This window comes from Uliginosibacterium sp. H1, assembly GCF_036017065.1.
In the GTDB taxonomy this organism is placed as follows: Bacteria; Pseudomonadota; Gammaproteobacteria; order Burkholderiales; family Rhodocyclaceae; genus Uliginosibacterium.
Genome location: NZ_JAYXHR010000004.1, coordinates 228,825 through 284,039, shown reverse-complemented (window position 1 = coordinate 284,039; position 55,215 = coordinate 228,825). Strand labels below are relative to the sequence as shown.

Here is a 55,215-nt window from a genome sequence, read left to right as displayed (position 1 = left end):
CAACTTCCTGGTGAATTTCGCCAAGGACAACGACCTGAAGGTCGAATCCCTGCCCGAATAAGGCGCCGCGGGAACTCCCTTCTTTCTGCCGCTGCCGTAAGCTTGTCGCCTCTGACCCGGTCTGCTCCCGCAGACACAGGAGAACGCCATGCTGATCCGCCGCCGTCCCGACATCCAGCCTTCCGAGATCACTCCGCGCGAGGTGTATCGACAGCGCCGCGACCTGATGCGCGCAGGGCTCGCCGGCGCGGCCTGGCTGGCTGCCCCCGCGGCGTTCTCCGCCAAGCTGGCGACCGTACCGGGCCCCTACAAACTGGACGAGTCCCCCACGCGGCTGAAGGACGTCACAAGCTATAACAACTATTACGAATTCGGCACCGGCAAGTACGACCCCGAGGAGAACGCCAAGGCACTGAAGACGCGCCCCTGGTCGGTGGCAGTCGAAGGCCTGTGCGCGAAACCGAAGGTCTTCGGCATCGAGGAATTGCTGAAGCTGGCTCCGCTGGAAGAACGCACCTACCGCATGCGCTGCGTCGAGGGCTGGTCGATGGTGATCCCGTGGGTCGGCTTCCCGATCTCCGCATTGCTCAAGCAGGTGCAACCGCTGGGCAGCGCCAAGTACGTGGAGTTCGTGACGCTGGAAGACCCCAAGGTGATGCCCGGCCTGCGCGTGCCGGTGCTGGACTGGCCCTATGTCGAAGGCCTGCGCCTGGACGAGGCCAACCACCCGCTGAGCATCCTCGCTGTCGGCCTGTACGGCGAGGAGTTGCTGCCGCAGAACGGCGCGCCGATCCGCCTCGTCGTGCCGTGGAAATACGGTTTCAAGAGCGCCAAGTCCATCGTGAAGATCCGCCTGGTCGAGCAGATGCCCAAGACCGCGTGGAACGTGGCCGCGCCCCAGGAGTACGGCTTCTATTCCAACGTGAATCCCAACGTGGATCACCCGCGCTGGAGCCAGGCGACCGAACGCCGCATCGGCGAGCTGACCAAGCGCAAGACGCTGATGTTCAACGGCTATGCCAATGAAGTGGCGTCGCTCTACACCGGCATGGACCTGAAGAAGCTGTATTGATGCAGGCGCCCCCTGCCCTGCGCATGCTGTCGGCACGACAGATCGCCGCGGCCAAGGTCATCGTCTTCGCGCTGTCCCTGCTGCCGCTCGCGTGGTGGGTGTGGGGTTTCAATCGGGACCTGCTCGGTGCGAATCCGGTCGAGACCATCACCCACGGCACCGGCGACTGGTGCCTGCGCTTCCTGCTGATCACGCTGGCGGTCACGCCGACCCGCAAGCTCACCGGCCTGCACTGGCTGTTGCGCCTGCGCCGCATGCTCGGACTGTTCGCGTTCTTCTACGGCAGCCTGCATCTCACGACCTACCTGTGGCTGGACCAGTTCTTCGACTGGGGCGCGATCCTCAAGGACATCGTGAAGCGCCCCTTCATCACGCTGGGCTTTGCAGCCTATCTGCTGATGGTGCCGCTGGCGCTGACCTCCTTCAACGCTGCGATCCGCTGGATCGGCGGGCGCAACTGGCAGAGACTGCATCGCGCCGTGTATGCCGTGGCGATACTGGGGGTGCTGCACTTCTGGTGGCTGGTGAAGCGAGACCTCACCGAACCCATCATCTACGCGGTGCTGCTCAGCGGCCTGTTCGCGGCACGCTGGCATTACCGCAAGGCGTGAAAAAAGCCGCAGCGGATCGCTCCGCTGCGGCTTGCTGGCAAGACAGCGACCGGTATCGATCAATAACCGCTGCAATTGCCAATGTTGCACTCACCCGGGTTGGTACGGCTCGGGCCGAGCAGCGTGACATTGGCTTCCGTCACGTCGCAGTAGGGCTTGTTCCAGAACACGCCGACCGTCTCCGACGTGCCCTCGCCCTTCACCTTGCCGATGAACACCTGGCACATCTTCACGCGGTCGGAACCGGTGTTGTCCAGCACCACGTTGCGGATGGTGGCCTTGTCGCCGTAGTTCACATTGACGCCGGTGTAGGTCTTCACGTCACGTGTCACCACCTGGTTGATGTTCACCAGGCGCGGGCCGCCGTTGGCCGTGCAGTCGCCGCACGAACGATAGAGCTTGCCGCCGCCTTCGCCGTAGAAGTTGCTGATGTTCACCGTGCCACGGCCGTTGTGCTGGAAGATCTTGTCCGCGGCCTTGTGCGCACCGCCGCAGTTGATGTTCATCACCGAACCTGCGGGCCCCTTGCCGGTCGCTGCGTCCTCGCCCACGTCTTCCCACCACACGTTGGTCAGCGTGCAGCTGCCCATGCAGTGGATGCCGTCGGCCGCGGCCGCGCCGATGATCACGTTCTTCAGCGTCGCGCCGTCTTCCACCTGGATCACCGGCGGCTGGCCTTCGTCCTGGCCACCACCGGACAGGTTGAAGCGCTTGTTGCCACCGTCATAGACGGTGTTGGCGGGAACGATCAGCGGCGTGCTCAGTTGCACGGTCTCGGTCGCGACCGGCAGCTTGCAGCCGGGGTAGTAGCCCTGACCACTGACGTAGCCCGGCGGCAGCCAGGTACCGGTGCCACCGCTCGAACCACTGGAGCTGGAGGAGCTGCTGGACGACGAGGAACTGGAACTTGAGCTGCTCGACGACCCCGTGCCCGACGAGCTGGTGGAAGACGAGTTGGACGACGAAGTGCTGGAGCTGGACGTGCTCGAAGAGCTCGAGGAAGAGGAAGAGCTCGAAGACGAACTGCTCGACGAGCTGCTGTTCGGCGTACCCGGCGCCGAGCATTCATTGCTACCACCACCGACACGGCCACCAAAGGTTGCCTGGTTGCAGACAAAGCTGCCGGTGAGCGTCTTGTAGAAGAACTGGTCGGCACGGCCGAATGCGACGTTGGTCGCTGTCGCTACCGAGCAGGTCTTGTTCTCGGTGCAGATGGTCGTGTAGCCGGCCGGGCGGTTGGCCGCCCAGACGCCACCCGCCAGCGCTGCGGCCAGCAGGCCGAGCGAGAGGTGAATCCGTTTCATTTGTCTTGTCTCCGTTGTTGTACCTGTCCCGGAATGGACTCCGGGCAGGAAAAGAAAACGCCGCAGCAAGTTGCCCTGCTACGGCGTTGCTTCAAGCATCAGGGCTTGCCGCCCATGACCTCGAACAGGTCGCTCAGTACGGGCAGGAGCCCGCGCAGGCGCTGGTGTTCATCAGGCTCGGCGGAATCAGCGTCACATCGGACTGGCTGACGTTGCAGTTCGGCGTATTGAACTCCACGCCCAGCGCCGAGGTGCTGCCGTTGCCCTTCACGACGCCACGATAGACCTGGCAGATCTTGGTCTTGCCCGTGCCGCTGTTGTTCACCGTCAGGTTGCGGATGGTGGCCACGTCACCGAAGTTGCTGTTGATGCCCACGATGGTCGGCACGTCACGGGTGATCACGTCGGTGATGAACACCTTGCGCGGACCGCCGTTGCCGGTGCAGTCGCCGCAGGTGCGGGCCAGCTTGCCAGCGTCGGACGCGAAGAACTTGCTGATGTGCAGCTCGCCACGACCGTTGAACTGGAAGGTCTTGTCCGAACCCTTGTAGGCGCCACCGCAGGTGATGTTCATCTTGGTGCCGACCGGGCCGAGTGCCGTCGCCGCATCTTCACCGATGTCTTCCCACCACACGTTCTGCAGGTTGCAGTTGCCCAGGCAGTGGATACCGTCGGCAGCCAGCGTACCGATAATGACGTTCTTCAGCGTGCCGCCGTCCTGCACGTCGAACACAGCCGGTTGGCCTTCCGACTGGCTGCCACCCGACAGGTTGTAGCGCTTGTTGCCGCCGTCGAAGGTCGTGCCGGCCGGCACCACATAGGTCGCGCCCAGCTGGACGGTTTCCGTGGCGGTCGGCATTTCGCACCCCGGGTACGCGTTGTAGACCACGCCGTTGCCCGACGACGAGCTGGAGCTCGACGAAGAGGAACTGCTGGACGAAGAGCTGCTCGACGAGCTGGATGAGGATGAGCTGCTCGAAGACGAGGAGCCGGTGCCCGACGACGAGCTGGAGCTCGACGAGGAGGAACTCGAACCACCACCCGAACTGGAAGCGACCGAGCACTCGTTCACACCGCCAGCGGTGCGACCGCCGAAGGTGGCTTCGTTACACACGAAGCTGCCGCTCAGGGACTTGTAGAAGAACTTGTCGGCACGACCAAAAGCCACGTTGGTGTTGGCTGCCACGGAAGCGGTCTTGCCTTCGGTGGCGACGGTCACGAAGCCGGCGGGACGATTGGCGGCGAACGCAGTAGTCGCCAGCGCAGCGGCGAACACGCCGAGCGCGAGGTGCTTAGCAAACATGAAATGTCTCCAAATAGTTATGTGCCGGAAATGCTTCAGCTCCATTGCGGAGCGAGCGCCCGTCCGGCTTGTCGGGCGACACAGTATTTTTAGCAGTCCGCAGAAAATACACAAGACTTGTAAGACTTATTCCTACAAGTCAGACAGACGCGGCGCAGCAAACGCCGGTCGGTGCTCAAGCGGGCCGCTGTGCGCTCTTCGGGCGAAAGGCCTTCACCACGGCCTCGTGGGTCCGCACATAGGGACCGCCGATGAGATCAAGGCAATACGGCACTGCCGCAAAGACACCGTCGACAAGTGTCTTGCCATCGGCGTCACGCACGCCCTCCAGCGTCTCGCAGATGGCCTTGGGCTGGCCCGGCAGGTTGATGATGAGGCTGCAGCCGCGGATCACCGCCACCTGTCTGGAGAGGATCGCCGTGGGGACGAAGTGGCGGGAGATGCGCCGCATTTCCTCGCCGAAACCGGGCAGTTCACGCTCGCCGATTGCGAGCGTTGCTTCGGGCGTCACGTCGCGCGGCGCCGGGCCCGTGCCACCCGTGGTGACGATCAGATGACAGGCAAATTGATCCGCCAGGGCGACCAACGTGTTCTCTATGACGCTGCGCTCGTCCGGGATCAGCCGCTCCTCCGCCTGCCACGGGGAAACCAGCGCACGCGAAAACCACTCCTTCAGCGCCGGAATGCCCTTGTCCTCGTAGACGCCGGTCGAGGCACGATCGCTGATCGAAACCAGGCCGATGCGCAGCGTGTCGTCACTCATCCTCGGCTTCCTCGCCGGACGGCTCCGGCTCGCGCGAACCTCCGTCCAGTTCGCGCAGCATCCTGAATATCTCGCGGAAGGAGCGCGGCGGGCGATTCTCCGCCTGCTCCTTGATCGCATTGCGGCGCAGCTGACGCAAGCGGGTGAGGTCGGCACCGGGATGCGCGTGGCCGATCTCGGTCAGCACGGTTTCATCCTCGATGAAACGCGCGCGCAGATCCTCCAGCCGGTGCAGGCGGGCATTCTCCTCGCGCGAGTTGCCCTTCAACGCCTCCAGCGCGGCCTGGATCGGCGGGACATCCTCGTCACGCATGAGGCGGCCGATGAACTGCAGGTGGCGGCGCTTCGCCTCGTTCTTGGTGATGCGCGACATCTCCCGCACCGCTTCGCGCAGGCGGTCGGATACCGGCACCTTGGCAAGCTGGTCGCGCGACAGTTCGGTGAGCTCCTTGCCCACCTCCTGCAGGGCTTCCATTTCGCGCTTGCGCTGCGTCTTGCTGGGGCCGTCGAAGGCACCGGCCTCGTCGGTATCGGAATTCAGGGGGGAGTGACGCATCGCAGGAAACGCAACGGAAGAATGGTGGTCGGAACGCGTAAGATTATAGCCCCTGCCTCCGGCACCTCCCTTTTCCTCCTCCCCTTTCCCGCCCTCGCCTCACCATGACTGCACCCAAGAACGGCTTCAACTTCAGCCAGGATGCCCTGGCCGACATCGCCCGCGAACTCACCGATTACGCCCGCAGCCAGGGAGCGACAGCCAGCGAGGCGGACGTGTCGGAGGGCTTCGGCCATTCCGTGTCAGTGCGCCGCGGCGAAGTGGAGACCATCGAGTACAACCGCGACAAGGGCATCGGCGTCACCGTGTACATCGGGCAGCAACGCGGCCACGCCAGCAGCTCTGACTTCTCGCGCGAAGCGCTGCATGCGACCGTCGACGCCGCCCTGTCGATCGCCCGCTTCACCGCCGCCGATCCGGCCGCCGGGCTGGCCGACGAAGCCCTGCTGTGGCGTGGCAAGCAGATGGACCTGAGCCTGCACCACCCGTGGGGCCTGTCGGTGGATCAGGCGGTCACGCTGGCGCGCGAGTGCGAAAGCGCCGCCTTCGATACCAGCCCGCAGATCCGCAATTCCGAGGGCGCCAACGTATCGACGCACGAGTCGCATTTCGTGTCCGCCAACAGCCTGGGCTTCTGCTCCGGCTTCTCGACCTCGCGCCATTCGATCTCCTGCTCGGTCATCGCCGGCGAGGACGACGCCATGCAGCGCGACGACTGGTACGCCATGCGCCGCAATGCCGCCGAATTGCCGGCGGCGGCCGAGGTTGGCCGCTATGCCGCGCAGCGCACGCTGGCCCGCGTCGGCGCCCGCAAGGTGAAGACCTGCAAGGTGCCGGTGATCTTCGAGGCACCGCTGGCCTGCGGCCTGATCGGCGGCTTCGTGCACGCGGCCAGTGGCGGCAGCCTGTACCGCAAGAGCTCCTTCCTGCTCGGCGCGCTGGACCAGCAGATCTTCAGCAAGGGGGTACGCATCAGCGAAGAACCGCACCTGCCCGGCGCCATGGGCAGCACGCCCTTCGACGATGAAGGCGTGGCCACCCGCGCGCGTGACGTCGTCAGCGACGGCGTGTTGCGGGGCTACTTCCTGGGCAGCTATTCGGCGCGCAAGCTGGGCATGCAGACCACCGCGAATGCCGGCGGCGCACACAACCTGATCCTGCATTCCGGCAAGGATTCGCTGGACAGCCTGATCGGCGGCATCAAGCGCGGCCTGCTGGTCACGGAATTGCTGGGCCAGGGCATCAACTACGTGACCGGCGACTACTCGCGTGGCGCTGCCGGCTACTGGATCGAGAACGGCCGCATCGCCTACCCCGTGGCGGAGATCACGATTGCCGGCAACCTGCGCGAGATGTTCCGCGACATCCAGGCGGTGGGCAGCGACGTCATCGTGCGTGGCGCGCGCCAGACGGGCTCGGTGCTCATCGGCAAGATGACGGTGGCCGGCGACTGAACGGGCGGCAGCGCGTCCATCAGCCGGTGCGTCGTTCCTCGCACACAGCATGACGAAGGGCCCTGCGGGGCCCTTTCCTTTTTGCGCGCACCTTGCGTGCACCCTTTGCATGTTGCGTATCCCCTGGAGCGCCTCCGCGTCTTCCTGACTCCCCGCAAACCAAGGCGTCATGCGGGTTTTCCCGTTTGGGCCGGTTCCGGCCGCCTCCTATAATTCCTCCGGCATCACCCACCCCACACAAGGAGAGACCGTGGAACGTCGTTCATTCCTGAAGCACGCCAGCGCCGGCCTGGCAGCTGGTGCAGTCGCCGCCCCCGCCATCGCCCAGTCCAGTCTTCCCAACATCAAGTGGCGCCTCGCGTCCAGTTTCCCCAAGAGCCTGGACACCATCTACGGTGGTGCCGAGACCATGGCCAACCACGTGCGCGCGGCAACCGGCGGCAAGTTCGACATCCAGGTCTTCTCCGGCGGTGAAATCGTCCCTGCGCTCGGCGTGCTGGACGCGGTGAAGGACGGCACCGTCGAGATGTGCCACACGGTCAGCTACTACTTCGTCGGCAAGGACCCGACCTTCGCCTTCGACGCGGCCATCCCCTTCGGCCTCAACAGCCGCCAGCAATCGGCGTGGATGTGGGAAGGCGGCGGCATGGAGCTGATGCGCGACTTCTTCAAGGAATACAACGTCGTCAACTTCCCCTGCGGCAACACCGGCGTGCAGATGGGCGGCTGGTTCCGCAAGGAGATCAAGAGCGTCAAGGACCTGCAGGGCCTGAAGATGCGTATCGGCGGCTTCGCCGGCCAGGTGCTCACCAAGCTGGGCCTGGTGCCGCAGCAGATCGCCGGTGGCGACATCTACCCCGCGCTGGAGAAAGGCACCATCGACGCCACCGAATGGGTCGGCCCCTATGACGACGAGAAGCTGGGCTTCAACAAGGTGGCCAAGTACTACTACTACCCGGGCTTCTGGGAAGGTGGTCCGCAGATCTCTGCGTACGTGAACAGCAAGAAGTACGCAGAGTTGCCCAAGGAGTACCAGGCCATCCTGCAGGACGCCTGCGCCTACGCCCACGTGGAAATGCAGGCCCGCTACGACGTGCGCAACGTCGCGGCACTGCGTCGCCTGGTGGCCAGCGGCACGCAGTTGCGTCAGTTCCCCAAGGAGGTCATGGTTGCTGCGATGAAGGCATCCTTCGACACCTACGAGGAGACGGCCAAGAGCAACCCGCGCTTCGCCAAGATCTACGCGCCCTGGAAGAAATTCCGGGACGACGAGTACCTGTGGTTCCGCGTGGCGGAGAAAACCTTCGATGACTTCGTCTACAGCCAGCCGAGCCGTCGCTGAAACCATACGGTGATGTATGCAAAAAACCCCGTCCGCGTGACGGGGTTTTTCGTTAACGCGCATACCAATTCGGCCCCGGGACTGGTGGCACCTGCCCCTTCGGGCATACGACCGCAAACCCTTGTGTCACCTGGCTCTGGGTAGTCCTACCTATACCAGATGGATTAAAGGCCGGGGGTCGGCGTGCCGTAATGCTCATTGCCACCCAGATTCCCCAACCCGACTCGGGAATTCCGTGCTCGCAGGGCATGCAAGACCGCCAGCGCACTGTTCCAGGACAACCTTCATGACGCAGCCTTCCACCCAGACCCGTGCCTTTCTCGTCATCGGCGTGCTCAACGCCGTCGCTGCCAGCTTGCTGGTCAAGCCCTGGTGGCAGGGCCTGATCCTGGGGGTCGTGGTGTTTGGCGCCCTGCTGGTCGCAGGCCGCTGGCTGGCCGGCACGGCTCCCGCAGGCGCCGACCAGGACGTACGTAACGAACCCGGCGACCCCGGTTCCGCCAGCGTTGCCGATACCGCCTTCCCCAGCCTGGTGGGCGACGTCGTGCCGCTGTGGCATCGGCATGTCGTATCCGCACAGGACCAGATCAAGCAGGCCATCGACGAGCTGGCCGGCGGGTTCGGCTCGCTGTCGCAGCGCATGGCCCGCGGCGACGACAACAGCAACCCGGAGGCAGTCGCGCTCGAAGCCATCGGCGACGCCGAACACGGCCTGCACCAGATCATGGACACGCTGGCCCATGCCCAGCGTTTCCGCGCCACGCTGGTGGATGCCGTAGCCGGCGTGGCTGCTCACACCGACGACCTCAGCCGCATGGCCGAGGAGGTCGCCAACATCGCCAAGCAGACCAACCTGCTGGCCCTGAATGCCGCCATCGAGGCCGCCCGTGCCGGTGAAGCCGGCCGCGGCTTTGCCGTGGTGGCCGACGAGGTGCGCAAGCTCTCCACCCAGTCCGGCGAGACCGGCAAGCGCATCCAGACCACCGTGGACACGGTGGGCGGCGCCATCGCGCACGCCCTGTCGCTGTCGGAAGAATTCGCGCGCAACGAGACCACCGCGCTGGACACCTCCCGCGCCACGGCCGAACAGATCGTGTCCCGCTTCAACGCCACCGCGCAGGCCATGCAACAGTCCCTGAGCAGCCTGCAGGAGAAGCACCGCGCCGTGCAGAGCGACATCGGACAGGTGCTGGTGAACCTGCAGTTCCAGGACCGGGTGCACCAGATCCTGGACCACGTGCTGGCCGACATGGACAAGCTGGCGGACACCTCGCGCAACCGTGCCGCGAACCCGGCCCTGCCGGTGCCCGCCGCACAGACCTGGCTCGACGAACTGTCGCGCACCTACACGATGCTGGACCAGGTGCGGGTGCACCAAGGCAGCGGCGGCGGTGCGGCAGAAAGCGCGAAGTCCGACATCTCCTTCTTCTAGCCACGCTTCCCGCATACCACCATGAGCAAGACCATCCTCATCGTCGACGACTCCTTCTCACTGCGCCAGACCCTGGCCATCGCCCTGCGCGGCGCCGGCTACACGGTCGAGGAAGCGGTGGACGGCAAGGACGCGCTCACCAAGCTGGACGGGCGCAAGTACAACCTCATCATCTCCGACGTGAACATGCCGAACATGGACGGCATCAGCTTCGTGAAGGCCGCCAAGGCCCTGCCGACCTACAAGTTCACGCCGATCATCATGCTCACCACCGAAGGCGACGAAAAGAAGAAGCAGGAAGGCCGCGAAGCCGGCGTTCGCGCGTGGGTGGTCAAGCCCTTCCAGCCGCCGGCCCTGCTCGACGCCGTCGCCAAGCTGGTCATGCCCTGAGGAGCCCGGGATGAGCGGATTCAACTATGCAGAGCCGCGCCTCGGGGTGCTAGCGCTGGAGGGTGAGCTGACCATCATGCATGCCAGCGACATCAAGGACGTGCTGCTTGACCGGCTGGCGGCCAGCGACAAGCTGGACGTGGATCTGGCCGGCATCAGCGAGATCGACAGCGCGGGCGTGCAGCTGCTCATGATGCTGCGCAACGAGGCCGAACGCGCCAGCAAGCAGGTCAGCTGGGTGGGGCACAGCCAGGCCGTCACCCAGGTGCTCGACCTGTTGAACCTTGGTGCGGCACTGGGTGCGCCTGCCGCCATCGTCTGGAGCTGAACCATGGACCTGTCCGCCGCACGCGATGCACTGGTGCAGGAGTCGCGCGAACTCATCGCCGCGATGGAAGCCGCCCTGCTCGACATGGAATCCGAAGGGCCGTCGCTGGAACGCATCAACGCCGTGTTCCGCACCGCGCACACCATCAAGGGCTCGGCCGGCCTCTTCGCGCTGGACCTCATCGTCAGCTTCACGCACGTCATGGAAAGCGTGCTGGATCGCGTCCGCAACGACAGCCTGCCACTGACGCCGGACATGCTGTCCACCCTGCTGCGCAGCGGCGACTACCTGTCACGCCTGATCGACGCGGTGGAAGCCGGCCTGGAGAACGAAGACCCCGATCCGGCACACCGCGAGAGCCTGCTGGCCACGCTGAACGCCATGCTCGGCAACGAGCCGGAGACGAAGGAAACCGGCTCCACCAGCCTGCAGACCACGGAAACGCCGGTGGAGCGCGACGACCACAGCACCAAGGTGAGCAACGAGAACTGGCACCTGTCGCTGCGCTTCGGGCCGGATGTGCTGCGCATGGGCATGGACCCCATGTCCTTCATCCATTACCTCGGGCGGCTGGGACGCATCGTCTATCTCTACACGATTACCGACCACATCCCGAACGCCGCCGAATTCGACCCCGAGAGCTGTTACCTCGGCTTCGAGATCGACCTGCTGGCCGACGTGGACAAGCAGACGCTGGAGAACGTCTTCGAATTCGTGCGCGATGACGCACGGGTACGCATCCTGCCGCCGCGCGCCCGCGTCGCCGACTACATCGCGATGATCGATGCGCAGCCCGAGTCACGCCAGCGCCTCGGCGACATCCTGGTGGCAGGCGGCACGCTGACCCAGCACGAGCTGGACGAAGTGCTGGCCCTGCAGGCCGGTTCGGCCGAGGCCGGACAGGGCACGCCGCGCCTGGGCGAACTGCTGATCCAGGAGCAGATGGTGCAGGCCCCGGTAGTGGCCGCCGCACTGTCGAAGCAGCGCCAGGGCGATGAGCGCCGCAGCCATGAACAACGCGTCATCAAGGTGGAGGCCAGCAAGCTCGACAGCCTCATCAACCTGGTGGGTGAGCTGGTCATCGCCAGCGCCGGCGCACGCCTGCTCGCCGACCGCAGCAAGAACGCCGTGCTGTCCGAAGCGCTGGGCGAAGTCGGCGGCCTGGTCGAGCAGATCCGCGACCGTGCACTCAACCTGCGCATGATTCCCATCGGCGAAGTGTTCCAGCGCTTTCCGCGCGTGGTGCGCGACGTGTCACAGGAGCTGGGCAAGAAGATCGACCTCATCGTCACCGGCGCCGACACCGAGCTGGACAAGTCGATGGTGGAGAAGCTTTCCGACCCGCTGCTGCACATCGTGCGCAACGCCATCGACCACGGCATCGACTCGATGGATGAGCGCGAAGCCGCCGGCAAGCCCAGCACCGGCCAGGTCCGCCTGAACGCCTACCACGAGTCCGGTTGCATCGTGATCGAGATCGGCGACGACGGCCGCGGCCTGGACACCGCGCGCATCCGCGCCAAGGCGATCGAGCGCGGCATGATCGCGCCGGACGCCTCGCTCACCGACGCGGAGATCCATCAACTCATCTTCGCGCCCGGTTTCTCGACCGCGGCAGAAGTCACCAACCTGTCCGGTCGCGGCGTCGGCATGGACGTGGTGAAGCGCAGCCTCGAACAGTTGCGCGGCGAGATCGAGATCAGCAGCCAGAAGGGCGTGGGCACCACCTTCCGCATCCGCCTGCCGCTGACGCTCGCGATCATCGACGGTTTCCAGGTCTCGGTGGCCGATTCGGTCTTCGTGATCCCGCTGGACATGGTGGTGGAATGCGCCGACATGAGTGCGTCCAGCGGCTCGCAACGCATCGTCAACCTACGGGGCGACCCCCTGCCCTACCTGCGCCTGCGCGAAGTCTTCGACCTGCCGCCGGCCCCTGCCGGCATGCGCGAAAGCCTGGTGGTCGTCGAGTACGGCCATCACCGTGCCGGCCTGGTGGTCGACCGCCTGCTGGGCGAGTTCCAGGCCGTCATCAAGCCGCTGGGACAGTTGTTCCGCGGCGTCAAGGGACTGGGCGGCTCCACCATCCTGGGCGATGGCTCGGTGGCCCTGATCCTCGACGTACCCACTCTCGTCGCTGTCAGCAACGAGCGTCACGAACATACCGGCAGCGGCAACCGCCTGCTGTCCAACTGAACCCGGACCGCGATCCGTACCGCGACTCGCCGTCGCACTGCTGGAGAAGAAAATGAACTGGTTCCTGCGCATGAAACTGGCCCACAAGCTGCTGCTTACCTTCCTGAGCTGCGCTGTGCTGACCGCCGTGGTGGGCGTCTATGCCCTGACCCGCATCTCGATGCTGGGGCAGATTGCCGACGACATCTACACCACCAACCTGAAATCGATCCAGGATCTGGGCGAGGCCACCTATCGACTCGGTGCGCACAACCGCGCGTATGCGCGCTTGCCATCGATGCGCGACCCGCAGGAAATCGACGAGACCGCCAAGCGCGCCGGCAATCACTGGGCCGCGTTCGAGAAGGCGATGACCGAATACCGCAAGACCGATCTCAGCACGACCGAGGTCGAACTCAACAAGGCGCTGGACGACCAGAAGGCCAAGTACCTGTCGCTCAACGAGAAGGTGCGTGAGCTGGCCGTGTCAGGCAAACGCGACGATGCCGCGGCGCTGTCCAACGGCGACACGCGTGCTGCCTTCGATGTCATGCAGAAGGCACTGACCGGCATCGTGGAAGACAATGCCAAGCAGGCGGACGAGGCCGCCGCGCAGGCCGACGTCGCGGAGAACGACGCCCGCACGGTGACGATGACGATCGTGGCGGTTGCCATGGCGCTCGCCATCGCACTGGGCCTGCTGGTCACCCGCATCATCACCCGCCAGCTGGGCGGCGAACCGGATTACGCCAGTGACGTGGTGCGCCGTGTCGCGCAGGGCGACATGACGGTGAAGGTAGAGCTGAAGAAGGGCGACACCACCAGCCTGCTCGCCAGCATGAGCGACATGCTGAGCCGCCTCACGCAGGTCATCGGTGAAGTGCGTGGCTCTGCCGACGCGCTGGCCTCGGCCTCCGAGCAATTGTCATCCTCCGCCCAGGTGCTGTCGCAGAACGCATCGGAACAGGCGGCCAGCGTCGAGCAGACCAGCGCTTCGATGGAGGAGATCTCCGCCACCGTGTCGCAGAACACCGAGAACGCCAAGATCACCGACGGCATCGCCTCCAAGTCCGCCAAGGACGCCAAGGAGGGTGGCGAAGCCGTGCGCGAGACCGTATCGGCCATGAAGCAGATCGCGCAGAAGATCGGCATCATCGACGACATCGCCTACCAGACCAACCTGCTAGCGCTCAACGCCGCCATCGAAGCGGCCCGTGCCGGCGAACATGGCAAGGGCTTCGCCGTCGTGGCCGCCGAAGTGCGCAAGCTGGCCGAGCGCAGCCAGGTGGCCGCGCAGGAGATCAGCAGCGTGGCCGGCAACTCGGTGAACCTGGCTGAACGCGCAGGCGCCCTGTTCTCCGAACTGGTGCCCTCGATCACCCGCACCGCGGACCTGGTGCAGGAAATCTCCGCTGCCAGCCGCGAGCAGAGCGCCGGCCTGGAACAGATCAGCACCGCGGTGAACCAGGTGTCGGAGACCACCCAGGCCAATGCCTCGGCTTCGGAAGAGCTCTCTTCCACTGCCGAAGAGATGAGCTCACAGGCCATCAGCCTGCAGCAGACGATGCAGTTCTTCCGCACCGAGGCCGATGCCCAGCAACGCAGCAAGCCGGTGCGCCATGCGCCTGCCGCACGCAACGTCGGCCGGAGCAGCCTGCCCTCGCGCGCGGCACTCCACACCGACAGCGACATCGACGAATCCGCCTTCGAGCGCTTCTGACAGGCTGCGACGGCACCGTCCCCGAGAAGAGGTCCTGTATGCCCAAGACCCTGCGCTTCCGCATGCTCTGCATGGCCACGCTGACCATCGGCTTCATGGTCGCGCTGGTCCTGCTGGGCGTGTATCAGCTCACCCGCTTCAAGGAGGGCGTGCTGCGCACGACCGATCACTCCCGCATGACGCTGTCCGCGGTCATCGAGGTGGAGTCCGCCCTCACCGGCTTCAAGACCCAGGTGCAGGAGTGGAAGAACATCCTCATCCGCGGCAATGACGCCAGGGCCTTCGAGGAATACGCCGGCCGCTTCGATGCTGCCGAGAAGAAGGTGCAGGCCTCGCTGGCCAGCGCACGCACGACGATGGGCGAGCTGGACCTGCCCACCGCCGAACTGGACAAGCTGGTGGCCGACCATCGCGAACTCGGCAGCAAGTATCGCGAAGCGCTGCGGAGCTTCAACCCGCGCGACCCGGACGCGGGCAAGAAAGTCGACCGCCTGGTCAGCGGGATCGACCGCGCCACCGCCGGCGGCATGGACAAGCTGGTCGCCAGCATGGAGCAGTCCGCCACCGCATTGATGGAAGCCCAGCGCGCCCGCACCGACAGCGACTACCGCAATGCATTGGGCATCAACGGCGGCGTCGCCATCGTCGGCGTCCTGCTGTCGCTGTCCATCGTCGTCGTGGTGCTGCGCCGCCTGTTCGCCAGCCTGGGCGGCGAACCGGACTACGCCCGCGAGGTGGTGAGCCGCGTCGCACAGGGAGACATGACGGTGGACGTGCAGCTGGAACGCGGCGACACCACCAGCCTGCTGGCCGCCATGGCCGGCATGGTGGAGCGCCAGCGGCAGGTCATCGGCGAGGTGCGCAGCTCCGCCGACTCGCTGGCCTCGGCCTCCGAAGAGCTTTCCTCCTCCGCTCAGCAACTGTCGCAAAACGCCTCCGAGCAAGCTGCCAGCGTGGAAGAGACCAGTGCCTCGATGGAGCAGATTTCCTCCACCGTTGCCCAGAACACCGAGAACGCGAAGATCACCGAGGGCATCGCTACCAGGTCTTCGCAGGACGCGCGCGACGGCGGCAAGGCCGTGCGCGAGACGGTGGCCGCCATGAAGCTGATCGCCGAGAAGATCGGGATCATCGACGACATCGCCTACCAGACCAACCTGCTGGCGCTCAACGCCGCCATCGAGGCGGCCCGCGCCGGCGAGGCCGGCCGCGGCTTCGCCGTCGTCGCGGCCGAAGTGCGCAAGCTGGCCGAGCGCAGCCAGGTGGCCGCGCAGGAGATCAGCGGCGTGGCCAGCAGCTCGGTGGGACTGGCGGAACGCGCCGGCAGCCTGTTCAGCGAACTGACGCCGTCGATCACCCGCACGGCCGACCTGGTGCAGGAAATCTCCGCCGCCAGCCGCGAACAGAGTGCCGGTCTGGAACAGATCAACACCGCGATCAACCAGGTGTCGCAGAGCACCCAGACCAACGCCTCGGCGGCCGAGGAACTGTCTTCGACGGCCGAGGAGATGAGTTCCTCGGCGATCCAGTTGCAGCAACTGATGCAGTTCTTCCGCACCGAAGGCGGCCCTGTCCGCCGCGTTGCGCCGCCCCACGCGCGGGCGCAACGGGAAGAATCCGCCACCGCCACCTTTGAACGTTTCTGAGGAGTCACCCTCATGAGCAGCGCCAATCTGCCCACCGCCTCCAGCAAGCCGCACAGCGGCATCCAGGCCATGGGCACGCAGCAGTACCTGACCTTCACGCTGGGCAACGAGCTCTTCGCCCTGCCCATCGCGCCGATCCGCGAGATCATCGAGTTCCCGGGCCTCACCGAAATTCCGCTGACGCCGGCCTTCCTGCGGGGCGTCATCAACCTGCGTGGCGCGGTGGTGCCGGTGATCGACCTGTCGGTGCGCTTCGGTCGCACGGCCACCGAAATCGCCCGTCGCACCTGCATCGTCATCGTGGAAGTGAACATCGAGGACAGCGTGCATCCGCTCGGCGTGATCGTCGATACGGTCAGCGAAGTACTGGAAGTCGACCCGAACCAGATCGAGCAGCGCCCCGGCTTCGGTGCCGGCCTGCGTGCCGATTTCGTGGCCGGCATGCTGAACCTGGGCGGCCGCTTCGTCGTGGTGCTGGACGTCAGCAACGTGCTGTCGCCCGACGAACTGGAAAACCTGATCAGCGCCGCGCACGTTGCACCGGGCCCGGCACAGGGCACCCACTGATCACCGACACGCAGCCGCCGGCCACTCTCCCACTTCCAGGCAGACATATGCTCGACACCACGCAGGCACTCAGCCCCAGCGCGTATCGACAGTTGTGCACCCTGTTCAAGCAGGCCAGCGGCATCCACCTGCCCGTCAACAAGCAGACCCTGATCGCCTCACGCCTGCGCACGCGGCTGGAGCACCTGGGCCTGCCCGACTTCGACGCCTACTGCAGCTACGTGCAGAACCGCCACCACGGCGACGAGCACCAGCGCATGGTCGACCTGCTGACGACCAACGAGACCTATTTCTTCCGCGAGCCGGCACATTTCGCGCTGCTGAAGCAGCTCATCAAGGGGCCGCTCGCAAATGGATCGCTGCGGGTGTGGTCGGCCGCCTGCTCCAGCGGCGAGGAGGCCTACAGCATCGCGATGACGCTCGCCGATGAACGCGAGGACCCGAAGTGGGACATCGTCGCCAGCGACATTTCCAGCCGGGCGCTGACGCGCGCCCGCCGCGCGCTGTACCCGCTCCAGCGCATCGAGAACATGCCGCATGGCTACCTGCAACGCTACTGCCTGCGTGGCAAGGGCGACTATGCCGGCAACTTCCTGATCGAGCGGAACCTGCGCGCGCGGGTGCAGTGCATGCAGCACAACCTGACGCACGACGGCGCAGCGATGGGCATGTTCGACGTGATCTTCCTGCGCAACGCGCTCATCTATTTCGAGCCCGACGCCAAGATGCAGATCCTGGAACGCATGTGCGAGCGCCTGCGTCCCGGTGCCTACCTGTTTGTCGGCCATGCCGAAGCCCTGCACACCCACGACCTGCCGCTGCAACGCGTGGGCAAGGCCGCCTACAGGCGGCTGGCATGACGAGCATGCAACCCGGCCCGGAACCCCGGGTCAACCGGACAAGGTAGCGAAGCAGACCCCACATGGCAGTCATCAACATCTCCCCCGGGCACATCGCCATCGGTCGCGACAGGGACGAGCTGCGCACGCTGCTTGGTTCCTGCGTGGCGATCACCCTGTGGCAGCCGCAGCGGTGCATCGGCGCGATGTGCCACATCGTGCTGCCGGCGCGCAACCTGCCGCCGGGACGGCGCGGGCTGGACGCACGCTTCGCCGACGAAGCCTGGGTCAAGATGAGCGTCGCGCTGGCCGCCCAGGGCGTGGCGGCGGTGGACTGCGAATGCAAGGTCTTCGGCGGTGCGCGCGTGTTCTCGCACGAGTTCGCCAACATGGGGGCGCGCAACATCGCCTCCGTGCGCGAGTTGCTGCACAACGTGGGCGTGCAGATCGCCAACGAGCATGTCGGCGGCAACGGCTACCGCGAGTTGCGCTTCAACATCGGTACCGGCGACGCCTGGATGCGTCACCGCAATGCCCACTTTCCAAAACCCTTCAGGGAGGCGGCTACATGATCCGCGTTATGGTGGTGGATGACTCCGCCGTGGTCCGCCAGGTGATCCAGGAAGTCCTGAAGCAGCACCCTGACATCAAGGTCATCGCCACGGCATCCGATCCCATCTTCGCGCTGGCCCGCATGCAGCAGGAATGGCCGGACGTGCTGGTGCTCGATGTCGAGATGCCACGCATGGATGGCATCACCTTCCTGAAGCAGATCATGCAGCAGCGCCCGACGCCCACGGTCATCTGTTCATCGCTGACCGAAAAGGGCGCGCAGATCACCATGGAAGCGCTGGAAGCCGGCGCCGTCGCGATCATCACCAAGCCGCAACTGGGCGTCAGCGACTTCCTGCGTGGCAACGACGACGAACTGGCCGCCGCGATCCGCGCCGCTGCCGCCTCCAACCCGCGCCGCCTGCAGGTGCGCCAGGTGGCGCCCAAGCTCTCTGCCGATGCCATCCTCGCTGCGCCGACGGCTTCGAAGGCGATGGCCCGCACCACCGAACGCATCGTCGCCATCGGCGTGTCCACCGGCGGCACCCAAGCGCTGGAAGTCGTGTTGCCGGCCCTGCCCCGTACCGCGCCCGGCCTGGCGATCGTGCAGCACATGCCGGAGAAGTTCACCCGCAGCTTCGCCGACCGCCTCAACACCATGTGCCAGATCGAGGTGAAGGAAGCCGCCAACGGCGACCGCATCCTGCCCGGCCGCGCACTCATCGCGCCCGGCGGCCGCCACATGATGGTCAAGCGCAGCGGCGCGCAATACCTGGTGGAAGTGGTGGATGGCCCGCTGGTGTCCCGCCACCGGCCTTCGGTGGACGTGCTGTTCCGCTCGGTCGCCAAAAGCGCCGGGCCGAATGCACTGGGCATCATCATGACCGGCATGGGTGACGACGGCGCGCGCGGCATGAAGGAGATGCAGGACGCGGGCTCGCTCACGCTGGCGCAGGACGAGGAAAGCTGCGTGGTCTTCGGCATGCCGAAGGAAGCCATCAAGCACGGCGGCGTCAAGGACGTGGTCGGTCTGGACGCGATTCCCGAACACATCGTCCGCTACGGACGCTGAGAGGCCTGGGCGCAAGCATGCAACTTCCGCAGAAACTGCTGACCGGTGGCGTACTGGTGGTGGACGACAGCGACGTCCAGCGCGCCTACACCATCGACGTGCTGCGGAAGATCGGGGTCACCCGCATCACCGAGGCCAACGACGGTTACGTGGCGTTGGCGCGGCTGCATACGCTGTCGCCCATGCCGTCGGTCATCGTGGTGGACCTGGAGATGCCGATGATGGACGGCATCGAACTGATCCATCACATCGCCGGGCTGGACAGCCAGCCGGCCCTCATCGTGGCCAGCGGTCGCGAATCCATGATGCTCGATTCGGTGCAGGCGATGATCCATGCGATGGGCCTGCCCATGCTCGGCGCCCTGCCCAAGCCGGTCACCGAGGCAGGCCTCGCCGGCCTGCTGGCCGGGCTGGAGAACCTGTTTCCCGCCACGCCTGCCGTGCCGGGCCCGAAGGCCGTGCAGGTCGACATTGCCGATCTTCGCAATGCCCTGGCCAGTGACCACATCGTTCCGTTCTTCCAGCCGAAGAGCAGCCTGCATCTTCACCGCGTGCAGGGCGCCGAAGCGCTGGCCCGCTGGGTGGTGCCCGGCCAGCCGCCGATTCCGCCGGCGAGCTTCATCGAACTGGCCGAGCGCGAGGGCCTGATGCCCGACCTCACGCTGACCATCCTCGACAAGGTGCTGGTCCGCCTCAACGCCTGGAATGCCAGCGGCCGGCACCTGTCGGTGGCGATCAACCTGTCGCCGACCTCGCTGGGCGACAAGCTGCTGGCCGACGCGATCATCCAGCGCACCGAGGCGGCGCAGATCGATTCCCACCAGATCGTGTTCGAGGTAACCGAGAGCGCGATGATGCAGGAGAGCGCCGCGCTGCGGACCTTGCTGCGCCTGCGCCTGCGTGGCTTCGGGCTGGCGATCGACGACTACGGCACCGGCTTCTCGTCGATGCAGCAGTTGTCACAGGTACCGTTCTCGGAACTGAAGATCGACCGCTCGCTGGTCGATGGCGCCCACCGCCGGCCGCACCTGCGCACCATCCTGGAATCCGCCATCGAGATGGGCCACCGCCTCGGCATGACCACCGTGGCCGAGGGCGTGGAAACCCGCGAGGACTGGGCCTTGCTGCGCGACCTCGGCTGCAACCTGTGCCAGGGTTACCTGGTGTCGCGCCCGGTGCCGGGTGACGAACTGCCTGCCGTCATCACAGAAGCCGAAGCGCGCCTGCCGACGTTCTGACGCCAGGGCGGCACCGCAACGCCAGAGTCAACCTGCCAGAGCTTGTCACTCGCCGTCGGCGAGCTGGCGCACCTTGTAGCCCTTGCCAGCCAGCAGCGCGGGCAGCCCTTTGTCGCCGATCATGTGGCCGGCGCCAACCACCGCGAACACCGTCTCCCCGCGCGCCAGCCATTGCGCCATGGTGACCACCATCTCCTCGTTGCGTCGGTCCAGCAGGGCTTCACGCCAGGACGAATCACCGGACATGGTCTCCGACATCACGGCGTCCAGTGCCGCCATGTCGCCGGTCTGCCATGCCGTGCGCATGCGGTCGAAGTAAGGCTTCATCTGGCTACGCTCGACCAGTTGCAAGGTGACGCGCAGCTGTTCGATCTGCTCCGCCTCGCTGCCACCGGTCAGCGCCGCGAGCTGACGCTCCGCCGTCTCCAGCTCCAGCACGCGCTTGCCTGATTCGCGAGCGCGCGACACGAACCACATGTCGATGCCTTGCGTCGCCGAATAGCCCTCCTGCTCGGCCGCCATCAGCGTGATCACCGTCGCGACCATCCACGGCCTCATGTTCATGAAGACCTCGCCCGGCAGGCCCAGGCGCGCCATGACCTGTTCGTAACGGCGACGGTCCGCGCTGCTCATCCGGTCGCTCAGGCTCTGGCCTGCCGGCAGCTGCGCCTCCTTCATCATGCGGGCGGACACGTCCGGGCTGAGGGGGTCCAGCTCCACGGCAAGCGTGGGCGCCGCCTCGAAGCGGCGCGTCACGCTGCGGGACAAGGGGTAGCAGACATTGCCGCAGACGTGGATCGAACCGAACAGGTACACTTTGCCGCGTGCCCCCGCAGCGGTCGGCGTAACCTCCCACAAGGAGAGCCGCTCTCCCGCCGCCTGGACACCTGCGCCACAGACCAGCAGCCAGACTGCCAGCAACACGCGCCATCCCGACATTCTCTTCATGTCCCCATCCTCATCAATGTCCGCGTCCGCACCCTCGCCGGTCGCTGCGACGAACGCCGAGCCCGAGTTGCGCGCGGTATTGCTCATGGGCCCCACGGCCAGCGGCAAGACCGCTGCGGCGCTGGCGCTGGCGCGCAGTATGCCGGTGGAAATCGTCAGCGTGGACTCCGCGCTGGTATTCCGCGACATGGACATCGGCACCGCCAAGCCCGACGCCGCCGAATTGGCATCCTGCCCGCACCATCTCATCGACGTCGTGAGCCCGGAGGAAGCCTATTCGGCAGCCAGCTTCCGCGACGACGCGCTGCGCCTGATCGGCGAGATTTCCGCCCGTGGCCGCCTGCCCTTGCTGGTGGGCGGCACCATGCTGTACTTCAAGGCGCTGCGTGAAGGCTTGTCCGATCTGCCGCAGGCGGACGCCGCCCTACGTGCCGACATCGACGCGCTGGCCGCACGCGAGGGCTGGCCGGCCGCGCATGCCGAGCTGGCCCGGCTGGACCCGGACGCCGCCGCGCGCCTGCACCCCACCGACGCGCAGCGCATCCAGCGTGCGCTGGAGATCGTGCGCCTGACCGGCCGTCCCCTCGCCGAGAGTTACGCCCGCCGCGAAGAAGCCGGCCCGGCCATCGACTACCTGCCGATCGCATTGCAACCCTCGGATCGCGCCGTCCTGCATGCGGCGATCGCACGCCGCTTCGACGCCATGCTGATGGCGGGCCTGGAAGACGAACTACGCGGCCTGCGCGCGCGCTACACGCTGCGCCCCGAGATGACCTCGATGCGCTGCGTCGGCTACCGGCAGATGTGGGACTACCTCGAAGGTGAGGTGGATGCGGCAGAAATGCGCGAGCGCGGCGTCGCCGCCACCCGCCAGCTCGCCAAGCGACAGATCACCTGGTTGCGCCAGTTCCGCGAGCAGTGGCCCGACCTGGTTGAAATCGACAGCCTGCAAGCGGACGCGGTGACGCGAGTGGAGACAACGGTGAAGGGCTGGTGGATGCGCTGAGGTCCGGCCTCGCCCTACTCGCCTTGTCTCGCCCTGTCCTTGCTTCAGCCCGCCATGCGGGAGATGCCCATGAACACCAGCACCCCCACGTAGAGCACGACGGTACGCCGGACCAGCCCGACGGTGCTTTGCAGGAAGTCGACATCGGCGTCGTCGCCAGCGCCCAGCTCGGGCCGCTCGACGATCTCGCCACTCTGGTGGATCGGCCCACCCAGGCGGACCCCCAGGGCACCCGCGCCGCTGGCGAGCAGGATGCCGGCATTGCGGTCCGGCCAGCTCGTCGATTGCGTGCGCCAGCAATAGGCCGCATCCTCGAAATCGCCGACGATCGAAAATGCCATCGCGGTAATGCGCGCCGGCAACCATTCGATGACATAGAAAGCCTTGCGTGCGAACGTGCCGAAGTCGCCGATCTCGTGATCGGTGCGCTCCCCCCAGTGACGGGAGAGGAACTCGGACATCCGGTACAGCACCGCGCCGCTGGCGCCGGGCAGGATCAGGAAGACGATGAAGATCGCGAAAACCTGGCGGTGTGCGCCGAGCAGCGCTTCCTCGATGGTCAGGCGCGCCACCTCGTTGCTCGGGCTGCGATCATGCAGGTGTTTTCGCCACAGTCCGATCAGCTCGCGGGCCCGATCCAGTTCATGCGCTCGCAGCGCTGCATGAATCCGGGTAAAAAAGTGACTGGCGTGACGGAAGCCGAAGGTGTAGTAAAGCACCGCTACGTTGAAAGCCATGGCCAGCAGCGGGCTGACGGTATACAGAAAAAAATGCAGCAGCGCCGTGAGGATCACCGGCGGTAACACCATCAGGCACCAGGCCAGTACGCCATGAGCCGCCCGGCCATCGTTGAAGCGGTCCTCGAAGAAACGGCTGAGGACCACCAGAGGCTGGTACAGGAAGCGGGCCGCGTTGAACGGGCGGAATTGCTCCAGGGCGAGCGCCAGGACGAGGGAGATCAGCGTCATGCGAGCGGGGGTGGATTGTCTGGCAACTGCGCCAGCGTGGCTCTTGAAGGCCATGAACGATAGCACATCGTCTTCGGGAAGACGCTCGACCGGTATCATCCTGCGGCCTCAGAATACGCCGCGCTTCTATTACTTTAGTAATAGTTCTCAGGCATTGTCAGCCGCACCGCAGACGGGTACGCAACCAGGCATCTGCACGGCGCAGTCCTGCACGCTTCAAACCGGGGGAGACGTTTCTTGCTGAGTGTTTTTTTCCGCCTGGCGGCCACCGGAGGCATCTGCATCCTGGCCATGGCGATCTGGCTGCTGCCAGCCGCCCAGGCCGTCGCGGCGACGTCCGGCAACGAGCTCGCACTGAGTGCGATGGCGGAGCAGGACCTGCTGCACAAGGGCAGGCTGTTCCGCGCCGGGCCCGATGACAACTTTCCCGCCAGCCTCGACGCACTGCCCGGCTGGCTCGCGCGCCAGCAACCCGTCGACGGTGTCGATCTGCTTGGCGGCGACTACTGGCTGTACCTGGAGATCCGCAACGACACCTCGCCGACGGAGTGGGTGCTGGATGGCAGCAACACCCTGATCGACCGGCTGGAGGCCCGCATCTACGCGGAGAGCGGGCGCGTGCAGTCGATCACGTCCGGCTACCGCAACCGCCATCCCTTCATGCTGCATTACGGCCAGCACGTGTATCTGGAACCGGGTGTCAGCAAGCAGGTGCTGATCCGCTTCGCCAGCCCCTACTTCCGCTCCTACCCGCGCTTCGAGTTCATCGAGGTGGAGTCCTACCGCTACCGCGTGCTGATCGAGAACCTGATCATCATCGGCTGCCTGGGCACCCTGTTGTCGCTGTCGATCTTCTACACCTTCGCGGCTTTCTCGACGCAGGACCGGAGCCAGCTCTGGTATGCCGCCTACATGCTGTGCTACGCCGCCGGCTGGGGCATGGTGTTCCACGTGCCGGCGGAAATGATCGGCTTCCACGACCTGCGCTGGCACTACGTGCCCTTCTTCCTGCTGCCGGTGCTGAACACCATGTTCTACCGGGAGTTCCTGCACCTGGGTCGCCACTATCCGAAACTGGAGAAGGCCAGCCGCTTCAACCTGGTGGTGCCGCTGCTGCTGTTGCCGTCGTGCTTCCTGGCGATGCCCTATGCGCACAGCCTGGCGACCGTCGTCATCACCATCTGGCTGGTCATGGCGCTGGTGTCGGGCATCGTGAGCTGGCGCGGCGGCTTCCGCCCGGCGCGCTACTTCGTGCTGGCCTTCGTCGCCCTGCTGATTCCGGGCCTCATCATCCTGCCGGCGAACGTCGGCCTGCTGCCGCAACTGGTCCGCAATGCGGAGTTGTTCACACTGATGGGCGGCACCCTGGACGGCCTGCTGCTGGCCTTCGCGCTGGCCGACCGCGTCAAGCTGCTGTCCGAACAAAAGGACGCCTATCTCGCGCAGATGAACGAGGCGCTGGCCCTGGCGCATACCGATGCGCTGACCGGCATCGGCAACCGCTACGCCTTCGACCGCCATCTCGACGACCGCTTCCAGTTCGGTAATGCCGGTGCGGACCATGCGCAACTGCTGGTGCTGATCGACCTGGACGGCCTCAAGACCATCAACGATCGCCACGGCCACAGTACGGGCGACGACCTGCTGCGTCGCTTCGCGGAAGGACTCAAGCGACGCTGCGGCGAAGTGGGGGAAGTATTCCGGCTGGGCGGCGACGAGTTCGCGATCATCGCGCGCAGCCAGCATGAAGCGCGCCTGCGCACCAATCTCGCCGACATCGAGAAGCATCTGGTCAGCGGGGGTTTCGCCGAAGCCGGCATCAGCTACGGCATCGCATTCGCTCCGGAATCAAAGGATGCGGCAGGCCTCGTCACGCTGGCGGACGCCCGCATGTACGAGCACAAGGCCAGTCGCAAACAGCTGCGCGCCCGTTCGTGAAGAGGCTCGCCGACAAATGAAAAAGGGGCGCCGGCGCGCCCCTTTTTCATTTGCCTCGACAGTCGATCAGCCCAAGGCGGCAAACACCCGTGCGGTGATCTCGTCCACGCTGCCCAGGCCCGAGATGTTGGCGTAGCGCGGAGCCTTGTCGTCACCCGTCGTGGCCCAGTCGCTGTAGTACTTCACCAGCGGCTCGGTCTGCGCGTGATACACGTCCAGGCGCTTCTTGACGACCTCTTCCTTGTCGTCCTCGCGCTGTACCAGCGGTTCGCCGGTTTCGTCATCCTTGCCTTCGGCCTTCGGCGGGTTGAAGCGCACATGGTATGTGCGGCCGGAAGCCGCATGCACGCGGCGACCGCTCATGCGCTCGACGATCTCCGCGTCCGGCACGGCGATTTCGAGCACCACGTCCAGCGCCACGCCGGAGTCCTTGAGTGCATCGGCCTGGGGAAGGGTGCGCGGGAAACCGTCGAACATGTAGCCCTTGGCACAGTCCGGCTGCGCCAGGCGCTCCTTCACGAGGTTGATGATCAGCTCGTCCGACACCAGCTGGCCGGCATCCATCACCGCCTTGGCGGCGAGGCCCAGCGGCGTGCCGGCCTTCACTGCAGCACGCAGCATGTCGCCAGTGGAAATCTGCGGAATGCCATAGCGTTCGGCGATGAACTTCGCCTGGGTCCCTTTACCCGCGCCCGGCGGGCCAAGAAGAATGAGTCGCATGGCGTGATGCCTCCCTTTTTTGATTGGTGGTGGGGCAGAGACTCAGCCCTGCGAAAAAAACCTGCGGACCCGTTCCAGGTCCTCCGGCGTATCGACGCCGGCTGCCGGCGCATGGGCCAGCAGTTCCACGCGGATGCGGTGGCCATGCCACAGCGCGCGCAGTTGTTCGAGCATCTCGATGCCTTCCAGCGGCGACGGCGCGAGGCGGCCGTAGGCGCGCAGGAAACCGGCGCGGTAAGCATACAGGCCGACATGGCGCAGCGCGCCCGTGCCGGCCGGCATCGGCCCCTGCGTGGCGACGCCCTTGCCAAATGCGTCACGCGGCCAGGGCATCGGCGCGCGCGAGAAATACAGGGCATGGCCCTGCGCATCGCGCACCACCTTCACCACGGCCGGGTTGAGGAACTCCTCGATGCTGTCGATGGCATGTGCAGCGGTGGCGATACTGGCCGTCGCGTCGTCCGCCAGGCTCAGCGCCACGTCGCGCACGATGGCGGGATCGATCAGCGGCTCGTCGCCCTGCACGTTCACCACGATGCTGTCGTCGCCCCAGCCGAGCTGGTCCACCACCTCGCCGAGGCGGTCGGTCCCGCTCGGATGGTCGGCGCGCGTCATCACCACCTTGCCGCCCGCCGCGGTGACGGCTTCGGCCACGCCGGCGTGATCGGTCGCCACCCACACTTCATCGGCGCCGCAATCGGCCACGCGTTCCATCACGCGCACGATCATCGGCTTGCCGGCAATGTCGGCCAGCGGCTTGGCCGGCAGGCGGCTGGACGCGTAACGCGCCGGAATGACGAGCTTGAATCTGTTCATGGGAAGGCAGCGCTCAGCGCTGCACGTCTTCGGCCGCCAGCTCGCGCGCTTCGTCGGCCAGCATCACCGGAATGTCGTCGCGGATCGGATAAGCCAGGCGACAGGGCTTGCAGACGAGTTCGTGCTCGGCCCGACGGTGTTCCAGCGGCCCCTTGCAGACGGGACACACCAGGATTTCAAGCAGTTTGGGATCCATGCACACGCTCCAGGACAGGCGCCAGCGCGGCATCGGCGATCAGCGCCTCCACCGGCAACACCCAGGTCGGGGGCGGCGCCAAACCGGCGCATTTTATCGCATCCTTCTCGGTCATCAGCAGGACATCACAAGCTTGCAGGTCGAGATCGGCTGCCACATAGGCATGGTGATCGGGAAAGGCATCCGTCCGTGCCGGCTCCAGGCCGAGCGCGCGCAGGGTGTCGAAGAAGCGCTGCGGCTGGCCGATGCCGGCCACGGCGCGCAGGCGCAGGCCTTGCAGGCTGGCGGCATCGCGGCGCTCATGCGGCGCATCCAGCCGGTAGAAATCGCCGGGCTGCAGGCGCATCGGCTGGATGTCCGGCGTGCCGTGCCGGGCTCTCAGCGCCTGCGTCACCGTGGCATCCGGCCGGCCGTGCCACAACAGGAGTTGCGCTTCGCCCGCGCGGGACAGCGGCTCACGCAGGGGTCCGGCAGGCAGCAGCCAGCGATTGCCCAGCGTGGCCGGGTCCAGCACGATGATCTCGACATCGCGCTGCAGGCGGTAGTGCTGCAGGCCGTCGTCGGTAATCACGACGTCCACGTCGGGATGCCGTTTCAGCAGCGCGCGGCCACCGGCGACGCGGTCGGGCGACACGAAGACCGGGCATTGCGCGCGGCGCGCCAGCAACACGGGTTCGTCGCCGACCTCGCCCGGGTCGCTGTCCGGCATGACGGCGCGTGGCGTCTTCGCGGCTGATCCGCCATATCCACGCGACAGGATGGCCGGCCGCAGGCCACGCCGTCGCAGCGCCTGCACCAGCCAGATGACGACCGGGGTCTTGCCGCTGCCACCCACGGCGATGTTGCCGACCACGATGACCGGCACCGGCAGGCGCCATGCGCGGAAGATGCCGACGCGATAAGCCAGGCGACGCAGCGTGGCGACAACGAAGAACAACGCCGACACCGGCAGCCACAGGCACGCGACCGCCCCGCGCGACTGCCACCAGGCGGGAGCCTGTCGCGCCATGCGCTGCTTACTTGCCGGCCTGGGTGGCGAAGGTCACCGAGGAAAGACCCGCGCGTTGCGCGGCCTGCATCACGTCGATGACGCTCTGGTGGGTGGCCTTGGCATCTGCGCTGATGACCACCACCGGCGGCTTGGTGCCTTCCGGCGCAGCACGGCGCAGCGCATCGGCGATGGCGGCGATCTCGCGGGCTCCCACCGGCCGGCGGTTCACCAGCACGTCGCCGGTCGCGGTCACCGCGACGTCGATCTCGTTGGGCACTTCCGGCGCGGCCGGTGACTCCGAGGTCGGCAGGTTGATCTCCAGGCCGGAAAAGCGGGAATAGGTGGTGGTCAGCATCAGGAAGATGATGATCACCAGCAACACGTCAATGAGCGGGATCAGGTTGATCTCCAGCTCCTCGCGCGAACGGCCCTTGCGGAAGTCCATGGCGGCCCCTGCTTACTTGGCGCGACGCTCGCCGTGGATCACTTCCACCAGCTTGATCGCCTGCTGCTCCATGTCAATCACGATGCTGTCGACCAGGGCGCGGAAATGGCGGTGCGCGATCAGCGCCGGGATGGCGATCAGCAGGCCGAAGCCGGTGTTGTACAGGGCGATGGAAATACCGTGCGCGAGCTGTTGCGGATCGGTACCACCGGAGCTCGGATTGGCCGCGGCGAAGATCTCGATCATGCCGACCACGGTGCCGAACAGGCCCATCAGCGGCGCCACCGCGGCGATCGTGCCCAGGGTGGTGAGGAAGCGTTCGAGGTCATGCGCGACCGCGCGGCCGGACTCCTCGATGGACTCCTTCATGATGTCGCGCGGCGCACGCACGTTGCGCAGGCCGGCGGCCAGCACCTGGCCCAGGGGCGAATGCGCATACACGCGCTGGATGAATTCCTCGCTGACACCGCCTTGCCGCAGATCACCGATCACCTTGTCGAGCAGCCCGGCCGGCACGATGTTGGCGCGACGCAGGGAGATGAAGCGCTCGATGATGAGCGCCAGCGCGATGACGGAAGCAAACAGCAGGGGAATGATCGGCCAGCCAGCGGCGCGAATGATGTCCAGCACGGGGGGCACCCTCCAAACTTGATCAGCGCGGAACTGTAGCCGTTTGCGTGCAGCGCGGGCAAGCCTTGCCGCCAGCCGGCAACCGCGTATCAGTCACCGCACCCGGCGGCCAGCCGATCGCTCAGCCTGCGTCGCGTTCCCCGCGCATGTGCTCGCCGCGCGCCTGCTCCTGCCCGGACGCCTGCTCATGGATTGCCCGCACCTCTACCTGCAACGCGCCATCGGCCAGGCGGACGTCCAGCGCTGTACCCGGCGACACGGCCGCTGCCTGCTTGAGGACACGGCCCTGCGCGTCACGCACGATGGCGTAGCCCCGCTGCAGTACCGCCTCCGGGTTCAAGGCCTGCAGACGGGCGGCCTGCCCGGCAACATGCAGTTGCGCCAGCGCCACGCGACGCTGCATCGCCTGCGTCAGCTGCCCTGCCCGCCACTGCAGGCGCTCGCGCAGCACCTGCGGCCGCGGCTGCGCCGCCAGCAGGCGGGTGGCCAGCACTGCGTGCCGTGTCCGCGCCTTCGCCAGATTGCCCGCGGTCGATTGCTGCAGACGACGCTCCAGGTCGGCGAGGCGCTGAGCGGCCCGCCCCAGTCGATCACGCGGATGCAACAGACGCCGCTGCAACAGGTCCAGCCGTTGCGACGCCGTGGCGAGACGACGTTGCATGGCCCGCTGCAGCACGGGCTGCCATGCGGGGAGATGACTCCTCAATTCGACCCAGCCGGCACTCACCGCTTCCGCCGCGGCAGTCGGCGTGGCCGCCCGCTGGTCGGCGGCAAAGTCGCACAGGGTGATGTCGGTTTCATGGCCCACGCCACTGACCACAGGCAGCGGGCAGGCGTGCACGGCCCGCACCACCTGCTCGTCATTGAAGGCCCACAGGTCTTCCAGGCTGCCACCGCCACGACACACGATGAGCACCTGCACCCCGTCCGCGCGGGCCCGCGAACCGGCTGCGGTGATCGCGGCGGCGATCGCCGCGCCGGCCGCGTCCCCCTGCACCGGCGTGGGATAGATGCACACCGCCATGTGCGGCGCACGGCGCTTCAGCGTGGCCAGGACATCGCGCAAGGCTGCCGCCTGCAAGGACGTGACGATGCCGACGCCCGCCGGACGCTCCGGCAACGCGCGCTTGCGCTCGATCGCGAACAGGCCTTCGGACTCCAGCTTCGCCTTCAGCCGCAGGAAGGCTTCATACAGGTTGCCCAGCCCGGCGCGGCGCACCGACTCCACCGATAGCTGGAGATCGCCGCGGGCTTCATACAGGGTGATCTGGGCGCGAACCTCGACCTGCATGCCCTCTTCCAGGCGGAAGGGCAACAACTGGGCACGGTTCCGCCACATCGCGCAGCGGATCTGCGCCCCCGGATCCTTCAGGGTGAAATAGACGTGGCCGGACGCCGCACGCACCAGGTTGGAGAGCTCACCCGCCACCCAGCCCAGCGGCAGCGAGGACTCCAGCAAACCACGGGTCTGTCGGAGCAAATCCGACACGGACAGGACGGCCGGACTGACAGTATCTGGCTTGTAAACGGGCGCGGACATGGCGCGGATTCTAGCCGAATCCACATCCCGCCCTGGCGACGGGACGGGTCGGCACGTAAGCGCTTGATCTAGCGTGTTGACAGCAGCGAATTTTCCCAAGTCGTTGTTTTATATGTAGATATAGGGCAGCCACTTTTTTCACCAATCTGCAAAAAACCCTTGTGGGGAGGCCACTTAGCATCTGCGTCCAGAAGCTACCCACAAAGTTGTCCACAGATTTTGTGGATTGTTGATAAGCCTTCGCGACGACCTGTGCGCAGCCCTCCGGCGTCGCATCCCGGCACCCCGAGCGCGGGGATCCGCCGCCCCACCGCGCTGCTACACTGCCGCCTCGCCAACGCCTGCGCTGCCATGTTGACCGCCCTGCTCCGCTGCAAACCTGCACGCATCCTCGCGCTGATCTTCGTCCTGATGTTTGCAGGCTCGGCATTGCCCGGCCTTGCACGCGACCTGCCCGGCGGCCTTGCGACCCAGCAGCGCCAGACCTTGCCCCCCGAAGCCCGCGAGACGCTGGGGCTGATCGAACGCGGCGGGCCTTTTCCTTACCGCAAGGACGGCACCGTCTTCCAGAACCGCGAGCGCCGCTTGCCCCAGCAAGCCCGTGGCTACTACCGCGAATACACCGTCCCCACTCCCGGCGAGCGCGATCGCGGCGCACGCCGCATCGTTGCCGGCCAACCCGGTGAGTATTACTACACCGCCGACCACTACCGCAGCTTCAAGCGCGTGGTGCAATGAAGGTCACGACATGAGCCAAGCCCCTCGCGAGCGACTGCGCACCCTGCTCTCCGACACCGCCCGCGCGGGTGTCTATCGTGGCGACGACGAAGCGGCACACGAGGCCTTCAGAGTCGCCGCAAGCCTGCACTACGTCGTGCAGCGCATCGACCTCATCCACGCCACCGACGCAGCGAGCACCCAGGCCCTGCTCGGCCGCGCACTGCAGTTCCCGGACTGGTACGGCCACAACTGGGACGCACTGGCCGACTGCCTGAGCGACATGTCCTGGAACGAGGCCGACGGCTACGTGCTGATCCTCACCCAGCTCGGCCCCCTGCGCGCGCAGGACCGCGAAGCCTATGACACCCTGGTGGACGTGCTGCGCGACGCCAGCGAAAGCTGGCGTGAGGCCTCGACGCCGTTCTGGGTGCTGCTGCCCGATGGCGACGAGTTGCCTGCGCTGCCGCTCGATTGATTCCTGATCGCCCTGCCGTGGATTACAAGACGCCGGAGTCGGTGCTGGTGCTGGTGCATACGCCTGCCCTGCAGATCCTCTTGCTGGAGCGTGCCCGCCACCCCGGCTACTGGCAGTCCGTGACCGGCAGCCTGGAAGCCGGCGAGCTGCCGCGGGAAACGGCAAGGCGCGAACTGTTCGAGGAGACCGGCATCGAGGCCGATCCCGCTGCGCTGCAGGACTGGCGACTCGCCAACCGCTTCGAGATCCTGCAGTTGTGGCGCCACCGCTATGCCCCCGGCGTGACCCACAATGTCGAACACGTGTTCAGCCTGTGCGTGCCGGAGGCTGCGCCGGTGCAACTGGCGCAGGACGAGCACCGTGACCAGTGCTGGCTGTCCTGGCAGGACGCCGCCGACCGCTGCTTCTCGTGGACCAACCGGGATGCCATCGCGATGCTGGCGCAGCGCGATCCGACCATCTGATGCGGGGCAGACGCCAGGGCCATCCCGCCTGACGGCTCTCAGTCGTCGTTCTTGGTCGTTGTTCTCAGTCGTCGTTGATCGCCTGACCGGGAAACAGCACGTCGGTAAAACCGAAACGCGAAAAATCGCGTATGCGCATCGGGTAGAGGATACCGTCGAGGTGATCGCACTCGTGCTGCACCACGCGGGCGTGGAAGCCTTCTGCCACGCGGTCGATCGCCCCCCCGTCCGGATCGAAACCCGTGTAGCGCAGACTGGTGTGGCGCGGCACTACGCCGCGCAGGCCAGGCACCGACAGGCAGCCCTCCCAGCCCTCTTCCATGTCGTCGGACAAGGGCGTCAGCACCGGATTGACGATCACCGTGCGCGGCACGGCGGCGGCGTCCGGGTAGCGCTCGCTGCGCTCGAACCCGAAAATCACCACCCGCAGGTCGACGCCGATCTGCGGCGCCGCAAGGCCGACCCCGCCCGTGGCATGCATGGTGTCGAACATGTCGGCGATCAGCTCGCGCAACATCGCACCACCGAACTCCGCAGGATCGACCTCCTGCGCGCGCCGTAACAGGCGCGCGTCGCCCATGCGGAGGACTTCGCGAATCATTCCGCCTCGGCCAGGTGCTGAAGGATCTGGCGCACCTGCCCCATCGCAACGTTGAGCACGGCACCGAACTTGTCGATGGCCACGCCCTGCGCACTGTCCCCACGCCCCGCCGCCCAGTTGGCGACCACCGCAATGGCGGCGTAAGGCATGTCGAGCTCGCGCGCCAGCACGGCTTCAGGCATGCCGGTCATGCCCACCATGTGCACACCGTCACTTTCGTAGCGGTTGATCTCGGCGGCGGTTTCCAGCCGGGGGCCCTGCGTCGCGCCGTAAACAGCGCCATCCTTCACCAGCAGGCCGGCTTCGGCGGCGGCCGTCAGCAGGCGGGCGCGCAGGGGCTGGTCATACGGCGTGGTGAAGTCGATGTGGCGCACCGGCGTGTCGCCACCTTCGAAGAAAGTGTTCTTGCGGCCCCAGGTGTAGTCGACGATCTGGTCCGGAATCGCCAGTACGCCCGGCGCCAGGTCGGCGCGGATGCCCCCGACGGAGGCCACCGACACGATGGCTTCCGCCCCTGCCTGCTTCAGCGCCCAGATGTTGGCGCGGTAATTCACCATGTGCGGCGGGATCGTGTGGCCATAGCCGTGGCGCGCCAGGAACACCGTCTGCTGGCTGCCGACGTGACCGAACAGCAAGGGCCCCGACGGATCGCCGTAAGGCGTGCGCACCACCTGGCGATGTTGCACGTCGAGGTTGGAGAGTTCGGACAGGCCACTACCGCCAATGATTGCAAGCATGCTGTTGAAGGCTGAAAAAATCGGTGAAACGATGGTAGCACGGGGCTTACAGCCGCTAGGGTTTGCCACGCTTGCATGCTAGAATCGCGGGCTTTTTCAAAGACTTGAGCCCCGCCCCCATGAGCCGTTCCATCCGCAACATCGCCATCATCGCGCACGTCGACCATGGCAAGACCACGCTGGTCGACCAGCTGCTTCGCCAATCCGGTACCTTCGCCGCGCACCAGCAGGTGACCGAGCGCGTGATGGACAGCAACGATCTGGAAAAGGAGCGTGGCATCACGATCCTGGCGAAGAACTGCGCCATCCAGTATGGCGACACCCACATCAACATCATCGACACCCCCGGACACGCCGACTTCGGCGGTGAAGTCGAGCGCGTGCTGTCGATGGTCGACGGCGTGCTGCTGCTGGTCGACGCCGTCGAAGGCCCGATGCCGCAAACCCGCTTCGTGACCCGCAAGGCGCTGGCCATGGGCCTGAAGCCGATCGTGGTCATCAACAAGATCGACCGCCCCGGCTCGCGCCCGGACTGGGTGATCAACCACACCTTCGACCTGTTCGACAAACTCGGCGCCACCGAAGAGCAGCTCGATTTCCCGGTCGTGTATGCCTCCGCGCTGAACGGCTTCGCCATGCTGGAAGCCGACAAGCCGGGCACCGACATGAAGCCGCTGTACGAGGCGATCCTGAAGCACGTGCCGCAACCGGACGTGGATTCCGAAGGCCCGCTGCAACTGCAGGTCTGCTCGCTGGACTACTCCACCTACATCGGCCAGCTCGGCATCGGCCGCATCAAGCGCGGCCGCATCCGCCCGAACCAGGAAGTCATCGTCATGTACGGCGACGAGAACCGCGGCAAGGCCAAGGTCAGCCAGGTGCTGACCTTCAAGGGCCTGGAGCGCTCGCAGGCCGAGTCGGCGGAAGCCGGCGACATCGTGCTGGTGGCGGGTATCGATCAGGTGAACATCGGGGTCACGATCTGCGACCCGGAAAAACTCGAAGGCATGAAGCCGATCGCCGTCGATGAACCGACGCTGACCATGAACTTCGTGGTGAACTCCTCACCGCTGGCCGGCCGTGAAGGCAAGTTCGTGACCAGCCGCCAGATCCGTGAGCGCCTGGAGAAGGAACTGCTGAAGAACGTCGCGCTGCGCGTGGTCTACACCGACGACTCCGACGTGTTCGAAGTATCGGGTCGCGGCGAACTGCACCTCACCATCCTGCTGGAGAACATGCGTCGTGAAGGCTACGAGCTGGCGGTCGGTCGCCCGCGCGTGGTGTTCAAGGACATCGACGGCGTGAAGTGCGAGCCGTACGAAATGCTCACCGTCGACGTCGAAGAAGACCACCAGGGCGGCGTCATGGAAGAACTGGGCCGTCGCCGTGGCGAGCTGCAGGACATGCAGTCGGATGGCAAGGGCCGTACCCGCCTGGAATACCGCATCCCGGCTCGCGGCCTGATCGGCTTTCAGGGTGAGTTCCTGACGCTGACGCGCGGCACCGGCCTCGCCAGCCACGTGTTCGACGACTACGGCCCCATGGCCGGCCAGATGTCGGAGCGTCGCAACGGTGTGCTGATCTCGCAGAACGATGGGGCCGCCGTGGCCTACGCGCTGTGGAACCTGCAGGATCGTGGCCGCATGTTCGTGAGCCACAACGACCCGCTGTACGAAGGCATGATCATCGGCATCCACAGCCGCGACAACGATCTGGTGGTGAACCCGATCAAGGGCAAGCAGCTCACCAACGTGCGCGCCTCGGGTACCGACGAAGCCGTGCGCCTGGTACCGCCGATCCAGCTGACGCTGGAGTCCGCCATCGAATTCATCGCAGATGACGAACTCGTCGAAATCACGCCGAAGTCGATCCGCCTGCGCAAGCGCTACCTGAAGGAGCACGAACGCAAGCGCGCAGCGAAGACGGAAGAGTAATCAGCGCCCTCCGGCCCCGCTCTATCGCGGCGCCGGAAATCCGGCAAACGGGGCCCCGTGGACCATTCCACGGGGCCCCGTTGCTTTTCGCGTTGTTTGTTTCTATGTCGTACAAACAGCCGTATGCGACGCGATGGGAAGCAACAATTCAGGCAATGCGGGTGGCAATCACCGGCGTACCCAGAAGGCTCCCCAACACCCGTGAAGCCAGACACGGGGCCGGGTTCAGAGAATCTGAACGACCGACACCCCAATCCACGAAAACACCATAAACCATTTTTTCGCGAATTTCTGCACGTTTTGTCGCAGTGCAAATTGCCGTGCCAGTTTAGTTCGTCCATGCTTCGAACTGTCAGCAGGCATGCCGGGGCCTGGGAGGTACCCGGCGTTGCAGCCTTGTCTGCTGGCTATAAGACTTCCAACAGGAGACAACAAGTCATGAAGTTCAAGCTTCTCGTCGGCGGCCTGCTGGCCGCGATGGCGTTCGGTGCGCACGCCGCTACCGACTACCCCAGCGGTTACACCAAGTGCGCCCAGAACACCGGCGCCACCTGCTCGTTCAGCGGCACGCGCTCCGTCGCACTGGGCAAGGCCGGCAGCTTCGTTTATGGCACCTTCACCACCAGCGTGGCCTGCAAGAGCTCGAACTTCCCGAGCAACAGCTTTGCCTCTTCCGCCTGGTGCTCCTACGCCGGCACGACGTCGAGCTCCAGCTCTTCTTCGTCTTCGTCCTCCTCCTCGTCCAGCTCCTCTTCGTCGTCGAGCTCGTCCTCCAGCTCTTCTTCATCCAGTTCCAGCTCGTCGTCCTCGTCGAGCTCCAGCTCCTCCAGCAGCTCGTCGTCCAGCTCCGGCGGTTCGTCGAGCGGCAGCGGCGCTTGCGTGGCGGGCGCGACCATCAGCAACACCACGGTGGATTGCGGTGGCAAGACGATCGGCCTGTCCTGCAAGGGTGACGACGAAAGCCAGCCGCCGGTGCTGACGCTGAACAACGCCACCGTGAAGAACGTGCGCATCTCCGCCACTGGCGGCTCGGACGGCATCCACTGCACGGGTGGTACCTGCAACCTGGAGAACGTGGTGTGGGAAGACATCTGCGAAGACGCTGCCTCGATCGGCAACGCCATGCGTGGTGTCACCATGAACATCAAGGGCGGCTCCGCCTTCAACTCCGCGAGCAGCGGCGTGGGTGGCAAGCCGGACAAGATCTTCCAGAACAACGGCCGTAACACCACCATCAACGTCAGCGACTTCACCGCGCTGGGCGAGCACGGCAAGCTGGCCCGCTCGTGTGGTGACTGCACGGACAACGGTGGCCCGCGCTACTTCAGCTTCAACAACGTGACGGTGAATGCCAAGGTCGGTTCGATCATCGGTGTGAACCGCAACTACGGCGACAAGGCCACGATCCGCAACATGAAGATCAAGGACTACAAGTCCGGCAGCCCGAAGGTTTGCGAAGAGTGGAAGGGCATCCCGAAGGGGGAAGGCTCGACCGAGAAGTACGGCGAGTTCTGGGGCACCCAGTACTGCGACGTGAGCAAGACGGACGTGAGCGCGCTCTGATAACGCGACGCTTCATCGCAAGCTGAAAATGGCCGGCCCTGCGCCGGCCATTTTCTTGTGCAAAACCTGTTTGCGTCACAACTCCGCGAATCCGACATTCATCACGTTTTCAATGATTTGTGTCGCAATGCAAATTGACCATGTGAGTTAGTTCGTCCACGCTTCGAACTGCCAGCGTTAAAAGCGGGGCCTGAAGCAGGAAGCAAGGTCGGCTTCAAGAGAATTCCGCGTTGGCATAACAAACATCCAATTAGGAGACAGCACTCATGAAGTTCAAGCTTCTCGTCGGCGGCCTGCTAGCTGCCATGGCGTTCTCTTCGCATGCCGCTACCGACTACCCCAGCGGCTACACCAAGTGCGCGCAGAACACCGGCGCCACCTGCTCGTTCAGCGGCACCCGCTCGGTCGCCCTGGGCAAGTCCGGCAGCTTCGTCTACGGCACCTTCACCAATAGCGTCGCCTGCTCCAGCAGCAACTTCCCGAGCAACAGCTTCGCCGCTTCGGCCTGGTGTTCCTACGCTGGTACGACCTCGTCGTCGTCCTCCAGCTCCAGCAGCTCGTCGTCCTCTTCGTCGTCGAGCTCCAGCTCTTCGTCGAGCAGCTCGTCTTCTTCCTCCAGCTCCAGCAGCTCCTCGTCCTCCTCGAGCTCCAGCTCGTCGGGCGGCAGCTCGTCCGGTAGCGGCTCCTGCGTGGCCGGTGCAACCATCAGCAACACCACGGTGGATTGCGGTGGCAAGACGCTGGGCACGTCGTGCTCGGGTGGTTCGGAGAGCCAGTCGGCCGTTCTGACCCTGAACAACGCCACGGTGAAGAACCTGGTGGTCAACAAGAATGCTGCTGACGGTATCCACTGCAAGAGCGGCAACTGCCGTCTGGAAAACGTGGTGTGGGAAGACGTGTGTGAAGACGCTGCATCCAACCTGACCGAAGGCGGCACGCTGACGATCTCGGGCGGTTCCTCGAACAACGCTGACGACAAGGTCTTCCAGCACAACTCGAAGAACAGCACGACCGTCATCGAGAACTTCACCGTGAAGGGCAGCAACGGCAAGCTGTGGCGTTCGTGCGGTGACTGCTCGAATAACGGCGGCCCGCGTAACGTCAGCATCAACAACGTGACCATCGAAGGCTCGGTCGGCGACGTGGTGGGTCTGAACCGTAACTACGGTGACAAGGCCACCATCCGTAACCTGAAGATCAAGGGTTACAAGTCGGGCAGCCCGAAGGTTTGCGTGGAGTGGAAGGGTATCGTCAAGGGTTCGGGCTCGACCGAGAAGTACGGCGAGTTCTGGAACACCACGAACTGCAACGTCAGCAAGTCCGACGTCACCGCGTTCTAAGCAAAACCTCGCAGCACAGGCCGGCTGACCCCCGGCCTGCAATGATCAAGCCGACGCCCCGGGCGTCGGCTTTTTTCTTGGTGCCGCGGTTGTGATGCGAGACGGATTGTGCCGGCGGGTTCAGCCGTAACGGCGGGCGTGGTCCTGCAACACCTCCAGGAAGGCCATGCCGTAGGCATCCAGCTTGCGGTCGCCGACGCCGGACAGCTCGTACATCGCCTCCAGGCTCATCGGGCGCTTCTCCAGCATCTGCTGCAGCGTGGCGTCGCCGAAGATGATGTAGGCCGGCACGTTCTGCTCCTCCGCCAGGCGACGGCGGCACTGGCGCAGCGCCGCCCATAGCGCGCGCGCTTCGTCGGATTCGAACTCGATCTGCTTGCGCACCGTGGTCGCGCTGCTCGGTGCGCTCTCGCGCACCTTGCGTGCGGTGAACACCGCTTCACCACGCAACACCGGTCGGCAAGAGTCCTGCAGCAGCAGGCCGCCGTGCTCGTTGATGCCCACCATGCCCTGTGCGACCAGCTGGCGCAGCAAGGTGCTCCACTGCGTCTCGCTCACCGACTTGCCGATGCCGAAGGTGCTGAGTTGCTGGTGCCCGCGCTCGGTCACCTTGGCGGTGGCGCGGCCGAGCAGGATGTCGACCAGGTGCCCCGCGCCGTAGCGCTGACCACTGCGGTAGATGGTGGAAAGCGCCTGCTGCGCGGCGGTGCTGGCATCCCAGGTTTCCGGCGGCGTCAGGCACATGTCGCAGTTGCCGCAGGGCGTGCTGTCCTCGCCGAAGTAGCGCAGCAGCACCTGGCGGCGACAGGCCGGCGCCTCGCAGTAACCGAGCAAGGCGTCCAGCTTGCGGCGCTCGACGCGCTTCACCTCGTCCGGCGCCTGCGACTGTTCGATCATCTCGCGCTGAAGCACGAGGTCCTGCAATCCATAGGCCATCCAGGCGTTGGACGGCAGGCCGTCGCGGCCGGCGCGGCCGGTCTCCTGGTAGTAGGCCTCCAGCGATTTCGGCAGGTCCAGGTGGGCGACGAAGCGCACGTCCGGCTTGTCGATGCCCATGCCGAAGGCGACCGTCGCGGTCATCACGATGCCTTCGCCACGCACGAACTGCGTCTGGTGCGACTCGCGCGTCGAGGCATCCAGCCCCGCGTGGTACGGCAGTGCGCGGATGCCTTCGCTCTTCAGCCAGGCGGCCGTCTCCTCCACCTTCTTGCGCGACAGGCAGTACACGATGCCGGCGTCGCCTTCGTGATTGGCACGGATGAAGCGCAGCAGCTGCTTGCGGGGGTTGTCCTTCTCCACGACGCTGTAGCGGATGTTCGGCCGGTCGAAGCTGGACACGAATACCCGTGCGTCATGCAGCGCCAGGCGTTCGATGATCTCCTGCCGCGTCGCCGCGTCCGCCGTCGCGGTCAACGCGATGCGCGGGATGTTCGGGAAGCGCTCGTGCAGCACCGAGAGCTGGATGTACTCCGGCCGGAAGTCGTGGCCCCACTGCGACACGCAGTGCGCCTCGTCGATGGCGAAAAGGCCGATCCGCGCGTTGTCCAGCAGGTTCTGGAAGCGGCCGGTCATCAGGCGCTCCGGCGCGACGTAGAGCAGGTCCAGCTCGTCGCCGATGAAGGCGCGCTCTACCGCCGCCGCCTCACCCGCCTCCAGCGAGGAGTTGAGGAAGGCCGCGCGCACGCCGAGCTGGCGCAGCGCCTGCACCTGGTCCTGCATCAACGCGATGAGCGGCGACACCACGATGCCGCAGCCTTCGCGGATCAGCGAGGGAATCTGGTAGCACAGCGACTTGCCGCCACCGGTCGGCATCAGCACGAGGGCGTCACCGCCCTGCACCACCTGGTCGACGATGGCGGCCTGTTCCCCGCGGAAGGCGGAATAGCCGAAGACGTGGCGCAGCGTGTGCAGCGCCGACGAGGCTTGGTCCATGAGCTGATCTGTTTCCATGCGGCCGCTATTGTGACAGCGCGGCCTGCCGGATGGGCTTGCTCAGCGCATCGGTCGCCGACGCTCAGCGCTTGAGTCGCTGCAACCGGCCTATCGGTGCGGCACCCAGCAGCAGCCCCAGCCCCATCGCACCGACCACCAGCAACGCATGCAGGAGGGCCGAGGCGGTATGCGAGATCAGCGCCAGATGGGCGCCCGGCCCGGCCATGGCGATCTGCATCGCGCCGCCGAAGGACTGGAAGAACAGCACGCCCGGCATCATCGGCACGGCGCCGGCAAACGCCACGGCGGCAAAAGGTACGCGCAGGCGGCGGCTCATCACCGCAGCCATGACGCCGATGGCCACGCAGGCGAACAGCGTCGACACCGGCAGGGAAATGCCTTCGAGCAGGCTGAGGTAACGAACCCCATGCCCCACCATGCCGCACGCAATGGACGTCCACAGCACCCGCCAGGGCGCGTTGTAGAACGCGCCGAAGCCACAGGACGCGACGCCGGCCAGCACCACGTCCATCCACAGCGGGATCGGTTGCGCGGGCCCCTGCCAGGGCGGCACGACCGTGGCACCGAGCACCAGCCAGGCACCCAGGAAGATGCCCAGCGCCGCCGCCAGCAGGATGCCCAGCGCCAGGAACAGGCGGGCCATGCCGGTCTGAAGGTGGTTTTCCAGCGTGTCGTACAGGCCGTTGATGAGGTGCGGTCCGGGCACCAGCATCAGTGCCGGCACGATGAGGCAGATACCCGGCGTGCTGGTCCATTCCATCAGGATCACGATGCCGCCCAGCACCGAGCCGACGAAGGCCGCCGAGAAAGGCAGGGACAGCAGCATCATGTGGCGCTTGCCCATCTCCTGCCGCAGCAGGAGGCCGAGGGCGGACGACACGCCGGTGACGACCATGCCGGCCATGTCGGCCGACAGCAGCGCGGCCAGTGCGGAGGCCGCCAGCCCGAAGATGAGCGCGAGTATCCAGCGCGGGTGGCGTTCGGCCGTGCTCTCGGCTTCCTGCAGGCGGCGCAGGCCCTCGGCCACGTCGATGTGGTCCGCCTCGATGTCGTCAAGTATCGACAGCACGCGCGAGGCGATGGCGACGTTGATGCGTAGCTCGGCCGTCTGCGCATGCAGGATCGGCCCATCGGCCACGAAGATGTTGATGCTGCGGTACAGGATGCTGACCTGCACCGACAGCCCGAGCTTGTGCGCCAGCGACTGCAGCCGGTCGCGCAACTGATGGGTACGCAGGTTGTAGGTCAGCAACAGGCGTGCGGCGAGTTGCAGCAGCGCAATGCGGGGTTCATCCGGGCGGGTCATGGTGGGCGGCCTGCTGAGCGAACGGCGGAGATCGTCTGGTTGGATGTACTGGCTGATGGGCGCGCCGCACGCACCGGCGAAAGAAGCCGACGCGGCATTGCAGCATTCCCGTTGCACATTCTATGAGTCCGGCAGGCCGCGCGCTTGCGCTGGCTCAGATTCGCATCCAGCCCCGCAGAAGCGCTGCCCCCCCCCCCGCTGCTCTCACAAGCCCACTAGGCCTTCAGCTCGGCCATCAGGTCCTGGGCGAAGCACAGGTCCTCCCAGGCCTTGGACTTGTCGGTCAGGTTGCGCAGCAGGTAGGCCGGGTGATAGGTCACCACCACCGGCACGCCCATGTACTGGAAGCGCTTGCCGCGTGCCGCGGAAATCTTGATCTCTTCGTTCAGCAGCGTCTGTGCCGCCGGACGCCCCAGCGCCACGATGAGCCTGGGCTGCAGCAGCTCCACCTGGCGCGCCAGGTAAGGATGGCAGGCGGCGGTTTCATGCGGCTCCGGCGTGCGGTTGCCGGGCGGCCTGCACTTCACCGCGTTGGCGATGTAGACGTCCTGGCCGCGCTTCAGGTCGATGGCCGCCAGCATGTTGTCCAGCAGCTTGCCGGCCTGCCCCACGAACGGGTCGCCGCGCTCGTCCTCTTCCGCGCCCGGGCCTTCGCCGACGAACATCCAGTCGGCCTGCTGGTCGCCGACGCCGAACACCGCCTGCTTGCGCTGCTTGCACAGGCCGCAGGCGCGGCAGTCGAGCACCGTCTGGCGCAGCGTGTCCCAGTCCATGCTGGCGACCGCAGCGGCATGCGCAGCCGGCGCGACAACCGCCGGCACCGACGCGGGCGTCGCCGGCGGACGCTGTGGCGCCACGGGCATCGCAGGTGCCGGCGGCCTGACGGTGGCAGGCTGTTCGACAGCCCGGGGCGTGGCAACGAGGGGCGTGGCAACGACCTCGGCCGGGGCATCCACGACGACGGCATCGGCCACGGCGACCGCGGTTGCAGCACCGTCGCCGGCCTCGCCATCGCGCAGGCGCCACAGCGGCTTGATGCCCATCTCGGCCAGCAGCCGGGCACGTTTCGGATCGTGCGGATCACTCACGGTGCCATCTCCAGGCTGGTCAGATCACGCCGCAGGACCAGGGCGTCCTCGCGGCCGCCCACGCCGGCATGGCCGGGGTAGTAAGCCTTGCGGCGCGCGATCTGCGCAAAACCGCTACGGGCGTACAAGGCCTGCGCCGGCAGGTTGGACGGCCGGACCTCCAGGAACATCTGGGTGGCGCCGGCACGACGCGCCACCTGGCACAGATGCGCCAGCAGATGCGCACCCCAGCCCTGACGCTGGCGCGCCTGGTCGACGCAGATGTTGAGCAGGTGGGCCTCGTCCAGCACCGCCATCATCACCGCGTAGCCGACACGTTCGCCGTCGCTATGCAGAACCCAGCAGCTGTACCCGGCCTGCAGCGAATCCACGAAATGTCCGCGCGACCACGGCGAGGCGTGCAGGTGATGCTCCAGGCGCACCACCCAGTCCAGGTCGTCTTCCTGCATGGGCGCGCAGACGCACGCTGCATTCACGGCGGCTCCGCTCATGCGCGGCCGCCTTGCGCCAGACGCTCGGCCACCGTCTGCGCCACCTTGTCGCGCACATAGTGCGGCGCCGCCAGCGCCGGGTCGATCCACAGGGCACGGTCGCGGGCCAGTTCCGCCACCAGGGCGGCGCCCGGTACGGCGGCGGCATCGCCCACCGTCACGCTGTCGCCAAGCCTGTCCTGCAGCGCCGGATAGGCACGGAACGCCGTACCGACGCCCAGCCAGCCTTCGCCTTCCGGCAGCGGCGCCTGGTCCGGCGGCACGCAGACCGGCAGGATGCGTTCGATCAGCCCGCCGCCCACGCGCTCGTACGCCGCGATGTAGGCCTCGTTCATGCGCGCATCCATCGCGCAGTAGATGCGCGGCGCATCGGACGCGGTCGCCAGCGCCAGCAGGCTGCTCACCGGCGCGACCGGAATGTCCGCACCCAGCGCCAGTCCCTGCGCCACACCACAGGCCAGTCGCAGGCCGGTGAAGGCGCCCGGCCCGGCACCGAAGGCCACCACGTCGCAGTCCGCGATACGCAGGCCGGTATCGCCCAGCAGGGCGCGCAGGGCCGGCATCACGCTGGCGGAATGGCCGGCACCGCTGCCTTCCAGCAAACGGACGTGAAGCTGCTCGCCGTCCAGCAGGGCGATGGAGCCGACTTCACAGGAGGTTTCGAGGGCAAGGATGCGCATGGGCCGGCGATTTTACCGCGCGGCGGGTGCCGACACCCGGCCTACCTTGCACCGGCACCGCCGACGATCGTCCAGCGGCGCGCCGCCGGGGATTGCATGCGCGCAGAATGCGCGGCTCATCCCCGGGCCTGCCGGCCGGGCCGTCATCATGCCCACGAACGAGACATGCTCAAGCTGACCCCACACCCGGTTTGCACCCAGCTCTCCTTCCAGGAAGAGCGGGCCCTGCCCTGGCTGCTCGACGAAAGCGGCCTGTCGTCCAACGTGAATGCCGCCATCGCATACGACGCCCGCATCGACGAGGCGTGGCTGCGGCATTGCCTGGAAGCCGCGGCGGCACGGCACGAAGGGGTGCGGACACGCTTCGTCCCGACCGGTGGGACGGCTTTCCAGCGCCTCGTCCGCCCCGCCGACATCCCCAACACCACGCTGAGCACACGACTGCTGGACGCCATGCCCGGCGACGCCGCCGTGGATGAGGCGCTGTCCGGCTTCTGCAACCGTGCCTTCCGCGCCAGCGATGAGCACTGGCTCAGAGGACTGCTGCTGCATCTCGCGGACGGCTCATCGGTATTTGCGATCAGCATGCCGCACATCGCCTCCGATGCCGTGTCGATGCGCCTGCTGATCCGCGGCATCTGGCAGGACTACGCGGCGCTGGCGCGCAACCGCCCGCTGCGGGCCACGGCGCCGCGCTGGACCTTGCGCGACTTCGTCGGCAGCCAGCGCACCTGGGCGGACACCGACGACTTCCGGTCGAAGTTCGATGCCTTGGCCGGCCAGGTCGTGCATGGCATCGGGCAGATGCATGCCTCCGCGCCGGGACACGAGCATCGCGCCCTGCCCCCGCGTCACTCCGTGGCCATCCGCCACCGCTTCCACCCCGCTTTGAGCGATGCACTGGCGGCACTGGCGCGCGACAGTCGCGCCGGCCTGTTCAACGTGCTGATGGCGGGGGCCTGCCTGGCGTTGGCACGCGTCTTCGGGCAACGCCAGCTTTGCCTGCGCATGCCGTTTTCCAATCGCGTCGTCGCGGGCAGCGACGAGATCGTCGGCTTCCTGGCCAACGACGTGCCGTTGTTCGTGAACATCGACGAGGGCACGCATGCCGCCCAGTTCCTGCGCCATGTCCAGCAGGGCAGCCTGTCGACGATGCGCTTCGGCGCCATTCCCTGGTCACTGCTGGACACGCATCTGCGCACGCATCCGGTCATGGCCGGTGGCAACCCTTTCGATGTCTACCTGGTGAATGTCTTTCCACCCGCGGACGACCTGCTGGTCGATGACGATCCGGAGGGCCGGTTCCGCGCACGGTTCCAGCCCATGCCGCTGACCGGCTTCACCCGCAACGTGCTCAAGATCTGGCTGCATTCGGTGAACGGGCAGATCGGCCTGATCCTGCGGGTCGGTGCGGAGCAGGAGGAAGTGGCGTCACAGCACTGGCTGCCCGCTTTCCTGGACGTCTTCGGCCGTCTCGCGCGACAGCCGGAGCTGGCGCTCGCACATCTGCTTGCGGCAAGGCCTGCCTGAGGCGGCAAGCCGCGCCCGCCACCTCTTTCAGACGATGGCCAGCGGCTGGAAGCGTGCGCCCAGCAAGGGCTCGGACGGCAGCTCCCACCAGCGTTCCATCACCGTTGCGTAAACCGAATGGAAGTCGATGACGTGCTTCAGGTTGCCGCTGTCGTCGAGTTCGGCAAGCGAAGGCGTGTGGCCGTACATGCCGCCCTGCACGCCGCCGCCGAAGGCGAAATGCGGTGCCACGGTGCCGTGGTCGGTGCCGGCGCTCTGGTTCTGCTTCGGACGACGGCCGAATTCGGAGTAGCTGAGGATCAGCGTGTCGTCCCAGCGGCCCAGCTCGGTCAGCGCCGCCTGCAATGCCACCACGCCGTCGGCGAACTGCTTGAGCAGGTTGGCGTGGGTACCGAGCTGGTTCTGGTGGGTGTCGAAGCCGCCCAGCGTCAGGCGCATGACGGCGATGTTCGGTGCGCTGGCGAGGGTTTCGCAGGCAGCCTTGCAGGTGCGGCCGAAGCCGCTGTCGGGGAACACGGTCTTCAAGGTACGCGTGGTGGGCGTCTTGTTGCCGATGCTGCGGGCGGCCTGCGCGATGTCACGCTCCACCTTCAGCACGTGGGCCAGCGCGCCACCACCCGGTGTCTGCATGGCCTGCGCGAGGCGCGCGTTGCGGTTGAAGGCCGCAGGGTCCTGCAGCGCGATGGCGCGCGCACCACCGGCCACCGGGCCGAGATCGGCGGAGCCGACCACCAGCGCATCGGCGGAGAAGTCCTGTGGCGCCGGGTACTGCTTGAACACCCGCGTCAGCCAGCCCTGCTGCAGGTACTCGTCGCTCTTCGAGGCGGTGTCCCAGATCTCGATGGAGCGGAAGTGCGACAGGTTGGGCTGCGGATAGCCGACGCCCTGCATGATCGCCATCTCGCCACCGCCCCACAGCGGCATCAGCGGCTCCAGCGACTTGTGCAGCGCGCTTTTCTCGTCCAGCACGATCAGGCCTTCCGGCTTGATGCCGATCTCCGGGCGAAGCGCGTAGTAGGCCGGGTCGGCGTGCGGGACGACGGTGTTCAGGCCGTCGTTGCCGCCTTTCAGCTCGACGAGGATCAACAGGCGCTGGTAGCGGCCGGCGGCCGGTGCCGCGACGGCCAGGGTCGGGCTCAGCAGGCTGAGGGCGCCGGCACCCAGGGCGGCTGACAGGAAATCACGGCGTTGCATGCAGCGCTCCCTTACTTCAACTGGTAGGCCGGATCGAGCAGCAGCGCGCGCACCCGGGCATTGTTGTCATCCGCCATCGCCATGCCGTTGTCGACGGCCGCGACCGGCAGCAATACACGGTCGGCGTTGAGGCCCAGCGGCTTGAGCTCGGCACTCCAGCCAGCGAGATCCACGTCCATCTCGCGCACCGCGATGGCCGCGCGACGACGCAGGTCTTCGCGCGACATCGGCACTTCGTTGGCGGCACTCATGCTGCCTTCGACACGGCGCAGCGCCGCCATGCGCTTCGGATCGTCGGCACGCGCCAGCCGGTCGAGGAACTGCTTGCGGTCCAGCAGCGAGGACGAATTGATCCACCATTCCCCCCCCGGCCAGCCGCGCACGTTAGGTGGTGCGAACAGGTCCTGCCCCATCTGGCGCAGGGTGCGCACGAAGGGCAAGGGGTCGGGCACATCGGCTTCCAGCGAGCGAAGTGAACCGACCACCAGGTCGACCGGTGACTTCACCAGCGCACCGCGGTTGTCCTGCGCCCAGAAGGCGTCACTGAGGAACAGCGTGCGCAGGGCCGGCTTGATCTCGTAGCCGGAGTCGCGCAGCACGCCGGCCACCTGCTGCACGCCCGACTTGTCGGCTTGCGCGGAGACGAACTCGCGCCACAGCTTGGTGCTGATGAACTCGGCGGTTTCGCGGCGCTCCAGCAGCAGGCGCAGAACATCGTCGCCATTGAAGTTGCCGCGCTTGCCGAAGATCTCCTTCACACCGGTGTCGTGCTGGTTGGCGCGGAAGAAGAACTTCGCGTTCTCGCCGTCGATGTCCCAGCCGGTGAAGGCGCGCGCCGCTTCCTTTATGTCGCGTTCGCTGTAGTGGCCCTCGCCCAGGGTGAACAACTCCATCACCTCACGCGCGAAGTTCTCGTTGGGCTGGCCCTTGCGGCTGTTGCGGCCATCTAGGTAGATCAGCATCGCCGGATCCTTGGAGGCGGCGGTCAGCAGCTTGCCGAAATTGCCGGTGGCATGTTCGCGCAGCGTCAGGTTCTGCTGCAGCATCAGCTTGGCCGGGCGCACCTTGTCCTGGCTGGACACGAAGTGGTTGTGCCAGAACAAGGTCATGCGTTCGGTGAGCGGCGACGGCGTCACCAGCATTTCGCCCAGCCACCAGACACGCAACTCGACTCCGCGCACGGTATTCACGCGGTTGGCATCGCGACGCTGCTGCTCGCTCATCGTGCGCACGATGCGGTAGGGCACGAAGTCATCGAGTTCGTCCGGCCAGGCCGTGACCGGCGTGCTGCGCGTACCGGCCAGGATGCGGTCCACCGCCTCGCTGCGCGACAGCTTCGCGTAGTCGGCGATCTGCTCAGGCGTGGGGGCGAAGCCGCTGCGGGTCAGCAGGTGACGCGCATCGTCGGGCCCCATGGCCCCTGCGGGACCGCTGGTCGCGGCGTAAGCCACCTGGAAGACCAGCATGCCGAGGCCGACAAGCAGCCCGGCGGTGGCGCGGTGGAGGCAGGTGCCGAAGAGCCGGGTGCGGAATGGTGGGGTACGGAATGGAGGGGTACGCAACAACGGGGTGCGGGACAGCATGTAAGGAACCTCTGCGCTTCGCTTCGCTTCGTTATCCGCCCGCCGTCACGACGTCGACGTTGCCGCCGGGGAGGCGCGGAAGGCGGGCTTTCCTGTCAGTCACGATACGCATCCCGCACGTCGCGCCGCAATTGCCGTCTTTCCTCAGGCGACAGCCGGCGCAGCGGTTCGCCGCGCTCCGGCGGCTGCAAGCGGTCGCGTGGGCCGTTGCGATCATCCCCACGGGGCGGCGGCGGGCGCATGCGCTCGCGGTCACGCTCCATCTCCCGTTCCAACTCGCGCTGGCGCTGCATCTGCTGACGCATCTGTTCGCGCATTTGCTGGCGCATCTGCTCGTTCATCTGTTCGGCCTGGCGCATGCGGCGCTCCATCAACTCCTGCCGCAAGGCATCGCGGTCGGACGGTGACATGCGCTGGATCGGCTCGCGGCGCTCGCGATCCGGCCGTGGCGCGGGCTGCGCCAGCACGGGCGGACATGCCAGCCCGCCCGCCAGCACCAGCGCAGCCAGACCCCACGACAGGAATCGACGACCCGGCAATCTCATGAACCACTAGCGACGCTCGGCGTCATGCCGCTCCGCGTCGTGCTTTTCCTCGTAGATGTTGTGACTGGCATCGCGCTGGTCGCCACGCAGGTCCTGCCGCTCGGCCCGCGTCAGCACGCCGTCGGCGCGATAGGCGCGCTCCTCGCTGCGGATCGCACGCTGCTCGCTGCCCAGCGCCTGTGCCTCGCTGCGCGTCAGCTCACCGCTGCGCACACCCTGGGCGATGCGTTGCCCCTGGCGGCGCTGCGACGCGTCGATGACTGGCGCACCAGCGCGGCCGGCCACCTGCGCATCGTGCTTCTGATTGTAAATCTGGCGGTCCAGCCGCGCGGCGTCGCTGCGCAGGTCGGCACGTTCGACGGCGTCGATGCGGCCGTCACCGGCATAGGCCTGGCGCTCGGCGCGCAGGGCCTGCTGGCCGGCCTTCAAGCCACGCGCTTCGCGCGCTGTCAGCGCGCCGCTGGCCACGCCCCGGGCAATGCGTTCGTTGCGCGCGTGTCCCCCGGAAGCCTGCGCTGGCGCGGCTGCCAGCGCGATGAGGGCAAGGATGAACAGGCTGGTTGCCGGCTTGTCATGCAGTATGGTCTCGGGGTGGTTCATGCTGCGGTCCTCCACGTATGCGGTCCGGCGCGATTGCCGTGCAGCCATGTTCCGCCGGGGCTGTAAGGTCTTTGTTGCCTCCGCAGCGAGTTTGTAAGCGCATGTAATCAGTCGGCTTTTTTGCAACATCCCGCAACGCTTGGGGTCACGGCCGGCTGACAGTGACGCCCCGGCTGATTACGATAGGCCTCATGGAAAACACCAAGACCCGCGAAAAGCACCGCATCCTCGTCGTGGACGACGATGCCCGCCTGCGCAGCCTGCTCGACCGCTACCTGGAAGAACAGGGCTTCGCCGTGAAGGCCGTGCCGGACGCCGCGCAGATGGATCGCGCACTGTCCCGCGAGCATTTCGACCTGATGGTGCTGGACCTGATGCTGCCCGGGGAGGACGGCCTGGCGATCTGCCGCCGCCTGCGCGCGGCCGACAGCAGCCTGCCGATCATCATGCTGACCGCGCGCAGCGACGAGGTGGACCGCATCGTCGGCCTGGAACTGGGCGCCGACGATTACCTGCCCAAGCCTTTCAATCCGCGCGAACTGGTCGCCCGGGTGAATGCGGTGCTGCGCCGCCAGCCGAGATCCACGCCGGGCGCGCCCACGCTGACCGAGGAAGTGGTGAGCTTCGGCCGCGTCGAAGTGAATCTCTCCACCCGCCGCATGCTGCGCGACGGCGAGGAGGCGACGCTCACCACGGGGGAATTCGGCCTGCTCAAGGTGTTGCTGCAACACCCGCGCCAGCCGCTGTCGCGCGACAAGCTGATGGAACTGGCGCGCGGCCGCGAGTACGACGTCTTCGACCGGTCCATCGACGTGCAGATCTCCCGCCTGCGCAAGCTGGTGGAGGACGAACCCGCCAAGCCGCGCTACATCCAGACGGTGTGGGGCTTCGGCTATGTCTTCGTGCCGGACGACAGCAAGCCGGCCGATGCCTGAGGCCGCGCTGTCCCCTCCGCTTCCGGTCGCGCTATCTGTCGCGCAATCCGTCGCGTTTCTGCCCGCCCTTTCGCAGCGCCTCTCCGACCCCTCATGACGATGGAAGCGATGCTGCAGCGCTTGCGGCGGGTGCCGCATCCGCGCACGCTCCTGTGGCGCACCACCCTCCTCATCGCCCTGCTGATGGTGCTGTCGCTGGGCGCGTGGCTGTTCATCTACGAGCGCTACGCGGTGCAGCCGCGCGCCCGCCAGGTGGCGCAGTTGCTGGTCAGCGTGGTGAACCTCACCCGCAACGCCCTGCTCGCCTCCGACATCAACCAGCGCTACGCCCTGCTCTACGAACTGAGCACCCAGGAAGGCATCCGCATCTATCCGGCGGAGGCGACTGACGACGCCCGGCTGGTCGAGGACACGCTGGTCATCCAGGAAGTACGGCAACGCCTGGGGCCGCACACCCGGATGGCGACGGAACTGAGCGGAGAGGAAGGCTTCTTCGTCAGCTTCCGTCTCGACGAGGACATTCCGGAAGACGAGTACTGGGTGATGCTGCCCCCCGAGCGCTTCGCCCGCGCGCGCGGCAGCGAATGGCTGTTCTGGGGTGCCGTGGTCGGCGTGCTGGCGCTGCTGGGCGCCTACTTCCTCGTGTTGAGCGTCACCCGTTCGCTGAAAAGCCTGGAACGGGCCGCCCGTGAGGTCGGCCGCGGCCACCTGCCGCCGCCGGTGCCGGAAACCGGGCCCAGCGAAGTGGCCGAGGTCGCCAGCGCCTTCAACCAGATGTCGCACGACCTGGCCCAGCTGGAATCCGACCGCGCGCTGATCCTCGCCGGCGTGTCGCACGATTTGCGCACGCCTCTCGCCCGCCTACGCCTGGGCATCGAAATGTCGGGCGCGGCACAGGACGACGTGGACGCCATGTGCGGCGACATCGAGGAGATGGACCGCATCATCAGCCAGTTCCTCGACTTCGCGCGCGGCGCCCAGGCCGAACCGGCCAGCGAGATCGACCTGCAGGCCCTGGCCGCCGAGGTGGTGCTGCCCTACACCCGCCGCAAACGCCCGGTGGTGCTCGCCGAGGCGGACCCGCTTCCTGCGCGTGTGCGCCCGCTGGCCCTGCGCCGTGCCATCGCCAACCTGATCGACAATGCCCTGCGCTACGCGGGCGACGAACTGCCGATCGAAATCCGGGTCCATCGCGAGGCCGGCCGCCTGATGGTCGAGGTTGCCGACCGCGGGCCGGGCATCCCGCCGGAAGAGGCGGAACGCATGAAGCGCCCGTTCACCCGCCTGGAAACAGCCCGTACCGACACCAAGGGCTCGGGCCTCGGACTGGCCATCGTGGAGCGGGTAGCCCGCCTGCACGGTGGGCACCTGGCCTTGCTGCCACGCCAGGGAGGCGGTTTGCGCGCCTGTCTGGTGCTGCAAGGCGCCTGAAGGGTGGTCTGCCCTCGTCTATAATGCGCCGCCATGAAACTGCTCCTCGATTTCTTTCCGGTCGTCCTTTTCTTCGTCGCCTACAAGTTCGCCGACATCTACACCGCCACCGGTGTGGCCATCGTCGCGACGCTGTTGCAACTGGCGTATGCGCACTTCGTGCTGAAGAAGGTCGAGCCGATGATGTGGGCCAGCCTGGTCATCGTCGTGGTGTTCGGCGGCCTGACACTGGTGCTGCACGATCCGACCTTCATCAAATGGAAGCCGACGGTGCTGTACTGGGCGATGGCGGGCGTACTGGCCGGCGGCGCGCTGCTGGGCCGCAACTTCCTGCGCCAGCTCATGAATGGCCAGCTCGTCCTGCCCGACCCGGTGTGGGCACGGCTCAACTGGGCCTGGGTAGGTTTCTTCGCGCTGATGGGCGTGCTCAACATCTACATCGCGTACAACTTTTCCGAAGAGGCCTGGGTCAACTTCAAGCTCTTCGGCGGCATGGGCCTGATGTTCGTCTTCGTCCTCGCGCAGGGTTTCGCCATCGCGCGCTACCTGCCCGAAGACGGGAAGTAAGCCTGAGGTGACCATGGCCCCCGCCACCCCTGCCAACCCCACCATCGAGCGCATGCGCTCGGCCCTGGCGCCGCTGTCGCCCAGCCTCGTGGAAATCGAGGACGAAAGCCACAAGCACGCCGGCCATGCCGGCGCTGCCAGCGGGGGTGGGCACTATCGACTGACCATCGTGTCGACGGCATTCGCTGGCGAAAAACCGCTTGCCCGCCATCGCCACGTCTACCAGCAACTCGGAGCCTTGATGCAGCGTGAGATCCACGCCCTTGCCATCACGGCCCTGACCCCCGAGGAAGCCGCGGGCCGGCGCTGAACAGGCCGAATTCTGCATCACGCCACGCGTCGCTCCCGAGCAACCCTCCCACCTCAAGGAAACCCCATGAACTACCGACTGAGCTCCCTGGCCGCCGCCCTGCTGATTGCAGCGGCCCCCGCGTTCGCGCAAACCAAGCCGGCAGCCACCGGTACCAACGGCACCACCATCGCCAAGGTGAATGGCCAGGCCATCCCGGCCTCGCTGGGCGAACTGCTGATCAAGGAACAGGCCGCCCAGGGCGCCAACCCCAACGATCCGCAACTGAAGACGCAGGTCCGCGAGCACCTGATCCGTCGCGAAGTACTGCTGCAGGAAGCACGCAAGCGCGGCTTCGACAAGGATGCAGCGGTGCGCCAGCGCATGGACTACGTGCGCGACGAAATGCTGGTCAACACCTTCATGGAAGACTGGGCCAAGAAGAACCCGGTGAGCGAAGCCCAGGCCAAGGCCGAGTACGACAAGGTGGCCGCCCAGGCCGGCGACACCGAGTACCAGGGCCGTCACATCCTGGTTGCCACTGAAGCCGAAGCCCAGGCCGCCATCAAGAAGCTGCAGGCCGGCGCCAAGTTCGAAGCCCTGGCCAAGGAAATCTCGATCGATCCGGGCAGCAAGGACAACGGCGGCGAACTGGGCTGGGCCCGTGGCAGCGCCTATGTGCCGGAATTCTCCGCAGCCCTCGGCAAGCTGGAAAAGGGCAAGTTCACGCCGCAGGCCGTGAAGACCCAGTTCGGCTACCACATCATCCTGCTGGAAGACACCCGCAAGGCGCAGAACCCCAGCTTCGACGAACTGAAGCCGCGCATCATGCAGGGCATGCAGCAACAGGCCCTGCAGAAATACGTGACCGACCTGGTCAGCAAGTCCAAGGTCGAGTAAGCCGCTCGCAGTCCTGACAGGGCGCAGGTGCCTCGCGGTGCCTGCGCCCTTGTCTTGCTCTCTTGCCCCTCTCTCGCCCCTCTCCTGCGTCGTGACACGCCCGTCGCAACGCATTCAAGGCCCCGGACGGGGCCTGTCCCGCGCGTATAATCCGCGCTTTCCAAAAGAACACCTACGGGAGTCAGCAATGGGTTTCCTGGCCGGCAAACGCATCCTTATCTGTGGCCTGCTCTCCAACCGCTCCATCGCCTATGGCGTCGCCAAGGCCATGCATCGCGAAGGCGCGCAGCTCGCCTTCACCTACCAGAACGACCGCTTCCTCGACCGCATCACCAAGTTCGCTGCCGAATTCGACAGCAAGCTGGTGTATCCGCTGGACGTCGCCGACGACGCCCAGATCGACGGCCTGTTCACCGCACTCGGCAAGGACTGGGATTACCTCGACGGCCTGGTCCACTCCATCGCCTTCGCCCCGGGTGAAGCGCTGGAGGGTGACTTCCTCGACGGCCTGTCGCGCGAAGCCTTCCGCACCGCGCACGAAGTGTCGGCCTACAGCTTCCCGGCGCTGGCCAAGGCCGCCCGCCCGCTGATGGCCGGCCGCAATGGCTCGCTGCTGACGCTGTCCTACCTGGGCGCCGTGCGTACCCTGCCGAACTACAACATCATGGGTCTGGCCAAGGCCAGCCTGGAAGCGTCGGTGCGCTACACCGCCGTGTCCCTCGGCCCGACCGGCACCCGCGTGAACGGCATTTCCGCCGGCCCGATCAAGACGCTCGCCGCTTCCGGCATCGGCAGCTTCGGCAAGCTGCTGTCCTACAACGAGAAGCAGGCCCCGCTGCGCCGCAACGTCACCATCGACGAAGTGGGCAACGCTGCCGCCTTCCTGGCCTCCGACCTGGCTTCCGGCATCACCGGCGAAATCATGTACGTGGATGCCGGCTTCAACAGCGTGGCGCTGGGCAATATCGATCCGCTGTGAGCGCTGCCGCGAACGCGGAGTCGCAATGCGCATCACAATGAAAAAGCCGCCCTCGGGCGGCTTTTTCATTTGCATCCAGTCTCATGCATTCGCCTGTGGCAGCCCCTGCCCGTCCGCCTGTTCCGGCCAGTTCAGCACACGCAGTTCGCGTTGCGGGAAAGGGATCTCGATCCTCTCTTCGCGAAAACGGCGCAGGATCTCGCGATTGATCGCGGAGCGCACACCCGTCTGGCCGTTCTCCGGGTCGGCGATCCACATGCCCAATTCCAGCGTGATGCCGCTGTCGTCGAAGGAGATGAGGAAGGCCTCCGGCGCCGGCTCGGTCATGATGCGCGGATGCGCGCGCGCAATCTCCGCCATCATCGGCAGCACGCGCTCCACGTCGGTGTCGTAGGCCACCTGGATGCGCGTCACCAGCCGCATGCGGCGATCGGCAAAGGTGTCGTTCTGCACCAGGCTGCCGACCAGGGTCTCGTTCGGCACGATGAAATGGATGCCGTCACCGGAGCGCAACAGCGTGTAGCGCGTGGTGATCTGCCGCACCTCGCCACGCTGCTTGTCGTTCACCTGGATGATGTGGCCGATCTGGATCGAACGGTCCAGCAGGATGATGAAACCGGACACGTAGTTGCTGGCGATCTTCTGCATGCCGAAGCCCAGACCCACGCCCAGCGCGCCGCCGAAGACCGACAGGGTGGTGATGTCCAGCCCGGCCATGCTCATGCCCAGCAGCACCGCGACGACGACCAGC

56 protein-coding genes (2 of these 56 running past the window's edge) are annotated in these 55,215 nt (G+C 66.3%); 31 read left to right on the top strand and 25 right to left on the bottom strand.

Annotation, left to right across the window (positions count from 1 at the left end; translation table 11 throughout):
- The 3 genes from VVD47_RS20450 to VVD47_RS20440 form a co-directional block, all read left to right on the top strand.
- Nucleotides 1-61, top strand: the end of a protein-coding gene (locus VVD47_RS20450; RefSeq protein ID WP_327605379.1) for a DUF3579 domain-containing protein. 221 nt of this gene lie to the left of the window's left edge; the window shows 61 of its 282 coding nt (coding positions 222-282); its start codon lies off the left edge, out of view; the stop codon is at nucleotides 59-61.
- An 87-nt stretch (nucleotides 62-148) separates the two neighbouring features.
- Nucleotides 149-1,072 carry a protein-methionine-sulfoxide reductase catalytic subunit MsrP gene (msrP, locus tag VVD47_RS20445; protein WP_327605378.1) on the top strand — a complete coding sequence of 308 codons (924 nt, stop codon included), beginning with the start codon at nucleotides 149-151 and terminating at the stop codon, nucleotides 1,070-1,072.
- Nucleotides 1,072-1,683 (top strand): sulfite oxidase heme-binding subunit YedZ, encoded by a 612-nt coding sequence (locus VVD47_RS20440; RefSeq protein ID WP_327605377.1) that lies wholly within the window; start codon nucleotides 1,072-1,074, stop codon nucleotides 1,681-1,683. The genes msrP and VVD47_RS20440 overlap by 1 nt, the downstream gene beginning before the upstream one ends.
- Nucleotides 1,684-1,742: 59 nt before the next feature.
- Here VVD47_RS20440 and VVD47_RS20435 read toward each other — a convergent pair whose 3' ends face one another.
- The 4 genes from VVD47_RS20435 to yjgA all read right to left on the bottom strand — a co-directional run bounded on the left by VVD47_RS20435 (nucleotide 1,743) and on the right by yjgA (nucleotide 5,609).
- Entirely contained in the window at nucleotides 1,743-2,987 is a 1,245-nt protein-coding gene (locus VVD47_RS20435) for a pectate lyase (RefSeq protein WP_327605376.1), read from the bottom strand.
- Between the two features lie 133 nt (nucleotides 2,988-3,120).
- Nucleotides 3,121-4,290 carry a pectate lyase gene (locus tag VVD47_RS20430; protein ID WP_327605375.1) on the bottom strand — a complete coding sequence of 390 codons (1,170 nt, stop codon included), beginning with the start codon at nucleotides 4,288-4,290 and terminating at the stop codon, nucleotides 3,121-3,123.
- A 175-nt stretch (nucleotides 4,291-4,465) separates the two neighbouring features.
- Nucleotides 4,466-5,053: a molybdopterin adenylyltransferase gene (gene mog / locus VVD47_RS20425; RefSeq protein WP_327605374.1), complete on the bottom strand. Its 588-nt coding sequence runs from the start codon at nucleotides 5,051-5,053 to the stop codon at nucleotides 4,466-4,468.
- Entirely contained in the window at nucleotides 5,046-5,609 is a 564-nt protein-coding gene (gene yjgA, locus VVD47_RS20420; protein ID WP_327605373.1) for a ribosome biogenesis factor YjgA, read from the bottom strand. The genes mog and yjgA overlap by 8 nt, the downstream gene beginning before the upstream one ends.
- Nucleotides 5,610-5,713: 104 nt before the next feature.
- Between yjgA and pmbA the strand changes: the two genes are divergently transcribed.
- The 13 genes from pmbA to VVD47_RS20355 all read left to right on the top strand — a co-directional run bounded on the left by pmbA (nucleotide 5,714) and on the right by VVD47_RS20355 (nucleotide 20,361).
- Nucleotides 5,714-7,063: a metalloprotease PmbA gene (pmbA, locus tag VVD47_RS20415; RefSeq protein ID WP_327605372.1), complete on the top strand. Its 1,350-nt coding sequence runs from the start codon at nucleotides 5,714-5,716 to the stop codon at nucleotides 7,061-7,063.
- 250 nt (nucleotides 7,064-7,313) lie between these two features.
- Nucleotides 7,314-8,405 carry a TRAP transporter substrate-binding protein gene (locus tag VVD47_RS20410; RefSeq protein ID WP_327605371.1) on the top strand — a complete coding sequence of 364 codons (1,092 nt, stop codon included), beginning with the start codon at nucleotides 7,314-7,316 and terminating at the stop codon, nucleotides 8,403-8,405.
- A 286-nt stretch (nucleotides 8,406-8,691) separates the two neighbouring features.
- Complete coding sequence (locus VVD47_RS20405) at nucleotides 8,692-9,837, top strand: methyl-accepting chemotaxis protein (RefSeq protein WP_327605370.1); 1,146 nt, start codon at nucleotides 8,692-8,694, stop codon at nucleotides 9,835-9,837.
- A gap of 21 nt (nucleotides 9,838-9,858) precedes the next feature.
- Nucleotides 9,859-10,227, top strand: coding sequence for a response regulator (locus tag VVD47_RS20400; RefSeq protein WP_327605369.1), 369 nt, complete (start codon nucleotides 9,859-9,861; stop codon nucleotides 10,225-10,227).
- 10 nt (nucleotides 10,228-10,237) lie between these two features.
- Nucleotides 10,238-10,555: an STAS domain-containing protein gene (locus tag VVD47_RS20395; RefSeq protein WP_327605368.1), complete on the top strand. Its 318-nt coding sequence runs from the start codon at nucleotides 10,238-10,240 to the stop codon at nucleotides 10,553-10,555.
- 3 nt (nucleotides 10,556-10,558) lie between these two features.
- Entirely contained in the window at nucleotides 10,559-12,748 is a 2,190-nt protein-coding gene (locus VVD47_RS20390) for a chemotaxis protein CheA (protein WP_327605367.1), read from the top strand.
- Nucleotides 12,749-12,800: 52 nt separating this feature from the next.
- Nucleotides 12,801-14,447 (top strand): methyl-accepting chemotaxis protein, encoded by a 1,647-nt coding sequence (locus VVD47_RS20385; RefSeq protein WP_327605366.1) that lies wholly within the window; start codon nucleotides 12,801-12,803, stop codon nucleotides 14,445-14,447.
- 38 nt (nucleotides 14,448-14,485) lie between these two features.
- Nucleotides 14,486-16,093 (top strand): methyl-accepting chemotaxis protein, encoded by a 1,608-nt coding sequence (locus tag VVD47_RS20380; RefSeq protein WP_327605365.1) that lies wholly within the window; start codon nucleotides 14,486-14,488, stop codon nucleotides 16,091-16,093.
- 12 nt (nucleotides 16,094-16,105) lie between these two features.
- Nucleotides 16,106-16,660 carry a chemotaxis protein CheW gene (locus VVD47_RS20375; protein ID WP_327605364.1) on the top strand — a complete coding sequence of 185 codons (555 nt, stop codon included), beginning with the start codon at nucleotides 16,106-16,108 and terminating at the stop codon, nucleotides 16,658-16,660.
- A 47-nt stretch (nucleotides 16,661-16,707) separates the two neighbouring features.
- The gene (locus VVD47_RS20370; RefSeq protein ID WP_327605363.1) at nucleotides 16,708-17,520 is read left to right on the top strand and encodes a CheR family methyltransferase; all 813 of its coding nucleotides are present in this window, start codon (nucleotides 16,708-16,710) and stop codon (nucleotides 17,518-17,520) included.
- 62 nt (nucleotides 17,521-17,582) lie between these two features.
- Nucleotides 17,583-18,071 carry a chemotaxis protein CheD gene (locus tag VVD47_RS20365; RefSeq protein WP_327605362.1) on the top strand — a complete coding sequence of 163 codons (489 nt, stop codon included), beginning with the start codon at nucleotides 17,583-17,585 and terminating at the stop codon, nucleotides 18,069-18,071.
- Entirely contained in the window at nucleotides 18,068-19,123 is a 1,056-nt protein-coding gene (locus VVD47_RS20360; protein ID WP_327605361.1) for a protein-glutamate methylesterase/protein-glutamine glutaminase, read from the top strand. Before VVD47_RS20365 ends, VVD47_RS20360 begins: the two co-directional genes overlap by 4 nt.
- Before the next feature lie 17 nt (nucleotides 19,124-19,140).
- Nucleotides 19,141-20,361, top strand: a complete 1,221-nt coding sequence (locus VVD47_RS20355) for an EAL domain-containing response regulator (protein ID WP_327605360.1) — start codon at nucleotides 19,141-19,143, stop codon at nucleotides 20,359-20,361.
- A gap of 45 nt (nucleotides 20,362-20,406) precedes the next feature.
- Here the strand turns inward: VVD47_RS20355 and VVD47_RS20350 are convergent, their stop codons facing one another.
- Complete coding sequence (locus tag VVD47_RS20350) at nucleotides 20,407-21,309, bottom strand: TraB/GumN family protein (protein ID WP_327605359.1); 903 nt, start codon at nucleotides 21,307-21,309, stop codon at nucleotides 20,407-20,409.
- A 16-nt stretch (nucleotides 21,310-21,325) separates the two neighbouring features.
- On the opposite strand from VVD47_RS20350, the gene miaA reads away from it, so the two are divergent.
- Nucleotides 21,326-22,315 (top strand): tRNA (adenosine(37)-N6)-dimethylallyltransferase MiaA, encoded by a 990-nt coding sequence (miaA, locus tag VVD47_RS20345; protein WP_327605358.1) that lies wholly within the window; start codon nucleotides 21,326-21,328, stop codon nucleotides 22,313-22,315.
- A gap of 44 nt (nucleotides 22,316-22,359) precedes the next feature.
- Here miaA and VVD47_RS20340 read toward each other — a convergent pair whose 3' ends face one another.
- On the bottom strand, nucleotides 22,360-23,283 hold the full coding sequence (locus VVD47_RS20340; RefSeq protein ID WP_327605357.1) for a CobD/CbiB family protein: 924 nt from the start codon (nucleotides 23,281-23,283) through the stop codon (nucleotides 22,360-22,362).
- A 237-nt stretch (nucleotides 23,284-23,520) separates the two neighbouring features.
- Between VVD47_RS20340 and VVD47_RS20335 the strand changes: the two genes are divergently transcribed.
- Nucleotides 23,521-25,221 carry a sensor domain-containing diguanylate cyclase gene (locus VVD47_RS20335; protein WP_327605356.1) on the top strand — a complete coding sequence of 567 codons (1,701 nt, stop codon included), beginning with the start codon at nucleotides 23,521-23,523 and terminating at the stop codon, nucleotides 25,219-25,221.
- Between the two features lie 66 nt (nucleotides 25,222-25,287).
- Here the strand turns inward: VVD47_RS20335 and adk are convergent, their stop codons facing one another.
- The 7 genes from adk to xseA all read right to left on the bottom strand — a co-directional run bounded on the left by adk (nucleotide 25,288) and on the right by xseA (nucleotide 30,559).
- Complete coding sequence (adk, locus tag VVD47_RS20330; protein WP_327605355.1) at nucleotides 25,288-25,941, bottom strand: adenylate kinase; 654 nt, start codon at nucleotides 25,939-25,941, stop codon at nucleotides 25,288-25,290.
- 42 nt (nucleotides 25,942-25,983) lie between these two features.
- Entirely contained in the window at nucleotides 25,984-26,757 is a 774-nt protein-coding gene (gene kdsB / locus VVD47_RS20325) for a 3-deoxy-manno-octulosonate cytidylyltransferase (RefSeq protein WP_327605354.1), read from the bottom strand.
- 13 nt (nucleotides 26,758-26,770) lie between these two features.
- Nucleotides 26,771-26,953, bottom strand: coding sequence for a Trm112 family protein (locus VVD47_RS20320; protein WP_327605353.1), 183 nt, complete (start codon nucleotides 26,951-26,953; stop codon nucleotides 26,771-26,773).
- Nucleotides 26,934-27,962: a tetraacyldisaccharide 4'-kinase gene (gene lpxK / locus VVD47_RS20315; protein ID WP_327605352.1), complete on the bottom strand. Its 1,029-nt coding sequence runs from the start codon at nucleotides 27,960-27,962 to the stop codon at nucleotides 26,934-26,936. The genes VVD47_RS20320 and lpxK overlap by 20 nt, the downstream gene beginning before the upstream one ends.
- Before the next feature lie 7 nt (nucleotides 27,963-27,969).
- Entirely contained in the window at nucleotides 27,970-28,389 is a 420-nt protein-coding gene (locus VVD47_RS20310) for an ExbD/TolR family protein (protein WP_327605351.1), read from the bottom strand.
- A 12-nt stretch (nucleotides 28,390-28,401) separates the two neighbouring features.
- Nucleotides 28,402-29,019, bottom strand: coding sequence for a MotA/TolQ/ExbB proton channel family protein (locus VVD47_RS20305; RefSeq protein WP_327605350.1), 618 nt, complete (start codon nucleotides 29,017-29,019; stop codon nucleotides 28,402-28,404).
- A 121-nt stretch (nucleotides 29,020-29,140) separates the two neighbouring features.
- Nucleotides 29,141-30,559 carry an exodeoxyribonuclease VII large subunit gene (gene xseA / locus VVD47_RS20300; RefSeq protein ID WP_327605349.1) on the bottom strand — a complete coding sequence of 473 codons (1,419 nt, stop codon included), beginning with the start codon at nucleotides 30,557-30,559 and terminating at the stop codon, nucleotides 29,141-29,143.
- Between the two features lie 351 nt (nucleotides 30,560-30,910).
- Here xseA and VVD47_RS20295 point away from each other — a divergent pair, with 351 nt between their 5' ends.
- The 3 genes from VVD47_RS20295 to nudB are packed head-to-tail and all read left to right on the top strand — an operon-like array spanning nucleotide 30,911 to nucleotide 32,218.
- Nucleotides 30,911-31,297 carry a ribonuclease domain-containing protein gene (locus tag VVD47_RS20295; RefSeq protein WP_327605348.1) on the top strand — a complete coding sequence of 129 codons (387 nt, stop codon included), beginning with the start codon at nucleotides 30,911-30,913 and terminating at the stop codon, nucleotides 31,295-31,297.
- Nucleotides 31,298-31,307: 10 nt separating this feature from the next.
- Nucleotides 31,308-31,754: a barstar family protein gene (locus tag VVD47_RS20290; RefSeq protein ID WP_327605347.1), complete on the top strand. Its 447-nt coding sequence runs from the start codon at nucleotides 31,308-31,310 to the stop codon at nucleotides 31,752-31,754.
- A 17-nt stretch (nucleotides 31,755-31,771) separates the two neighbouring features.
- Complete coding sequence (nudB, locus tag VVD47_RS20285) at nucleotides 31,772-32,218, top strand: dihydroneopterin triphosphate diphosphatase (RefSeq protein ID WP_327605346.1); 447 nt, start codon at nucleotides 31,772-31,774, stop codon at nucleotides 32,216-32,218.
- A 64-nt stretch (nucleotides 32,219-32,282) separates the two neighbouring features.
- Here the strand turns inward: nudB and def are convergent, their stop codons facing one another.
- Both def and VVD47_RS20275 read right to left on the bottom strand, forming a co-directional pair.
- Nucleotides 32,283-32,819 (bottom strand): peptide deformylase, encoded by a 537-nt coding sequence (def, locus tag VVD47_RS20280; protein WP_327605345.1) that lies wholly within the window; start codon nucleotides 32,817-32,819, stop codon nucleotides 32,283-32,285.
- Entirely contained in the window at nucleotides 32,816-33,556 is a 741-nt protein-coding gene (locus tag VVD47_RS20275) for an S-methyl-5'-thioinosine phosphorylase (protein ID WP_327605344.1), read from the bottom strand. Before VVD47_RS20275 ends, def begins: the two co-directional genes overlap by 4 nt.
- A gap of 119 nt (nucleotides 33,557-33,675) precedes the next feature.
- Between VVD47_RS20275 and typA the strand changes: the two genes are divergently transcribed.
- From typA to VVD47_RS20260, 3 genes are all read left to right on the top strand, one after another.
- The gene (typA, locus tag VVD47_RS20270; RefSeq protein ID WP_327605343.1) at nucleotides 33,676-35,490 is read left to right on the top strand and encodes a translational GTPase TypA; all 1,815 of its coding nucleotides are present in this window, start codon (nucleotides 33,676-33,678) and stop codon (nucleotides 35,488-35,490) included.
- A gap of 438 nt (nucleotides 35,491-35,928) precedes the next feature.
- On the top strand, nucleotides 35,929-37,053 hold the full coding sequence (locus tag VVD47_RS20265) for a pectate lyase (RefSeq protein WP_327605342.1): 1,125 nt from the start codon (nucleotides 35,929-35,931) through the stop codon (nucleotides 37,051-37,053).
- Between the two features lie 266 nt (nucleotides 37,054-37,319).
- Entirely contained in the window at nucleotides 37,320-38,393 is a 1,074-nt protein-coding gene (locus VVD47_RS20260; protein ID WP_327605341.1) for a pectate lyase, read from the top strand.
- Between the two features lie 120 nt (nucleotides 38,394-38,513).
- On the opposite strand, the gene recQ is transcribed toward VVD47_RS20260, so the two are convergent.
- The 5 genes from recQ to tsaB all read right to left on the bottom strand — a co-directional run bounded on the left by recQ (nucleotide 38,514) and on the right by tsaB (nucleotide 43,911).
- Complete coding sequence (gene recQ, locus VVD47_RS20255) at nucleotides 38,514-40,325, bottom strand: DNA helicase RecQ (protein ID WP_327605340.1); 1,812 nt, start codon at nucleotides 40,323-40,325, stop codon at nucleotides 38,514-38,516.
- Between the two features lie 82 nt (nucleotides 40,326-40,407).
- Entirely contained in the window at nucleotides 40,408-41,652 is a 1,245-nt protein-coding gene (locus VVD47_RS20250) for a threonine/serine ThrE exporter family protein (protein WP_327605339.1), read from the bottom strand.
- A gap of 215 nt (nucleotides 41,653-41,867) precedes the next feature.
- On the bottom strand, nucleotides 41,868-42,740 hold the full coding sequence (locus VVD47_RS20245; protein WP_443081003.1) for a uracil-DNA glycosylase: 873 nt from the start codon (nucleotides 42,738-42,740) through the stop codon (nucleotides 41,868-41,870).
- Entirely contained in the window at nucleotides 42,737-43,231 is a 495-nt protein-coding gene (gene rimI / locus VVD47_RS20240) for a ribosomal protein S18-alanine N-acetyltransferase (protein ID WP_327605338.1), read from the bottom strand. Before rimI ends, VVD47_RS20245 begins: the two co-directional genes overlap by 4 nt.
- Entirely contained in the window at nucleotides 43,228-43,911 is a 684-nt protein-coding gene (gene tsaB, locus VVD47_RS20235; protein WP_327605337.1) for a tRNA (adenosine(37)-N6)-threonylcarbamoyltransferase complex dimerization subunit type 1 TsaB, read from the bottom strand. The genes rimI and tsaB overlap by 4 nt, the downstream gene beginning before the upstream one ends.
- Nucleotides 43,912-44,076: 165 nt before the next feature.
- On the opposite strand from tsaB, the gene VVD47_RS20230 reads away from it, so the two are divergent.
- A complete protein-coding gene (locus VVD47_RS20230; RefSeq protein ID WP_327605336.1) occupies nucleotides 44,077-45,441 on the top strand; it encodes a condensation domain-containing protein in 1,365 nt (454 codons plus the stop codon).
- Between the two features lie 27 nt (nucleotides 45,442-45,468).
- Here the strand turns inward: VVD47_RS20230 and VVD47_RS20225 are convergent, their stop codons facing one another.
- From VVD47_RS20225 to VVD47_RS20210, 4 genes are all read right to left on the bottom strand, one after another.
- Nucleotides 45,469-46,635, bottom strand: a complete 1,167-nt coding sequence (locus VVD47_RS20225; protein ID WP_327605335.1) for a DUF1501 domain-containing protein — start codon at nucleotides 46,633-46,635, stop codon at nucleotides 45,469-45,471.
- An 11-nt stretch (nucleotides 46,636-46,646) separates the two neighbouring features.
- Nucleotides 46,647-48,218 carry a DUF1800 domain-containing protein gene (locus tag VVD47_RS20220; protein ID WP_327605334.1) on the bottom strand — a complete coding sequence of 524 codons (1,572 nt, stop codon included), beginning with the start codon at nucleotides 48,216-48,218 and terminating at the stop codon, nucleotides 46,647-46,649.
- Nucleotides 48,219-48,313: 95 nt separating this feature from the next.
- Nucleotides 48,314-48,685 carry a hypothetical protein gene (locus VVD47_RS20215; RefSeq protein ID WP_327605333.1) on the bottom strand — a complete coding sequence of 124 codons (372 nt, stop codon included), beginning with the start codon at nucleotides 48,683-48,685 and terminating at the stop codon, nucleotides 48,314-48,316.
- Between the two features lie 84 nt (nucleotides 48,686-48,769).
- The gene (locus VVD47_RS20210) at nucleotides 48,770-49,363 is read right to left on the bottom strand and encodes a hypothetical protein (RefSeq protein ID WP_327605332.1); all 594 of its coding nucleotides are present in this window, start codon (nucleotides 49,361-49,363) and stop codon (nucleotides 48,770-48,772) included.
- Between the two features lie 191 nt (nucleotides 49,364-49,554).
- Here VVD47_RS20210 and ompR point away from each other — a divergent pair, with 191 nt between their 5' ends.
- From ompR to fabI, 6 genes are all read left to right on the top strand, one after another.
- A complete protein-coding gene (gene ompR, locus VVD47_RS20205) occupies nucleotides 49,555-50,298 on the top strand; it encodes an osmolarity response regulator transcription factor OmpR (RefSeq protein ID WP_327605331.1) in 744 nt (247 codons plus the stop codon).
- A gap of 93 nt (nucleotides 50,299-50,391) precedes the next feature.
- Nucleotides 50,392-51,729 (top strand): ATP-binding protein, encoded by a 1,338-nt coding sequence (locus tag VVD47_RS20200; protein ID WP_327605330.1) that lies wholly within the window; start codon nucleotides 50,392-50,394, stop codon nucleotides 51,727-51,729.
- Between the two features lie 33 nt (nucleotides 51,730-51,762).
- A complete protein-coding gene (locus tag VVD47_RS20195; RefSeq protein WP_327605329.1) occupies nucleotides 51,763-52,296 on the top strand; it encodes a septation protein A in 534 nt (177 codons plus the stop codon).
- Nucleotides 52,297-52,309: 13 nt separating this feature from the next.
- Complete coding sequence (locus VVD47_RS20190) at nucleotides 52,310-52,606, top strand: BolA family protein (protein WP_327605328.1); 297 nt, start codon at nucleotides 52,310-52,312, stop codon at nucleotides 52,604-52,606.
- A 66-nt stretch (nucleotides 52,607-52,672) separates the two neighbouring features.
- Complete coding sequence (locus VVD47_RS20185) at nucleotides 52,673-53,485, top strand: peptidylprolyl isomerase (protein WP_327605327.1); 813 nt, start codon at nucleotides 52,673-52,675, stop codon at nucleotides 53,483-53,485.
- A 187-nt stretch (nucleotides 53,486-53,672) separates the two neighbouring features.
- Complete coding sequence (gene fabI / locus VVD47_RS20180; protein ID WP_327605326.1) at nucleotides 53,673-54,464, top strand: enoyl-ACP reductase FabI; 792 nt, start codon at nucleotides 53,673-53,675, stop codon at nucleotides 54,462-54,464.
- An 81-nt stretch (nucleotides 54,465-54,545) separates the two neighbouring features.
- Here fabI and VVD47_RS20175 read toward each other — a convergent pair whose 3' ends face one another.
- Nucleotides 54,546-55,215, bottom strand: the 3' portion of a protein-coding gene (locus VVD47_RS20175; RefSeq protein WP_327605325.1) for a mechanosensitive ion channel family protein. It continues 617 nt past the right edge of the window; only the last 670 of its 1,287 coding nucleotides appear in the window; its start codon lies beyond the right edge, outside the window; it ends in the stop codon at nucleotides 54,546-54,548.

Bases quoted from the DNA above. Each gene is read 5' to 3' on its own strand.
- VVD47_RS20195 (WP_327605329.1), top strand. From the start codon at position 51,763: ATGAAACTGCTCCTCGATTTCTTTCCGGTCGTCCTTTTCTTCGTCGCC.
- VVD47_RS20390 (WP_327605367.1), top strand. From the start codon at position 10,559: ATGGACCTGTCCGCCGCACGCGATGCACTGGTGCAGGAGTCGCGCGAA.
- VVD47_RS20355 (WP_327605360.1), top strand. From the start codon at position 19,141: ATGCAACTTCCGCAGAAACTGCTGACCGGTGGCGTACTGGTGGTGGAC.
- VVD47_RS20405 (WP_327605370.1), top strand. From the start codon at position 8,692: ATGACGCAGCCTTCCACCCAGACCCGTGCCTTTCTCGTCATCGGCGTG.
- xseA (WP_327605349.1), bottom strand. From the start codon at position 30,559: ATGTCCGCGCCCGTTTACAAGCCAGATACTGTCAGTCCGGCCGTCCTG.
- mog (WP_327605374.1), bottom strand. From the start codon at position 5,053: ATGAGTGACGACACGCTGCGCATCGGCCTGGTTTCGATCAGCGATCGT.
- VVD47_RS20220 (WP_327605334.1), bottom strand. From the start codon at position 48,218: ATGCTGTCCCGCACCCCGTTGTTGCGTACCCCTCCATTCCGTACCCCA.
- VVD47_RS20225 (WP_327605335.1), bottom strand. From the start codon at position 46,635: ATGCAACGCCGTGATTTCCTGTCAGCCGCCCTGGGTGCCGGCGCCCTC.
- VVD47_RS20290 (WP_327605347.1), top strand. From the start codon at position 31,308: ATGAGCCAAGCCCCTCGCGAGCGACTGCGCACCCTGCTCTCCGACACC.
- VVD47_RS20230 (WP_327605336.1), top strand. From the start codon at position 44,077: ATGCTCAAGCTGACCCCACACCCGGTTTGCACCCAGCTCTCCTTCCAG.
- miaA (WP_327605358.1), top strand. From the start codon at position 21,326: ATGTCCGCGTCCGCACCCTCGCCGGTCGCTGCGACGAACGCCGAGCCC.
- VVD47_RS20375 (WP_327605364.1), top strand. From the start codon at position 16,106: ATGAGCAGCGCCAATCTGCCCACCGCCTCCAGCAAGCCGCACAGCGGC.
- VVD47_RS20350 (WP_327605359.1), bottom strand. From the start codon at position 21,309: ATGAAGAGAATGTCGGGATGGCGCGTGTTGCTGGCAGTCTGGCTGCTG.
- VVD47_RS20320 (WP_327605353.1), bottom strand. From the start codon at position 26,953: ATGGATCCCAAACTGCTTGAAATCCTGGTGTGTCCCGTCTGCAAGGGG.
- VVD47_RS20395 (WP_327605368.1), top strand. From the start codon at position 10,238: ATGAGCGGATTCAACTATGCAGAGCCGCGCCTCGGGGTGCTAGCGCTG.
- adk (WP_327605355.1), bottom strand. From the start codon at position 25,941: ATGCGACTCATTCTTCTTGGCCCGCCGGGCGCGGGTAAAGGGACCCAG.
- kdsB (WP_327605354.1), bottom strand. From the start codon at position 26,757: ATGAACAGATTCAAGCTCGTCATTCCGGCGCGTTACGCGTCCAGCCGC.
- VVD47_RS20430 (WP_327605375.1), bottom strand. From the start codon at position 4,290: ATGTTTGCTAAGCACCTCGCGCTCGGCGTGTTCGCCGCTGCGCTGGCG.
- lpxK (WP_327605352.1), bottom strand. From the start codon at position 27,962: ATGGCGCGACAGGCTCCCGCCTGGTGGCAGTCGCGCGGGGCGGTCGCG.
- pmbA (WP_327605372.1), top strand. From the start codon at position 5,714: ATGACTGCACCCAAGAACGGCTTCAACTTCAGCCAGGATGCCCTGGCC.
- VVD47_RS20260 (WP_327605341.1), top strand. From the start codon at position 37,320: ATGAAGTTCAAGCTTCTCGTCGGCGGCCTGCTAGCTGCCATGGCGTTC.
- VVD47_RS20265 (WP_327605342.1), top strand. From the start codon at position 35,929: ATGAAGTTCAAGCTTCTCGTCGGCGGCCTGCTGGCCGCGATGGCGTTC.
- rimI (WP_327605338.1), bottom strand. From the start codon at position 43,231: ATGAGCGGAGCCGCCGTGAATGCAGCGTGCGTCTGCGCGCCCATGCAG.
- VVD47_RS20340 (WP_327605357.1), bottom strand. From the start codon at position 23,283: ATGACGCTGATCTCCCTCGTCCTGGCGCTCGCCCTGGAGCAATTCCGC.
- VVD47_RS20250 (WP_327605339.1), bottom strand. From the start codon at position 41,652: ATGACCCGCCCGGATGAACCCCGCATTGCGCTGCTGCAACTCGCCGCA.
- VVD47_RS20380 (WP_327605365.1), top strand. From the start codon at position 14,486: ATGCCCAAGACCCTGCGCTTCCGCATGCTCTGCATGGCCACGCTGACC.
- tsaB (WP_327605337.1), bottom strand. From the start codon at position 43,911: ATGCGCATCCTTGCCCTCGAAACCTCCTGTGAAGTCGGCTCCATCGCC.
- VVD47_RS20440 (WP_327605377.1), top strand. From the start codon at position 1,072: ATGCAGGCGCCCCCTGCCCTGCGCATGCTGTCGGCACGACAGATCGCC.
- def (WP_327605345.1), bottom strand. From the start codon at position 32,819: ATGATTCGCGAAGTCCTCCGCATGGGCGACGCGCGCCTGTTACGGCGC.
- ompR (WP_327605331.1), top strand. From the start codon at position 49,555: ATGGAAAACACCAAGACCCGCGAAAAGCACCGCATCCTCGTCGTGGAC.
- VVD47_RS20295 (WP_327605348.1), top strand. From the start codon at position 30,911: ATGTTGACCGCCCTGCTCCGCTGCAAACCTGCACGCATCCTCGCGCTG.
- fabI (WP_327605326.1), top strand. From the start codon at position 53,673: ATGGGTTTCCTGGCCGGCAAACGCATCCTTATCTGTGGCCTGCTCTCC.
- VVD47_RS20210 (WP_327605332.1), bottom strand. From the start codon at position 49,363: ATGAACCACCCCGAGACCATACTGCATGACAAGCCGGCAACCAGCCTG.
- VVD47_RS20275 (WP_327605344.1), bottom strand. From the start codon at position 33,556: ATGCTTGCAATCATTGGCGGTAGTGGCCTGTCCGAACTCTCCAACCTC.
- VVD47_RS20190 (WP_327605328.1), top strand. From the start codon at position 52,310: ATGGCCCCCGCCACCCCTGCCAACCCCACCATCGAGCGCATGCGCTCG.
- VVD47_RS20400 (WP_327605369.1), top strand. From the start codon at position 9,859: ATGAGCAAGACCATCCTCATCGTCGACGACTCCTTCTCACTGCGCCAG.
- VVD47_RS20435 (WP_327605376.1), bottom strand. From the start codon at position 2,987: ATGAAACGGATTCACCTCTCGCTCGGCCTGCTGGCCGCAGCGCTGGCG.
- typA (WP_327605343.1), top strand. From the start codon at position 33,676: ATGAGCCGTTCCATCCGCAACATCGCCATCATCGCGCACGTCGACCAT.
- yjgA (WP_327605373.1), bottom strand. From the start codon at position 5,609: ATGCGTCACTCCCCCCTGAATTCCGATACCGACGAGGCCGGTGCCTTC.
- VVD47_RS20365 (WP_327605362.1), top strand. From the start codon at position 17,583: ATGGCAGTCATCAACATCTCCCCCGGGCACATCGCCATCGGTCGCGAC.
- VVD47_RS20200 (WP_327605330.1), top strand. From the start codon at position 50,392: ATGACGATGGAAGCGATGCTGCAGCGCTTGCGGCGGGTGCCGCATCCG.
- VVD47_RS20360 (WP_327605361.1), top strand. From the start codon at position 18,068: ATGATCCGCGTTATGGTGGTGGATGACTCCGCCGTGGTCCGCCAGGTG.
- msrP (WP_327605378.1), top strand. From the start codon at position 149: ATGCTGATCCGCCGCCGTCCCGACATCCAGCCTTCCGAGATCACTCCG.
- recQ (WP_327605340.1), bottom strand. From the start codon at position 40,325: ATGGACCAAGCCTCGTCGGCGCTGCACACGCTGCGCCACGTCTTCGGC.
- VVD47_RS20310 (WP_327605351.1), bottom strand. From the start codon at position 28,389: ATGGACTTCCGCAAGGGCCGTTCGCGCGAGGAGCTGGAGATCAACCTG.
- VVD47_RS20385 (WP_327605366.1), top strand. From the start codon at position 12,801: ATGAACTGGTTCCTGCGCATGAAACTGGCCCACAAGCTGCTGCTTACC.
- VVD47_RS20185 (WP_327605327.1), top strand. From the start codon at position 52,673: ATGAACTACCGACTGAGCTCCCTGGCCGCCGCCCTGCTGATTGCAGCG.
- VVD47_RS20370 (WP_327605363.1), top strand. From the start codon at position 16,708: ATGCTCGACACCACGCAGGCACTCAGCCCCAGCGCGTATCGACAGTTG.